Here is a 54,678-nt window from a genome sequence, read left to right as displayed (position 1 = left end):
TCACGATCTACGGCTGCGGTCCCGACGAAGCCGCCCTGGTCCAAGAGGCGGTGCGCCGGTTGGGGATAACAGCGGCGGTCACCGCGGCGGCGCTGTCCGAAGCCACCGTCGAACTCGCCGCCGGGAATCGGCGCGTCAGCGTCAGCCACAAAACCCGCATCACCAACGGCACCTTGCGCGCACTCAGCGAGATCGGCGTCCGGTATCTCTCCACGCGAAGCATCGGCTGCAACCATCTCGACGTCGAATACGCCGAGCAACTCGGGATCACCGTCGAAAACGTCGCGTACTCGCCCGACAGCGTCGCCGACTACACGCTCATGTTGATGCTGATGGCGATCCGCCACGCGAAATCCCTCATCCGCCGAACGGACGCGCACGATTACCGGCTGAACAACGCTCCCGGAAAAGAACTGCGCGACCTCACCGTAGGCATCATCGGAACCGGACGCATCGGTGCCGCGGTCATCGACCGGCTGTGGGGTTTCGGCGGCCAGAAACTCGCTTACGACCTCCGCCCCCGAACGTCGGCCGACTACGTCCCCCTCGACGATTTGCTGCAGCAGAGCGACATCGTCACCCTCCACACCCCGCTCACCCCGGAAACCCGCCATCTCCTGGACCGGCACCGGATCGAGCAGATGAAACCCGGTGCGATCGTCGTCAACACCGGCCGCGGCGGCCTGATCGACACCGAAGCCCTCGTGTCCGCCTTGGAAAACGGCAGACTGGGCGGCGCGGCATTGGACGTCCTCGAAGGCGAAGAAGGCATGTTCTACGCCGACTGCCGCGGCAAACCTATCGAAAACACCAATCTCGCGCGCCTGCAGAAACTGCCGAACGTCCTGATCAGCCCGCACACCGCGTACCACACCGAGCACGCCTTGCGCGACGCGGTGGAAAACAGCCTCCTCAACTGCCTGAATTTCGAAAGCTGGACAAACCATGGCTAAACTCAAGATCGGCGTCATCTTCGGCGGAATCTCCGAGGAACACCCCGTCTCGGTCAAATCCGCGCGAGAAGTGGCGAAGAACCTCGAACCGGAAACCTACGAGCCGTATTGGGTCGGGATCACCAAGGACGGCTCGTGGAAGCTCTGCGACGGCCCCGGCGAAGGGTGGGAGGACCACGGCCGCCCGGCGATGCTGTCACCGGACCGCGGCGTCCACGGACTGCTGGTCGAGGAGCAGGGCAAGTACGAGCCGGTCCGGCTGGACGTGGTGCTGCCGGTGCTGCACGGCAAACTCGGCGAGGACGGCGCGATGCAGGGCCTCCTCGAGCTGTCCGGAATCCCGTACGCGGGCTGCGATGTGCGAAGTTCGGCGCTGTGCATGGACAAATCCCTCGCCTACCTCGTCACCGACAGCGCGGGCATCGCCACGCCGAACTTCTGGGCGGGCTCGGCGAACGAGACCGTCGACGCGGGCAAATTCACCTACCCCGTCTTCGTGAAGCCGGCCCGGTCCGGTTCGTCGTTCGGCGTCACCAAGGTCTCGCGCGAGGAGGACTTGCCGAGCGCGCTCGCGGACGCGGCGCAGTTCGATTCCAAGGTCCTGATCGAGGAAGCGGTCGAAGGCAGCGAAGTCGGTTGCGCGGTCCTGGGCAACGGCGCGGACCTGATCGTCGGCGAACCGGACCAGATCCGGCTGTCGCACGGGTTCTTCAAGATCCACCAAGAGGACAACCCGGAAAGCGGCTCCGAGAATTCGACCATCCTCGTCCCCGCGGCCATCCCGGCGGAGGCGCGCGCCCGCGTCCAGGCGACCGCGCGCACCATCTACCGCGCGCTGGGCTGCCGCGGCCTCGCCCGCGTCGACCTGTTCCTGTTGGAAGACGGCACCGTCATGCTCAACGAGGTCAACACCTTCCCCGGACTGACCTCCTACAGCCGGTACCCGCGGATGATGGCGGCCGCCGGGCTGTCGTTCGCCGAAATGCTCGACCGGATGGTGTCCCTCGCGCTGGCCGGGGCGCGCCGATGAGGCCCGGTTTCGCCTTCCTGGACGAGGTCGCGCCCGGAATCCGCTGGGACGCCAAGTACGCCACCTGGGACAACTTCACCGGCAAACCGGTCGACGGTTACCTGGCGAACCGGATCGTCGGCACCCATGCCCTGTGCGCCGCCTTGCGAAACGCGCAGGACAAAGCCGCGACCCGAGGCTTCGGCCTGCTGATCTGGGACGCCTACCGCCCGCAACGCGCAGTAGACTGCTTCCTGCGCTGGGCGAAACAGCCGGAAGACGGTCGCAAGAAACGTCAGCACTACCCGAACCTCAACCGCGCGGAGATGTTCGAAAACGGTTACGTAGCGATCAAATCCGGTCACACCCGAGGAAGCACCGTGGATTTGACTCTGTACCGCCTGGAGACCGGTGAACTCGTCCCCATGGGCGGCGGCTTCGACCTGATGGATGCCGTCTCGCACCACGGCGCACCGGGAATCACCCCCGCCGAAACGGCGAACCGGCAACACCTTCGGTCCATTATGGAGGATTGCGGTTTCGCCGCGTACGAATCCGAATGGTGGCACTACACGCTGAACGACGAGCCTTACCCAGACACGTACTTCGATTTCCTCATCGCCTAAATGGACCCCAAGCCACCCCGCGTGGTCGTCGCCGGAGGCCACTCCGCCGGACACATCGAACCCGCGATGAATTTCGCCGACGCGTTGCGACGGCTGTCCCCCGAGGCGGAGATCACCGCACTCGGCACCGTCCGCGGCCTGGACACGACGCTGATCCCCGCTCGCGGCTACCCGCTGGAACTCATCCCGCCGGTTCCGTTGCCGCGCAAGGCAACCTGGGCGCTCCTGCACACCCCGTCCCGCTTGCGTGCTTCGATCCGGGCCGCTGGGACAATCCTCGACCAGGTCGGCGCAGACGTCGTAGTGGGCTTCGGCGGTTACGTCGCCGCCCCGGCCTACCTCGCCGCCCGCCAGCGAGGCTTGCCGATCGTCGTCCACGAGGCGAACGTCCGGCCGGGAGCAGCCAACCGGCTAGCCGCCCGGATGACGCCGCACGTGTACACCGCCTCCCCGGCCGTCCGGCTGAAACACGGCACCGCAATCGGAATCCCGCTGCGTCCAGCCATCACCGAACTCGACCGCGCCGCAACCCGCGACGCAGCCCGACGCCGGTTCGGCCTGCCCCAAGACGGCCCAGTCCTGCTGGTCACCGGCGGCTCGCAAGGCGCCAAGACCATCAACGCCGCCACCTCCGGCGCAGCTGCCGCACTGTGCGCGGCCGGGGTGCGGATCCTGCACATCACCGGCCCGCAGCACACCGTCGACGCGGCCGACCCGTCGCACATAGTCCTGCCGTTTGTCGACGAAATGCAGTATGCCTACGCCGCCGCCGACTTCGCGATCTGCCGCTCCGGCGCGCTGACCTGCGCCGAACTGGCCGCGGTCGGCCTCCCCGCGGCGTTCGTCCCCCTGCCCGACCGCGGCGGCGAGCAACGCCTGAACGCCGAGCCGATCGTCACCGCCGGCGGCGCGCTGCTCGTCAACGACGCGGACCTCACCCCGGCCTGGATCGAAGCCGCCCTCCTCCCAGTCCTCACCGACCCAGCCCACCTCGCCGCGATGTCCGCCCGCGCCGCCACGACCGGAGCACCCAATGCCGACACCGCCCTAGCCCGACAGGTGCTGACGATCGCCGAACAACATCGCCTCCCCAGGTAACCGCACCACCACCCGAAGCCCACCCGCAGCACCCGGCGCGAGCGAAAGCGACCCGTCGTGCGCCCGGGCAATGCTCTTCACAATCGCCAGCCCCAACCCCACCCCGGCGTGATCCCCCCGGACCCGCTCAGTACCCCGCTGGAACGGCTCAGTGAACGTCCAAATCCGCTCCGGGCTGACCGCTTCCCCGGTGTTCTCCACCGTGAGCGTGCTCGACGTCGCGGAGGCAGTGGTGCGCAGCTGCACAGTCCCGCCCTCCGGCAGGTTGTGCACGATGGCGTTGTGCAGCAAATTAGTCGTCAGCTGCAGCAGAAGCGCCCGAGACCCGTTCACGGCAGTGAACTCGCCCGAAGTCTCGATGGTCACGCCGTGTTTCTCGGCCAGCGGCAAGAGCGTCTCGGCGGCCTCTTCCGCCACCAGCGACAAGTCGACGGATTCCCGGGTGAACGACCGCTGGTCCACCCGGCTGAGCAGCAGCAAGGCTTCGGTGAGTTCGATCGCCCGCGCGTTCACGACCCGAAGACGTTCGTGAAGCTCGCCGAGATCGCGGTCCGGATCGTCTCGCGCGACTTCGAGGAGGCTCTGCGTGATCGCCAACGGAGTACGCAGTTCGTGGGACGCGTTGGCGGCGAACCTCCGCTGTTCGGCGACGTGCGCGTCGAGGCGGGCGAGCATGGCGTCGAAGCTGTCGGCGAGTTCGCGGAACTCGTCGTCGCGGCCTTCCAGTTCGATCCGATGCGCGAGCGAACCGGTCGAGGCCTGCCGGGTCGCCGCGGTGATCCGGTTCAGCGGGGCGAGCATGCGCCCGGCCAGAATCCAGCCGCCCAGCAGGCCGAACATCAGCAGGAGCAGCATCACGATCGCCGCGTCCGGCGCGAAGTCCTTGATCAGTTCGCGGCCGGACGGAGCCATCACCACCGGCATCACTTCCAGCGCCCGGTCCTGGTAGTTCAGCAGGAACAGGCCCACCGCGCCGAGCAGCAGCGTCCCGGCCAGCATGAGGAATCCGGCGTAGCTGAGGGTCAGTTTGAGCCGGACGCTCATCCCGGGCTCGCGGATCATCCGCGTGCCGACCCGTCGTCGATCCGGTAGCCGACCCCGGGGACGGTCGCGACCAGCCACGGTTCGCCGAGCCGTTTGCGCAGCGCCGAAACCGTGATGCGGACGGCGTTGGTGAACGGGTCCGCGTTCTCGTCCCAGGCCCGCTCGAGAAGTTCCTCGGCGCTGACCACCCCGCCCTCGGCCGCGACGAGCACCTCCAGGACGGCGAACTGCTTCCGGGTCAGCGCGACGTATCGGCCGTTCCGGTAGACCTCGCGGCGGAACGGGTCCAGCTTCAGTCCGGCGATTTCCCGCACCGGCGGCCGGTTGTGCGCGCGCCTGCGGTCGAGCGCGCGCAGCCGGAGCACGAGTTCCCGCATCGCGAACGGTTTGGTCAGGTAGTCGTCGGCGCCGAGTTCGAAACCGGAGACCTTGTCGTCGAGCCGGTCGGCGGCGGTGAGCATCAGGATCGGCATGCCGCTGCCGGACGCGACGACGCGTTTCGCGATCTCGTCGCCCGACGGTCCGGGAATGTCCCGGTCGAGCACCGCCATGTCGTACGCGTTGACGCTCAGCATTTCCAGCGCGGTGTCCCCGTCCCCGGCGAGATCGGCCGCGATCGCTTCCAGGCGCAAACCGTCCCGGATGGCCTCGGCCAGGTAAGGCTCGTCCTCGACGATCAGCACACGCATGCCCTCGATGCTACGAGCAGACGCGTATCGCTGGCATATCCGAAACCGCGTACGCGCCGGCAACACCGTTTCGCCTTGGCTGGACGCCATGACCCGCAGCGAATCCGCACGACGTCCGGCTCTCGCCGTTTTCCGGCGAACCGTCCGCCAGGTGCTTCGCCGTCGTGGCGCACTCAGCGAGGCCGACGGCGCCGTCCCGCCCGGCACCACAGTATTCGCCGAGATTCCGGCCGTGGCCAATCTCGATCCGGAATTCCTGGACGCGCTGCGCCGGGCGGCCAAAGACGCCGCTGACGACGGCGTCGAGTTCCGCGTCAACAGCGGCTGGCGTTCCCCGGCGTATCAGAATCAGCTTCGGCGCAAGGCAATCGCCAAATACGGCTCGGAGCAGGAGGCCGCCCGTTGGGTAGCCACCGCCGACCAGTCCGCGCACGTCTTGGGGAACGCGATCGATCTCGGCCCCTTCGAAGCCACGGCGTGGCTGTCGGAACACGGTGCCGCATATGGACTGTGCCAGATCTACCGGAACGAACCGTGGCACTACGAACTGCGCCCCGAAGCCGTTCTCCAAGGCTGTCCGCCGATGTACGCCGATCCCTCGCAGGATCCGAGGCTGCAACGCTAAGCCAGGCTGGGAAAACCCGGCGACTTCGGTGCTCGTTTTTGGTGACGACCCTGCGCGTCGGCGACGTGTTCCTGAAGGTCGACACCGACCAAGCGCGCGCCGACGCCGAAGTCGCGGCGATGGCGCTCGCCCCGGTCCCGACGCCGGAGATCCGCTGGCGGAAACCGCCCGTGCTCGCGCTCGCCGCCCTGCCCGGACGGGAACTCGGCCGCCCCGGCGCACCGTCGACCGCGTCCCCGGCCGCTTGGGCAGCCGCGGGGGCCGCCGCCCGGACACTGCACGAGGCGCCGCTGCGGCCGTGGCCGCGGGTCTTCACCCACGGAGATCTGCAGGTCGCGCACATTTTCGTTGAGGGCGACGAGGTGACCGGCATCCTCGACTGGTCCGAGGCCCACCAGGAACACCTCCCCGACGTATTGGCCGGTTACGGCGCAGACGTCGACCTCGACGTCCTCCGCGCGTGGTGGTCGCTGCGCAGCCTGCGGATGGCTGGCCGGACACGGGTTCGACCCGGCTCCCGAAGTCGCGGTCTTGAAGGCCCAGCTATTCTAGTACTAGAATAGCTGGCATGCCCGCCCTCACCGACGCCGAACTGACCGTCCTCGGCCTGCTCGTCGAGCAGCCCCGGCACGGCTACGAACTGGAGCGGGTGATCGAGGAGCGCGGCATCCGCGCCTGGACCGCGCTCGGGTTTTCCTCGATCTATTACGTCCTCGACAAACTGGCCAAGCGCGGCCTGATCGAAGCGACCGGCGGCCCGCGCTCCGGCAAATCGCGCGCCACCTTCCAAGCCACGCCGGCCGGCGTCGAACTCTGCGCGGACGCCACCCGCGAAGCACTCAGCGCTCTCACGCCGATCCACGCGCGTGTCCTCATCGCCATGGCCAACAGCCCGGGCCTGCCGGACACCGAAGTGCGTTCCGGCCTGACCACGCGGATCGCCGCGTTGCGCGGACAACTCGCCGAAGTCCGGGCGACGCGCGCCAGCCAAGAATCCCTGCCCGACGCCGCGGCGGCGATTTTCGACTACAGCGAAGCAATGCTCACGGCCGACCTCACCTGGACCGAGAGCGTCCTCACCAAGGAGACCGCGATGGAGAAGTACGACGTCAAGAAGGCCCACCGCGCGCTGTATTCGCCGCCTGCGGACTTCACCGTCGTGGAGGTTCCCGCGCTTCAGTATCTGGCCGCCGACGGCCACGGCGACCCGAACACCGCGCCGGAGTATACGAACGCCGTCGAAGCGCTGTACGGAATCGCTTATGCGGTGAAGTTCGCCAGCAAGAAAAACCTCGGCCGAGACTTCGTCGTCGGACCGCTTGAGGGACTTTGGCGCGCCGACGACTCCAGCGTCTTCCTCACCCGAGACAAGGCGAAGTGGGACTGGACGATGCTGATCAGTCAGCCGGACTGGGTCACCGAGGACATGGTCCGGGAAGCCGCCGAAAGTGTCGCGAAGAAAAAAGACAACCCCGCGCTCGCCGGAGTCCGGCTACGCACGCTGACTGAAGGCATGAGCGTCCAGATCCTGCACGTCGGCTCGTACGACGACGAAACGCCTACGTTGCACCGGCTCCACGACGAATACCTGCCCGAACACGGCCTGACCTTCAACGGCGACCACCACGAGATCTACCTGAGCGACCCGCGCCGCACCGCACCCGAGAAGCTCAAAACGGTGCTGCGGCAACCGGTCAAGCCTCTTGGAACACGATCTGCTCCGGCGGAGTCGTGAGCTTCAACGTCTGCCGCCGGACGGACAGGAGCGTGCTGAGTTCCGTCGCGTGCCCGTCGGGAATGGTGAAAAGCTGGTCGTTGCGAGTGTCGACATAGTCCGCGAATCCGGCGAGCGAGACGCCGCCGGTTTCGTCCAGGCTCAAGTAATCGGCCAGCCGGCGGAACAGTTTCGGCAACAGCACCACGTCGTCGCGCAATTGGGCGCGGCTGGTCAGCCGAAACCCGCTGTTGGTGACGTCGTGCTCCCACACGCCCTTGCCCGCGGTGCGCGCCGCGACCGCCGCGTCGGCCATCGTCTGCCGGAGATCCGGGTACAGCTTGGAGTAGAACGTCGGATACGCGAGCCGGTTTCGAGAAGACGGAAATTCGCCGACGCCTTCAGCGTTTTCGGTTCAAGATGCACGGACCCGCCGTCCGTGGAACGCCCCGCCCGCTGTCCGGGAAACGCGAACGCGACCGCGCGGCCGTACTTGTCGGCGAACCGGGTCAGGATGTGCCCGCTCGTCTCGCCCGGCGTGCTGGCGGAAACGCGTCCGCCTTCGTCGCGCTCGACCTTCGTGAATCCGAGGTGCCGCAACAGTTCCGCGCCGGCGGCGTCAGCCAGTTCCTTCGGCTGATACCACAATTCGGCGCCCGCCACGCGCGGCCGGTAATGTGTCTCGAGCGCGTCGATCCCGTCGAGGCGCAACTGCACCCCACCGCGGGAGTTGGTCCGCACTTTGAGGCGGGCGGCGGAAAACGCGTCAGCTCGGTCCGGGTAGAACCGCACCGAATCCCCGTCCGGCGACGCCCCGGCAACCCGGAACTGACCTTTGATCAATGTCAACGGCACGAGAACGACGGTAACTGCCGGACCGGCCGGCAGTTACCGTGTTTCCCGAGCCGTCACCGACCGGTCATTCGGGTGGTTACCGCGTGTCACGCAACGGATTCCTCCGTGCGTGCGGCGTTACTGGCAGGCTTCGCAGTCCGGGTCGTCGATGCGGCAGGCAGCGCCGTCGACGAGCGGGAAATCGAAGTCGTCCAGAACAGGAACGACCGCGGCGGACTCTTCTGGCGTGGTGGGAGCAGACATATCCGTTGTAGCCGCTCAAGATCGCCGAACATTCCGTGACGCCCGCCACAGTCTCCAGTCGCCCAGTCTCAGGCCACCCAGTCCGGAAGAATCTTGTCCCCGTCCGCCGTCGCACACGCGGGCACCACGCCGGTCCGGTACACCCGCGTGCTCCCCGGCGCACACACGATCGCCACCAGGCCGCTCCGCGCGCCCGCCCGCACCTGCCGCTCCGCGTCGGCTGGCAGCACCACCGTCTCCCCTTCCCGCACGACCTCGACCACCCCGCCCACCGAGATCTCCGCCCCACCCCCGAGCACCGTCCACACCTGCTCGGTGTCGAACGCATGCACCGGCCCGACCGCGCCGGGCATCATGTCCACTCTCCACACCGCCTGCTGGCTGCCGCCCTGCGTCGGCGAGGCCAACGTCGTCATCACCGCGTTGGGCGTCTCCGTCCGACGGCTCTCCCGAATCACTGTCATGCGCTGCTCCCCGTTAAGATAGACAATCAGGTTGTCCATATAGTCAACGAGGTTGTCTACTTATGTCAAGCGATCCGCCCGGATACGAGCTGCCGCTGCGCCTGCTGTTCGGCTTCCGCAGCCTGATCGACGACCTGCACGCCGACCTGGCGAAGCAAGGCCACCCCGACGTGCGCCCGATGCACGGGTTCGTCTTCCAGGCGATCGGCCCGTCCGGCACGACCGCCGTCGAGCTGGGCCGCACTCTCGGCGTCACCAAACAGGCCGCGGGGAAGACGATCGACACCCTGGAACGACTCGGCTACGTCCACCGAGAACGCGACCCCGGCGACGGCCGCCGCCTGCTGGTCCGCCTGACCGACCGGGGCCTCGACTGCCTGGCCAAGTCCGCCCGGATCTTCGAACGACTACGGGCGGAGTGGTCTGAAACCCTGGGCGCCGAGCGGCTGCGGGCCTTGGAGGAGGACCTGCGGAAAGTCGCTTCCCCGGAGTCCGCGCGGCTGGATTTGCCCGGCTGGTTCTCGGGCCACTGACCTGACGCGATCACGCGTCGTGCGTGTCGAGAACCAGCCGCTCCAGTCCCGAAACGAAGATGACGTTCTCCTCGAGATACCCCACCGTCCCCGGCTCCGCGCATCATCGTCGGCAAGTCCAGTTGAAGAACCTGGCCCGTGACCACGGCAAACCCGTTGCGCCCCAGCAGATCCACCATGGAATCGAACGCGTCGCTGACCACTCCGTCCGGAATGACCAGCGCGAACGTCCACACTTCCGTCATCAGCGAAGACTGATCGGCGGAACAGTCGCCCCCCGCAACGTCAGCGCGTCAATCGACACCGGCCGGTACCGCAACTTCTCCAACCGCTCCACCATCGTCTCGAGCGACACTTCCCCGGCCGTACCGAAGAAAAACGCCCACTCGTGCTCCGGCGAGCCAAAGTAGACCGGAGCCGGGAACACTTCCTCGAACCGACGCCAGCACTTCACCAACGTCGAGTTCCGCCACAGCGTCGGGCACCCGCCCTGATACGCCACCACTCCACCCGGCGTCAGCAACGACCGGCACTGCGCCAGGAATTCCTTGCCGTACAACCGATTGTGCTGCGCATCGGCGTCATCCTGCTCATCCGGCAGATCCACCAGCACCACGTCGTACTTCTCCGCGCAAGCCTGGACGTACTCCCACCCATCCGCGTAATGCACCCGGACCGGTCCCTCGCCACGCTCCGCCCGGGCCAGTTCAGCCGGCGTGTACCCATACGGAAGATGCTCCGCGCAAAGCCGAACCGCCTCGGCGTCGATGTCCACGTGGTCGACCAAAGCCCCCGCCTCGGCCGCGATCTGGCACACCACGCCTTCGCTGGACCCGACCACCAGCACGCGGTCCACAGTGGACGCCAGCAGCAGCGCCGGAATCAGCAACGCCTCGTGATACACCAGCTGGCTGAACTCGGTGCTCTGCCGTTCGTCGTCGCAGAACAGCGAAATCCCCTGCGCCGTTTCGCCGATCACCAGATGCTGATACGCAGTACGCGTGTCCACGAGCACGTCCGAAACATGCCACCGCCGCGTCAGCCCCGCGCCGACCGGTTCCTCGATGTTCAACTGTCTTCCTGTCCTCGGTGGATAGTGGTGACCCGCGAAACGCTCGCGCCGAGCAAGTCCCGCAGCAAGTGAACCGCCAGCTCCGGATCCGCCTTGCGCCCGCACGTGAACACGTCCACGAATGCCGACCCGCGCTCCGGATACGTGTGAATCGAAGCGTGCGACTCCGACAGCAACGCCATCGCCGTCACACCGTGCGGCTCGAACTGCTTGTACGTCAGCTCGCACACCGTCGCACCGGCCTTGTCCAGCGCGCGTTCCAAGCTCTCGCACAAGAACGCCGGATCGTCGAGCAACTCCGCGGCCACCCCGGAAAACTCAGCCAGCACATGCCGTCCGGCGAATTCCCCTACGCCAGCGGATTCCCCGCCGATGAAGTACGCCCGCAACGGCGGAAAACCGTTGAACGACACCGAAGAGTAACTTTGCGTGTACGCCCCTGCGTGCGGAATATCGACGTAATCCCCCGCCCGCAACGCCAACGGCAACCGATACGGCGTGCGCTGATAAAGCACGTCGTCCCCGTCGCAGGTCGGCCCCGCAACCACAACGGGCCCGTCCGGACCCCCGTCATGCGCGGTAACCAACCGGTACGCGATCGCCTCGTTCTCCGTCTCGGCAAGCCCGCCGTACCGGCCGATGTCGAGATACACCCAACGCTTCTCGTCCGCCGCGGACTTGCGCGAAACCAGCACGACCTCGCTGCGAATCACCCCCGCCGAGGCCACCACAGCCCGCCCCGGCTCGAACGACAGCTCAGGGGCCACCGCGAAATGCCGCCCCACCGCGTCGCGAATGACCGCCGCGTATTCCTCCAACGACGGCGGCTCAGTCAGATAGCCAACCGGAAATCCGCCGCCGATGTTCAAGCCACGCAAGGAAACCCCGCGCTGCGCCACCGCACGAGTCACCTCGCCCGCAGCAGCGATCCCGGCCTCCCAAGCCCGCGGATCGACATGCTGCGACCCCACGTGAAACGCGATCCCTTCCGGATCCAGCCCCAGCTCGGCAGCCCGAACCAGCAACTCGGCCGCCATCGCGGGATCACACCCGAACTTCCGCCCGAACGGCGTCAACGCCCCAGGACTGTCCACCAGAATCCGGCATGAAACCGTCGCCCCCGGCGCGAACTCGGCGAGCTTCTCCAGATCCTCCCGGCTGTCAAAGGTAAACCGCCGCACCCCGACGCGATGCGCGAATTCGATGTCCCGCGCTTTCTTCACCGGGTTGCCATAAGACAGCGACTCCGGCCGCACCCCTTGCGCGAGACACAATTCGATCTCCTCGCGCCCCGCGACGTCAAACCCCGCCCCGGCTTGCCGAACCACCCGCACGACCTCGGGCGCCGGATTGGCCTTGACCGCGTAGTACATCCGCGCTTCCGGCAGCACCGCGCGGAGCCGCGCGCAGCTTCCGCGCACGACGTCAAGATCCACGACGAGACACGGCGTCGGCGGCTGCCGTTCCTCCAGGAACGCCTGGCAGCGCTCCAACCCTTCAGTCACAACGCCCGAGTATAGGTGCCAGTTTCACCGCAGCAGCTCAGCCAGCCTCCGCCGCGCGAAACCTACGAACGGTACACAGTCCATCACTTGACAGTCCGCGTCGCCGATCTTGCCCCGCCGCACGCCGCCGGTCTCCCCGAATTCCGCTCCGACCTGAGGAAAGAAGCGCCCGTTGTCGTCCCCGACGTCGTCGGTCCGCACCCACACCCGCTCACCGTCCACCAGGTACGGAAACCGCCGGACCTTCCGCCGATGATGCGGGACGAGGGATTCGGCATAGTGCAGGAACGAGTTCCGGTCATGCCCGACCCCGAGCAGCACGATCCGCGCCCCCGCCCGAGACAACCACTCGAACGGCGACCCCCGCCCCACCGCATAACCCAGCGGCTGCCGAGAAGTCACCTCCGCCGCCCGCGCCCCCACCGCCGCGACCGACGCCTGCGGCGTAAACGCAGGCACCACCACCGTCCCCGCGACCCCCAGCACCCCACGCACGACCGCCTCCGCCCCACCCTCCACGCTCCCCAACGCGGACAACGACGAATGCACCATCACCACCCCGCCTGGCGGAACCCCCAACTCCCGAACCCCCGCCTCCACCCCATCCGCATCAACCACACTCACCACCGCCACCTACCCTCGAAACTGACGAAGACGACCACTTCACCCCATCCCCTCGCCCCCGCCGCAGTTAGCACTGGCTCGGAGCTGTCAAGGGGTGGCCGCGCCAGCGGCCATCGCGCAGCGACGCCGAAGGCGCCCTTGATAGCGCCGAGCCAGTGTTAAACAATCAAAAGCGAGGGAGTCAACCGGACCACAACGTCACCAAGCGACCGGCAACTTCACGACCCCATAAATATTCTGCACCTCAGGCCGCACCACAACTTCCCCCGCCACCCGCAGCCGAGGAAACCGCCGCGCCAAAGCAGGCAACGCCACAGTCATCTCCACCCGAGCCAACTGCTGCCCCAAACACTGATGAATCCCGTGCCCGAACCCGACATGCCCGGCCGCATTCCGCCGCACGTCCAGCTCGTCCGGCCGCTCGAACTTCCGCGGATCCCGATTGGCCGCCTGCACCGACAGCACCACAGTCTCCCCAGCCCGGATCACCTGCCCGCCGATTTCGACATCCTCCAGTGCGGCCCGCGCCCCGGTATGCGCGATCGACAAATACCGCATCAACTCCTCGACCACCCCCTCGGCAGCGTCCGGCTCGTCCCGCACCACCGCCCACTGCGACGGATTCCGCAGCAGCGCATACGTCCCCAACGCCAGCATGTTCGCCGTCGTGTCCAACCCCGCCGCCAGCAGGAACGTCCCCAGCCCAGCCAATTCCTCGTCGGTCAGAGCACTGCCGGTCAGGTCGCTGAACAAATCGTCCGTGGGCGCGGCCCGCTTAGCCGGTACCAGCGAAGCCACATACTCCTGCAACTGTCCATAAGCCGTCATCCTCTCCTCTTCGGAAAGACCCACGTCGCTGATCGCGGCCGCGCAGCCGAGAAAAGACGCCCGATCCGAATACGGCACCCCGAGCAATTCGCAAATCAGCACCGCGGGCACCGGATGCGCGTAAGCCTCGAGCAGATCGACCCCCGGCCCGGCCTTTTCCATCGCGTCCAGGTACTCGCCGGAGACCTCCGCGACCCGGTCGCCGAGCAACCGCATCCGCCGCACCGTGAACTTCCCGGTCAGCAGTTTCCGGAACCGCGTGTGCTCCGGCGCGTCGATCCCCGTCATGTCCCCCACCGGGGCCGGAGGCAGTTCCGGACAGATTTCCATCCCGGGAAACGGGTAGTGCCACAATTCGTACCGGCTGCTGAACCGCTGGTCCGCAAGAATCGCCCGGACCTCCGCGTGCCCGGTGGCCAACCAGCCGACGTGCCCGTCCGGGAACGCCATCCGCGTCAGCGGAGCCCGGTCCCGCACCGCGGTCAGCGACGGCGGAGGATCGAACGGGCACCCCTCCGCCCGCCCCATCGGAACCCCTTGCACGATCTCCTCGCCCGTCATCCCCCATGCCCCTTTCAGTGTGCGTATTCGCGATTGAAAAGCTTCTTGGACCAGAGATATCCGCCGACGCCCAGCACCGCGCACCAGCCGAGCGCGAACCACAGGTGGTTGCCGAGCGGCCGGTCGAGCAGCAGCGCGCGCAGGGTCTCGATGATCGGCGTGAAGGGCTGGTATTCGGCGAACCACCGCAGGGCGCCCGGCATCGAATCGGTCGGCACGAACCCGCTGCCGAGGAAAGGCAGCAGCAGCAACGGCATCGGCGTGTTGCTGGCCGATTCGACGCTCTTGCTCACCTGTCCGAGCGCGACGCACAGCCACACCAGAGCGAGCGCCACCACCACGAGGAAGCCGACCGCGGCGAACCACGAACCGACCCCGGCGGCGGGCCGGAACCCGACCAGCAGCGCGACCCCGGTGACCACCACGAGCCCGAACAACGCCTGCAGCACACTGCCGAGCACGTGCCCGGTCAGCACCGAAACCCGGGCGATGTGCATGGTCCGGAACCGGGCGATGACCCCCTCGCTCAGGTCCATCGCGACCGAAATCGCCGTTCCCTGCACGGTCGCGGTGATGGTCATCAGCAGAATCGTCGGCGCGACGAAGTTGGCGTACTCGGCTCTGCCGCCTCCTCCGGCCCCGCCTAATCCGGCGCCTAGCGTGCCGCCGAAAACGTAGACGAACAGCAACAGGAAGACGACCGGCATGCCGACCAGCATGATCGTCAGCGACGGATACCGGAGCATATGCTTGAGGTTCCGGCGCAGCATGGTCAGCGAGTCGCGCACCGGGTGGAAGCGCAGGTCCGGTCCGGCGAGAACGGGGGCAGTCATCGGGAAGTCACCTTTTCTTCGGTCGGGTTGCCAGTCAGGGCAAGGAAAACGTCGTCGAGATCGGGGGTGTGCACGGAAAGTTCGTCGACCTTCACCGACAACGCGTCGAGCCGGTCGATCAGCGCCTTGAGCGACTGCAGGCTGCCGTCGCTGGGCACGCGCAGCACGAGCGCGTCGTTCTGCCGCGACGCCTCGCTCAGCGCCCGCTGGGCGTGTCCGAGGTCGCCCTCTTCCGCGAAGCGCAGCTGGACGTGGCCACCGGGGATCTGGCGCTTCAGTTCTTCCGCGGTGCCCTCGGCGACGATCCGCCCGTGGTCGAGGACGGCGATCCGGTCGGCCAGTTCGTCGGCCTCTTCGAGGTATTGCGTGGTAAGGAAAATCGTGACCCCGCTGGCCACCAGCTTGCGCACGATCTCCCACATCGCCCGGCGGCTGCGCGGGTCGAGGCCGGTGGTCGGCTCGTCGAGGAAGATCACCTGCGGGCTGCCGACCAAGGTCAGCGCCAGGTCGAGCCGGCGCCGCATGCCGCCGGAGTACGTCGACACCGGCTTCTTGGCCGCGTCGACGAGATCGAACTGTTCGAGCAGCTCGGCCGTGCGCTGCCGCCGCGCGGTCCGGTCGAGGTGGTGCAGATCCGCCATCAGCAGCAGGTTTTCCTCGCCGGTCAGCAGATTGTCGACGGCGGAGAACTGCCCGGTGACCCCGATCGAGGCCCGCACGCCGTCCGCTTCCGCGGCCACGTCGTACCCGGCGACCTGCGCCGCGCCGCCGTCGGCATTGATCAAAGTGGACAGAATCTTTACCGTGGTGGTCTTGCCCGCGCCGTTCGCGCCGAGCAGCGAGAAGACCGTGCCGCGGGCGACCGCGAGATCGATGCCGTCGAGCACGACGTGGTCGCCGAAGGATTTGCGCAGTCCGGTCGCGGCGATCGCCGGCCGGGAATGATTGCTGGACATAGGTTTCTCCGAAACTCTGGTCAGGAACGGTGGATGACGATTTCGCCGAACGCGGTGTGCCCGCGGACCTCGACGGTCTCCTTGGACTCCCCGGCGCCGGTCGACGTCTCGAGCTGGTTGCGCACGTGGCCGAAGTTGGTCTTCACGTCGAGCCAGGCCGCGGTGCCCTCGGCGATGCCGATCCGCAGGTCGCCGATCGCGCTCTCGAGCAGGACCGAACCGCGGACGATCTCGCCGAGCCGGATCGCCCCGTTGGACGTCTTCGCGTCGACGCCCGCGCCGGCGTGTCCGACGGTGATGTCGCCGTTGGCCGAGCGCACCCGGACGTCCCCGGACGCGGACTCGATCGTGGTGTCGCCGTTGGAGTTCTTGACCGTCACGGCCCCGTCGACCGGACCGAGCCGGACCTTGCCTGACGAGGTGGAGATTTCCGCCTCGCCGCCGATCCCCTCGACCGTGACGTGACCGACCGAGGTGTCGACGCGCAGCGGACCGGTGCGGTCGAGGCTGACGTTCCCGGCGGCGGTCTTGAACCGCGACTGCCCGAGTTGCCCGGTGCTGTGGAACGCCCCCGCCTGCACCTCGGCGGCGACCCGCGAACCGGCGGGCAGTTCGACCGTCACGTCGACCGAGCGGGTCTTGCGGGAGAAGTCGAACGCCCGCAGTTTCGGGCCGGTGATGTGCAGCGTGCCGTTGCTGTAGTCGACGCGGACCTGCTCCGCGGTCTTGACGTCGGACGAGTCCGTCTCGTCGGTCGGCCGGACGTCGACGACCGTGTCGGCGCGGTCGCCGGCGGCGAATCGCACCTGGCCGACGCCGAGGTCGAGGGTGACGGAAATCGGGTCGGGAGTGTCGAATTTAGGCATGGTTGTCCCCACTTCGGTATTCGGTGTGCCGTCTCCGCAGGTCGGCGACGGAGGAAAAGCGTTAGCGAATTACGGAATTACCGGACCCAGCCGGTGAAACTCTGCTTGGAAAAGGTGCCGCCGGTCGATTCGAACCGCGCTTCGCGTTCGGGCCGCTGCTGCAGTGCCGCGGTGGCCGCCCGGACGAGCCAGGCGTTGACCGAACGGCCCTCCTTGGCGGCGGCCTCCTCGACCGCGGCCTTGAGCTGTTCGGGCAGCCGCACGTTGATCCGCGCGGACGGACCGTCCTCGGAGAACAGCGGTTCGGCCTCCGGAGCCGGTTCGGCCGCGGGCGCGGCGGACGGAGCGGGTTCGGCGGGCGGCACGGTCACGACGAAGTTCGGGTCGCGGCCGCGCAGGCGCAGTTCGACCGACCCGGGCGCGAGGTCCCGGGTGATCTCGTCGACGGCACCGGACAGGGTGTCCAGGAGGGTCATCCGGATCGCCGATTCGAGCGATCCGGTGAGCCGCTCGACCAGCGCGCGTCCCTCTTCGCCCCCGGCCTCGGCCAGCGTCGCGAATTCCCGCCCGAGGTTGCTTACGTACGTGGTCAAGTCCATGGCACCACTATGGCACACGGTTGGCACCACCGCAAGCCACCTTGGCTCAGTTTGGCACCACCATGGCACCCATCACCACAAAACCCCAGGTCAACCCGTGGTGCCACTCTGGAAAATCCGGTGCCACACCCACAGGCCCACATCGCCCCAATGCCACATTGGGTGCGTCAGACGCACCGAACGCCACATTGGGTGCGTCGCATGCACCCAATGCCACATTGGGGTGCTCGGGTCCGGCTACCTGGCCGCCTTCGCGACCGGCAGCTCGATCCCGGCGCGGAAGTGCGGACACTCGTCCAGCGGGCCGTCGTGCTGGCACCGCACGAGGTGCTGCAGGTACGCCTGCGCGTCGAGCAGCCGCGTCACCTGCTCCCGGATCTCCTCGATCCGGGCGGCGACCGTGTCCCGCCAGTCGCTGGACTGGCCGTGCACCCCGAGCAGCACCGCGATGTCGTCGAGACTCAGCCGGCCGGTTTCGCGCCAGGTGCGGATCAGCGCGATCCGGTACAGCTGGTCCTGGTCGTAGACCCGCCAGCCAGACCGGCGACGCGGCTCGATCAGGCCGCAGCTTTCCCAGTAATGCAGCGTCGACACCGGCACGCCGAAGCGCGCCGACACCTCGCCGACCGAGTACAGGTCCATACCTCATTGCACCGCACCTCGACCGTCGCGAGCAAGGTTAGGCTAAGCAAACAACCCGCTGGCATACCAGTCGCCCTGGTCGCGTACGCCAGGCAGCGTGAAGAAATATCCGCCGCCGAACGGCTGCACGTAATCGACCAGCGGCTCGCCGGCCAGCCGCTGCTGCACCGTCTCGAACTGCCGCCGCACGTCCTGCTGATAGCAGACGAACACGTGCCCGGCCTGGAGTTCCCCGTTCGCGTCCACGCCGAGGTCGTAGTTGTAGGAGCGGCGGACCAGGCGCTGGTTGTCGGTGGCGGGCGTGCGCGGATTGGCCTTCCGGATGTGCGCGGTCAGCGGGATCACCGCGCCCTGCGGATCCGCGGCGTAGTTCGGATTGTCGGTTTCGGCGTTGCCGTCGAGCGGGGCGCCCGAATCGCGGCGGCGGCCGAACATCTTCTCCTGTTCGTTGATCGACACCCGGTCCCAGAACTCGACCAGCATCCGGATCAACCGCACCACCTGGTAGCTGCCGCCGTGCGCCCACGCGGGCTCGGCCGGATCGTCGACCCACACCAGCCCGCTCGCCTCGCCGCCGACCGGATTCGCCGTGCCGTCCTTGAACCCCAGCAGGTTCCGGCCCGCACCGGACGGCCGCGGAGGCGGGTTGTAGCCGTGCATTTTCCACCGCATCTGCATGGCGCCGCGGGTGTGCCGGGTGAGGTCGCGCAGTGCGTGGTGCACCGTGTCCGGGTTGTTGGCACACAACTGGATCAGCAGGTCGCCGTGCATCCAGGCGGCTTCCGGCGCGTCGTCGGGGAAAATCTTCATCGGGGTCAGCTTTGTCGGTTTCCGCGCAGCGAGTCCGACGCGGTCGAAGAGGCTCGCGCCGAACGAAACCGTGACGGTGAGGCCGTCGGCGAGCACGGACGGGCCGAGCACCTCGCTGTCCGACGGCGGCCTTCCGACGCCCAGGTTCGGCGGCGTGCCACCGGTGGCGAGGAAGCGGGCCCGGTCAGTGAGCGTGTGCAGGAGCGCAATCAGGTCGGCCTTCGAGTTGCTGAGCAGATCGAAGGCCACGAAGGCCGCGGAAGCCTGTTTTTCGGCCGGCGCCGGGGTGAGCACGCCGGACTGGTTGGCCCCGTGGAACGGGTACTCCGTCGCCGGCGCTGGTGCCGCGCCAGCGGAGCGCTCGTCGGCCTGGGCACCGCCGATCAGCACGCCTCCGGTGAGCGCGGTGCCTGCCGCACCGGCGGCCGCGCCTTTCAGGAAGTTGCGGCGGTTCACGTTCGTCACTTCGGGATTCACCAGCCGATCAGTGGCTCGGGGGAACTTCGAGCAGAGTGGGCACCGCGGACAGCGTCTCGACGACCGCACCGGCCGCGCCGTTGACGGCCTGCCGCTGGGCGAGGGTCGTGGGCGCGTGGTTGACCAGCGCTTCGTGCAGCGTGTCGAGTTGCTTCGCGGCGGTCTGGACCAGGCCGGGGGCGCGCTCGTTGAGCAGCGGAGTCAGCTCAACCAGGACGGTCCGGGTGACGTCGATGTCGGCATCCGTCGCGGCGTACGCGGTTCCGCTGCCTTGATCGTCCATTCCGGACAGATGGTCGCGGATCGCGTCCTCGAGGATTTCGTGCGCGCGGATCGGCAGCTTCGTGGGATCGCCCGCGACGTCGTCGGTGTTGAGTTTTCCGCGCAGGGCCGCGAGATCCTGGGTGAGCTGGTCGGCGACCGGCAGCAGCGACGCCGGAGCCTGGCCGTGCCACAAGCCGTACTCCAAGCGATGCAACCCGGTGAAGCCAGGATCGGCTGTGTTCGCGGGCAATCCGTTCGGCAGGCCGTCGACTGCGGTGCCCGCGTCGCCGAAGCTGTTGTAGGACGCGCCGACGCGCTCCCACGCGAGTTGCGCGGTCAGCCAGTCTTTCTTCGCCGCCTCAGTGTTGTTCGCAGCCAGATCGGCGCGGACCGTGCCCACCCCAGTCGACACGGTGCCGAGTTGCTGGGCGGCGTATGCGAGATATTTCTGATTCGGCCCGGTGAGATCTTCGGTGGTGACCGGTTTGACCGGCGCCGGACCGTCGCTGGTGCCACCGCCGCTGACCTGCACCGGAGCCGACGCGGTCGTGGCCTGACCGGACATCAGGCAGTGGAAGGTGTAGGACCCGTTGGCGAGCGTCGCGGACATCGTGGCGCTCGTGGCCGGACCGATTGTCTCGATCTCCGCGACGATGCCGCCGCTGCTGTCGTCTAGCCGGATCTCGCCCGCCTTGGCCGTTTTGTTGGTCACCGTGATGGTTTGCGTCCCGGCCTGCGCGGACTTCCATTCCGGCGCGCAGTCGTGGTCGGTCACCGAGATCGCGGAACCCGTCGCGGCTTGGGGAAGCGCGGTGAGCACCAAAGCGGCGACCGCGACCGGCACCAGTACCAGCGCGCCCGCGACGACCACGGTGTGCTTGCCCGCCAGCCGTTCCCACTTCCCGGCCGGTTCCGGTTCGCTCGCGGGCTTGCGTTCGACCGGCTGCCGACCGGCCTTGACGAACAGCGGGATCACGACGGCGAGGTAGGCGAGCCAGGCCGTCACCTGCAGCACGGTCATCCGGGGCGTGAGCTCGGTGACGCCGCTGATCAGCGAGACCCACCACGAGTTCGGGTCGAGCGTGCCGGTGAGGTCGAACGCGACCCAGCTCTGGCCGGGCAGCACTCCCCCGTCCTGGAGATCGCCGAGACCGTAGGAGAGGACGCCGGCCGCGATGACGATCAGCACGAAAGCGGTGCGGCTGAAGAAAACGCCGAGGTTGAGTTTTACGGCGCGACGGTAGAGCAGCCAGCACAGCAGGATCGCGAGGCCGAGCCCGAGCGCCGCTCCGGTCAGCGGCGCGACCGTGGTGCCGGACGCTTTCACCGCCGTCCAGAGGAACAGCGTGGTCTCCAGGCCCTCGCGGCCGACCGCCAGGAACGCGGTGAGTGTCAGCGCGCCCGCACCGATCGCGACCGCGCGTTCGACTTCGCCGCGTAATTGCGCGGAAAGCCCCATCGCGGTCCGGCGCATCCAAAACACCATGCCGGTGACGAGAAATACCGCGAGCACGCTCAACGAGCCGCCGACGATCTGTTGGGCGCGCGAAGAAAGGACATCGGTGGAAAAGGTGAGAATCGTGGCGAAACTGCCCGCTACGGTCACCGCGCCCAGCACGCCCAGCCATACCGGGGCCGTGGACACCGGACCTTCCGCGCTTTCGTCCGGCCGGATCTTGCGCAGCGCGGCCAGCAGGATGCTCACCACGAGGCCTGCTTCCAGCCCTTCGCGCAAGCCGATCATCAGGTTCGGAACCGCGTCTGCCCACTGCACGCGGCTTACGATAGGCAAACCTAAATTATCGGTCGAGGGCGGGATGGGAAACGGTTCTTTTTCTCCCGGATAGTCCTTATTCGGCGGCGACGATCCGTTCGACCGCTTCCGTGATCAATTGTTCCCGTTCCGCCTCGGAAAACACGTCCGGCAACGTCAGCTGTTCGACGATCAGCCAGTTCAACGCGAGAATCAGCAGCTTGACCGCCGTGGCGTCGCCGGGCAGCCCGGACGCTTGGTGGTACGCGACATTCGCGTCGACATCGGCCCGGACGCGCTCCGTCAGCACCTTGCGCAACTCCGGCCGCCGGGCGGCCTCGAGCCGCAGCTCCAGCAACGCGAGATACCCCGTGCGGAACCCCGCGACCCGGCTGACCAGCTCCCGCATCAACTGGGCATACGACTCCCGGTCCCCGCGACCGGGCGGGATCGAGTCGTCGTCCGGCTGCAGCCGCTCGTACACCCGGGCGCCAGCCTGCGTGAGCAGCTCGTCCCGATTGGCGAAGTAGTTGGACGCGGTGCCCGCGGGCACGCCCGCCTCGCCGTCGACCGCCCGGAACGTCAGCCCGCGCGCCCCCTCGCGCGCCAGGACCTCGATCGCCGCGTCGACGAGCGCAGCCCGCCGCTGTTCGTTCCTCCGCACCATTTGACACCACTCCAGTTGTAGTTGTACGGTCCAAACCACTTCAACCATAGTACTACAGACGGAGTTATCAGATGCGAAAGCTCGTGTACTACATCGCGGTCACCCTCGACGGCCGCATCGCCGGCCCCGCGGGCGAGTTCGACTTCTTCCCCCAGGGCGACGCCCCGCAGACCGCCGCATATATGGGATTCATGAACTCGCTGTACCCGGAGACCGTCCCCACCGCGTTCCGCGCCGCTTTCGGCCTCGCGGACGCCCCGAACCGCCGGTTCGACACCGTCCTGATGGGCCGCGCGACCCACCAGCTCGATCCGAGCGTCCCCAGCCCATATGCGCACCTGCGGCAGTACGTCGTGTCGAGCACGCTGAAACCGGACCTCGACCCGGCGGTCACCGTCGTCCCCGGCGACCCGGTCGGCCTGGTGAGAGACCTGAAGAAGGAGGAAACGGAAAAGGACATCTGGCTATGCGGCGGCGGCACCCTGGCCGGGGCGCTGCTGCCGGAGATCGACGAGATCGTGCTGAAAAGCTATCCCGTGGTGGCGGGCGCAGGCATCCCGATGGTGGCGGGCGAGTTCGACCCGACGGTGTTTTCGGTGGCGGAACGAACGGCTTTTCCCAACGGGGTCACGGCTACCCGCCTGGTGCGCAACTAGCCGGGGTTTGTTTCGCCTTAGCGGGCGGGGTTCCCGCTCGTGCCGACCCGACGCGAATTGCGAGCGCGTGGCACGGAGGTTCGTGAGGGGAACCCTGACGGACTCTGATTCCCCTAGGGTTCCCCTCACGGACTTCGCACGAGCCCATCTCGGCCACGCGCACACCCGTCGCCCGGCCGGTTCACCAGAGAGGAACCCGCAGCGGCGGCGGGAAGCCGGGTCAGTTGAACTGATCCGGGTCCGGCCCGGTGCGCAGGCCGCGGTCGGAGGCGGCGATCGCGGCGAGGTCGTCGTCGGTCAGCGCGAAGTCGAAGACGTCCAGGTTCTGCCGGATCCGGGCGGGCGTCACGGACTTCGGGATCACGATGTTGCCCAGCTGCAGGTGCCAGCGCAGCACGACCTGCGCGGCCGATTTGCCCGTGCGCTCGGCGATTTCGGTGATCGCCGGGTCGGTCAGGACCGCGCCCTGGGCCAGCGGGCTCCACGCTTCCGTCGCGATGCCGTGCTCGGCGTGGAAGGCGCGCAGTTCCTTCTGCTGAAGACCCGGGTGCAGCTCGATCTGGTTGACCGCGGGCACGAGGTCGCTGGTGTCGAGCAGGCGACGCAGGTGCGCGGGCTGGAAGTTGGAGACGCCGGCGGCGCGGATCCGGCCGTCCTTGGCGAGGTGTTCCAGGGCGCGCCAGGTGTCGAGGTAGCGGTCGCGGGCGGGCGTCGGCCAGTGGATCAGGTACAGGTCGACGTAGTCGAGACCGAGTTTCGCGAGGCTGGCGTCGAAGGCGCGCAGGGTGGAGTCGTAACCCTGGTCTTCGTTCCACAGCTTGGTGGTGACGAAGAGTTCCTCGCGGGAGATCCCGGACTCGGCGATGGCGCGGCCGACGCCTGCTTCGTTGCCGTAGATCGCGGCGGTGTCGATGCTGCGGTAGCCCGCTTCGAGCGCGCTGGCCACCGCGGCGGTGGTCTCGTCGTCCGGGACCTGGAAGACGCCGAAGCCGAGCTGCGGAATTTCGACGCCGTTGTTCAGGCGGATCTTCATGGATGTTGCCTTTCTCAGTGCTGGACAAGGGGTTCGGCCACGGCGACGCGCGGCCGCCGCTCGAGCGCGGCCGACAAGACCGCGAGGCCGAGCGCGGAACCGGCGAGCGCGACCCCGACCCAGTTCGGTGCGGTGTAACCGAATCCGGCGGAAATCACGACGCCGCCGAGCCACGCGGACAGCGCGTTGCCGAGGTTGAACGCGCCGATGTTGACGACGGAGGCGAGCGTCGGCGCGCCGTGCGCCTGGTCGAGAACGCGCTTCTGCAGCGGCGGCACAGTGGCGAAGCCGAGCGCGCCGATCAGCAGAATCGTTGCCGCGGCGAGGACTTTGCTGTGCGCGGTGACGGTGAACAGCGCCAGTACGATCGCGAGGCCGCCGAGGCTGACGTAGAGCATCGGCATGAGCTTGCGGTCGGCGAACCGGCCGCCGGTCAGGTTGCCGAGGAACATGCCGACGCCGAACAGCACCAGCAGCCAGGTCACCGCGCCCGCCGAATACCCGGCGATCTCGGTCATCATCGGGGCGATGTAGGTGATCGCGGCGAAGACCCCGCCGAAACCGAGCACCGTCATGGCCATCGCGAGGATCACCTGGACGTTCCGGAACGCGGCCAGCTCCTTGCGCAGATGCGCCCCCTCGGGCCGCGGCAGGTCCGGCACCAGCTTCGCGACGCCGGCGAGCCCGACGACGCCGAGCGCCGCGACGACCCCGAACGTGACCCGCCAGCCGACCGCCTGCCCGACGAACGTCCCGAGCGGCACGCCGACGATGTTGGCGACCGTGAGGCCAGTGAACATGATCGCGATCGCCCCGGCCCGCTTGTCCGGCGCGACGAGCTCCGCCGCGACGACCGAGCCGATCCCGAAGAACGCCCCGTGCGCGAGCGACGCGACAATCCGCCCGGCGAGCATGACCCCGAAAACGGGCGCGACCGCCGAAAGCAGGTTCCCCGCGATGAACAGGCCCATGAGCAGCATGAGCATGGTCTTGCGATTGATCTTCGTCCCGAGAACGGTCATCACCGGGGCGCCCGCGACGACCCCGAGCGCGTAACCCGTCACCAGGAAACCGGCCGAGGGAATGGACACCCCGAAGTCGGCGGCGATCTCGGGGAGAAGACCCATGATCACGAATTCGGTGGTGCCGATCCCGAACGCCCCGATGGCCAGCGCTACCAGTGCTAGTGGCATGAGCCCGCGTCTCCTTGGTCTGCGTGTTGGTGCCTCTTGTCGGCTTCAGCAATAGTTGCATACGCGGCATGTTGTTGGCGCTTGTTGTTGATGGAGGTCACAGTTGCGGCCTGATTCGTCGGATGCCCAGGCGGGAGTGGTCGCGGGACCTCGGAGGAATTCAGCCGCAAGATGAGGTCGGCGGGCGGGGCGAGCACCGCAGCGGCCATCGCACCCCCGAGGGAGCCGACAATCGAGGCGAGCAAAGCCGCACCCTGCGCGAATCCCAGAGCTCCGGCGGGAGGCCGATCAACGGTTCAACCCTGCGTCACGCTCGGCGGCGATGTCGTTCCGGCGATCGGCTCAGTCCGCCAGCCGGTCGAGTGCTTGCTTCAACTGCGGGATCCACGCCTCGTGCTCGGGCTTCATCAGCACCGACCGCAAGATGGTGACCGTCTCGGCGTCGCGTTCGACATTCGGGTGCAGGGCGGCAAAAGCATCCGCGTCGACGCGCAATGTGGACAGATACAGCGGGTTTTCCTTGTCTGCCATGCCGTTCTGAAGAATCAGATTGGCAGCTTCGGTGATCTCGCTCATCCGTGTCCGTCGAGGCCAGTAGGTGACGATGTCCAAAGTGGGCTCCAGATGGAGCGCGAACCGGTCGGACTCCTTGAGCAGTCCGGCGAAATCGTTCGCCGCTCGACGGCAGGCGGACAGCAATCGGCCGAGGCCGCGGTCTCGTTGCAGCGGGAAGGCTTGCAGGGTAAGCCAAAGCGCTCCGGCGGCAGCGCCCGCGCGGGAGCATTCCAGGGAGATCTCCCCGAGGTGCAACTCGTCGGAAGTGAAATAAGTATAGGGAGAATCGTGTTTGTAGAACCGGCCGACTGCCGGGTCGGCGAACAACACCGCGCCGCATCCGTAGGGCTGGAGGCCGTGTTTGTGCGGGTCGACGACGACGGAATCGCACGAGCCGATCGCGCGATAGGCCGCGTATTCGTCCAGCAAGGCATAGAACCCGCCGTATGCGCCGTCGACGTGCAGGCGGACTCCGTACCGTTCCTTCAGCGCGAGGGCCTGCTGAATGTCGTCGACCGCGCCGAGTCCGGTGGTTCCCGGCGTCAGCACCACCGTGCCGACGCCGCCGCTGCGGATTTCAGCTTCGACCGCTGACATATCAACGCGACCGTCGGGAAGTGCTCGCACCGCGCGGGATTCCACGCCGAGCACCTGGCACATGCGGCCGTGCGTGTAGTGCGCGTCCCGCGAGTGGACGACCGCCTTGCCCGGGGCCAGTTCGCGGGCGACCCAGAGGGCTTCGAGGTTCGCGATGGTTCCGCTGGAGGTGAGATGGCCGAGCGACGGTTGCGCGAACCCGAACATCCGCGCCAGGTCCGCGATGACCTCGACCTCCATCGGCGAGGTGGCCTGCGACGCGTCGAGCGCGTGGTTGTTCGGGTTGACCACCATCGCGGCGAGGTAGGCGGCGACCGCGACCGGATGCGGCGGTTTGAGCATCTGGCCTGCGTAGCGGGGGTGGAAAAACGGGAAGGACGCGGCCATCCGGGTGGCGTAGGCGTCGAGCAGCGCGGGCAGGTCGACGTCCGGCTGGCTGGCCGGGGACGGCGGGAACGGACCCCATGTGCGTTCCCAGGCCTCGACGCCGCGGAGAGCCTGGTCGATCAGTTCGCGCCGGTCCATGCGTCACCCCGTCGGTCGCCGGTTCCTGCCTCCCAGGCACCCTACCGACTTGCGCGAAGTGGATTGGGCCTCTCACCTCGGCGCTCTAAGGTGTGACGAGTTTTCTTTCGCGCGGTGAGGAGCTCCCGATGACTGACGGCCCGACGTCCGAACCGGCTCCGCCGAGGGCGGGCGAATCGACCGAGGGAACACCGTCGGACGACGCGCAGGGCACGACGGCCGGTCTGCCGCCTTCCGGGTCCGCGCAGCAGGCTATGCCGCAGGCGTGGCCAACGCACCCAGGGCCACCGGCCGGGCAGCCGCAACCAGGGCCGGGTCAGCCGAACGTCCAGCAATACCCGGGCTACTCCCCCCTGCCCGCTCCGGCGAACGGCGTCTGGCTGGGCGTCGCGGCGCTGGTGCTCGGCATTCTCGGCTGCGTGGTCCCGCTGCTGCCGATCGACCTGAGCGGCGTCCGGGCTTACGTCGCGCTCCCGTTCGGGTTCGCCGGGCTGGCCTGCGGGCTCGTCGGCGTCATCGGACGGCGCACGGCCAAGCCGCTGTCCGGGGTGGGCCTCGGGGCGTCGGCGCTCGCGCTGGTGCTCGGCGTGATCATGCTCGGCAATCAAGTCGCGGGATGACGACCTGGCGTTCTGCCCTGAGCGGAACCGCTGTCGCCGCGGGCCCGGCGGATGCCAGGCTGGGCCTATGGCGGACATCCTTCCTTTCCACCAGCGCCGCGCCCCCGCCCGGGACGACGAGGCGGAACCCCTGTGGCGCGAGGTCCTCGGCCGCAGTCTCCGCTCCGCCCGGGAAAACCAGGGCGAGCGGCTCGTCGACGTTGCCGAGCGGGCCGGGATCTCGCCGCAGTACCTGTCCGAGATCGAGCGCGGCCGGAAGGAACCGTCGAGCGAGATGATCGCCGCGGTGACCGGCGCGCTCGGGGTCAACCTGACCGGCCTGCTGAGCGGAATCGTCGGCGACCTGCGGCGGATCAGCGTCGTCGGACCGAGGCCTGCGCGGCGTCCGGCCGGGCCGGTGCTGATGGCGGCTTGAGCCGAATCGCCAGCGACCGGGGACCGACCCGCGGCCAACGCCCCGCAAAGCCCGAACCGACCCGGGCGGCGGCACGCTCCGCGGGCGAGAACCCGAGCCGCTGACTCTCCAGCGACACCGCACGGCCGAACCGGTACCGGCGGCGGCCCAAGCCACTGCACAAGAACCGCCACCAGCAGGCCATCGACCAACCCATCACCCCGCCCGAACGAGGACCGAGGGGCCCGAACAGCGAAGCCGCGGGCCGGAACCCCGCCCCGGCCCGCGCCCCGCCTCACGGGCGAGCTTCGATCACCTGATCCGCCAGCCCGTACTCCACCGCCCCGGCCGCGTCGAAAACCCGGTCTCGGTCGGTGTCGTGGCGCAGCTCCGCGACGTCGTGGCCGGTGTGCCGGGACGTGATCTCCTCCAGTTGCGTCCGGACCCGGATCACCTCGTCCGCCTGCAGGATCAGGTCCGGGATCGTCCCGCGGCCCTGCGCGGCCGGCTGATGCAGCACCACGCGCGCGTGCGGCAGCACCGAGCGGCGGCCAGCGGCGCCGGCGGCGAGCAGCACCGCGCCTGTCGCCACCGCCTGGCCCACGCAGGTCGTCGCCACCGGGGCCTTGATGAAGCGCATCGTGTCGTACAGCGCCAGCATCGCCGCCGGGTCGCCGCCCTCGGAATTGATGTACAGGTTGATTTCCTGCTCCGGGTTGTCCGACTCCAGGAACAACAACTGTGCGATCAACGCGTTCGCGACGCCCGAGTCGATCGCCGTTCCCAGGTACACGATCCGTTCCGACAGCAAATGCGAGTAGACGTCCATGATCCGCTCGCCGCCGGGACTGCGGGTCACGACGTTCGGGATGGTGTAGGTGCTCATGCGCGTACCCCCAGGCCCATCGCGTGCGTGCGCACCGGCACGACCTGCTCCAGGCGGTCGACGATCTGGTCGATGAAGCCGTAGTCCTTCGCCTCCGCGGCGGTGTACCACCGGTCGTGCAGGGAATCGGCGAAAATGCGGTCGAACGGTTGTCCAGTGTCCTGCGCGGTGAGGCCCAGCACGGTGTCCCGCGTGTACCGCAGGTCGTCGGCCTGCACCTCGACCTCCACGGCCGAGCCGCCGATTCCCGCGGATCCCTGGTGCATCAGGATTCGCGCGTGCGGCAGGGCGAATCGCTTCCCGGGAGTGCCCGCGGACAGCAGGAACTGCCCGGCGCTGCAGGCCAGCCCGAGCGCGAGCGTCGACACGTCGCAGGGCACCAGCCGCATCACGTCGCGGATCGCGAGCATCGACGGGACCGAACCGCCGGGCGAGTGGATCCACAGCGCGATGTCCTTGACCGGGTCCTCGCCGGCCAGCGACAGCATCTGGGTCGCGAGGACCGTCCCGTTGTCGTCGTCGAGCACGCCGTCCAGTACGAGGACCCGCTGGCTCAGGAACCGTTCCCGAAGCCGCTGGTCGAACATCGGCGGAGTCGATTCGTTGGTCATGCCCCGACTGTGCCGCCGCGGGACCCGTCGCCGCCGCTTTCGCTGCCGACGGCAGATCTGCTGTGAGCAGCGCGGGAAGTCAGCCGGTTTTGCGGACCAGGTTCGTGTACCCGGCCAGTGCCAGCGTCGCCAGGCCCCACACCGCGACCTGCACGCCCCAGATCGCCGCCGTGAAAACCTGCCCGGGCACGCTCGCGGTGTCGAGGTCGCAGCGGCTCCGCAGACCGGTCGGCGCGATCGGCAACCCCCGGTCCAGTCCCAGGCCGATCAGCTCCACCGGCGAACACGCCGCTCCCGTCGCGACCCGTTCCGCCGCGTGGTGCCCGGGGCGGGTTTCCGTTGCCCCGGCCCACAATCCGAGCACGCCCGCGGCGACGAGTGCGAGCAGCAACGCCGCCGCCGTACGTCGCGCGCGGTAGCCGTATCCGGCCAGCGCACCCCAAAGCCAGTGGAACAGCCGCGACATCCGCCCGCCGAGCGCTTCCGGCGCGCGGCGGCGCAGGTCGTCCTGCTGTGCGATCAGAATGGCGCGCACGTTGCCGTCGTGGCCCGCGGTCCGTTCGACGGCCGCCAGCTTCTGGTAACCGGTGGCGTCGTAATACTCGGTGTGGCAGCGAAGCAGGTGCAGCCACCGCCGCCAGCCGAAGGCCGGATCGATGGCGGCGTAAGTGAATTCGTCCAGCCACACCAGTTCGGTGTGGGCGCATTCGGGGCTCGAGCTTCCGTCGGGACACACGAGGCCGTCCGGCAGGAACACCGTGGTGGCTTTGGCGTCGGAGAGCCCGAGCAGCCTGCCCTCCGGGGACGTGACGCGCGTGGTCGCGGAGAACTGGAGCTGCCCGCCGATCTGCGCGCCCTGCAAGCGCACCGCGCCGATCTCCCCGTTGCCGCTCAGCTTCGAGTCCCGGATCAGCACGCTGCGCCCGACGGTCAGGTTTTCCGCCTCGACGGCCGGGCCGCGGTCGTTGAAGACCGTGATGCTCTGGCATTCCAGCGGACCGCCGATGCGCGCGGCGTTGAGGCGGATCGCGCCGTCGGCCGAGGAGCCGGTGATCCGGGTTCCCTGGTGCAGGTACAGTCCGTTGCCCAGCTCCGCCGAACTCGCCTCGAGCGCGAACCCGGCCGGATTGGAGATCTCCGCGTCCCGGCACTGCAGATTCCCGCCGATGTGCGCGCCGATCAGCCGGATCGCCCCGTTCGGGCTGTTCCCGGTGATCCGCACGCCGTCGGAAAGGTGCAGGCCTCCCTCGATCCGCACCTGGGACGCGTCCAGACCCGGCAGGCGCCCGCCGATCAGGTACAGGTGCGGCAGCCGCGCCTGGCGCGCGAGCACCGGCTGGTCGAAGACGCAGGTGAACAGCATCAGCCCGGCGGTCGCGGTGGCGCCGTCGAGGTTCAGTTTTCCGGTGACGCGCGCCAGCTTCAGCATGATCCCGCGCGGGTCGAGTTCGCCGTGCCGGCCGAGGAGCAGGTCGCGCAGGACCTCCGCGCGCACGAGGTGGTCCGGGCTTTCGGTTTCGGCCAGCTCCGCGACGTCGATCTGGGCCGCGCCGAGCAGTTCGCCCTCGCGGGCCGACTCGACCAGACGGCGTTCGAAGTCGCTGAGATCGGTCACCCGGGGCGCTGTCACGCCCGAGATCATGCCGGGTCCGGGGCTCAGCCGCGACCGCGTCCGAGCTGGTCGGCGAGGTCCGCGAGGCCGTCGGCCCGCAGGTCGAACCGGTCGGCGGGGGCGGGCGGATCGCCGACCGGACGGCTGACGTACGCGGTCCGGAACCCGGCGTCTTGCGCCCCGCGCAGGTCCCAGGCGTGCGCGGCGACCATCAGCAGTCGCTCCGGCTCGCGGCCGGCGACGTCGACGGCGAGCCGGTAGACGTCCGGAGCCGGCTTGTAGGTGCGGGCGTTTTCGGCGGACAGCACGGTGTGCCAGCGCAGTCCGGCGTTCGCGCACAGGTCGAGCAGGACGGTCCGGCTCGCGTTGGACAGTCCGACCAGCGGGAATCGTTCGGCGAGGCGGGCGAGCCCGTCAATGGTGTCCGGCCACGGCGGCAGCTGCCGAGCCGCGAGCGCCAGCTCCGCGGCATCGCCGGCACCGACAGCGTCGGCGACGGCCTGCGCGGCTTCCCGGTCGATGACGTCACTCGCGACGTACGGCCGTTCCCCGGCGACAATGCGGCCCTGCTCCCGCTCGACGTGCTTCTGCCACACCGAAAGCAGGTCTTCGACCTCCGGGTCAGCGAGCGAGGGCGCGAATTTCCGGATCCCTGCCCGGATTCCGGCCGGTTCGTCGACAAGCGTGCCGAGCACGTCGAACACGAGCACCTCGATGTCCATGATCGCAACCTATCCGGACGCCTCGGACAGGGCAACCAGCGCCGTTCGCAGCCAGCGGCCGTATTCCGCCGCGGCCCAGCCCTTGACGCGCCGCAGATGCACCATCGTGTCCGCGCACAGCAGGGCGTCCGTGGTGCTCGCGAATTGCTCGATGTCCACAGTGGACGAAAGAAGGCCGTCCTGTGCCGCGCGGGACCAGAATTCCTTGCACAGCCGTGCTGTCTCCCGCCGCCCGGACTGCGCTGCCTCAGCGATTTCCGGCTCCGCTCCTTCAGCTTGTACCGCGACCTCCAGCAAAGCTCCGGCACGATCCGCGATTCCGACCGTGACGTCCGCGAGCGCGTTCAGCCGTTCCGCCAAAGTCGCGGCGGTCATCGCGTCCTGGGCTCGCGGCCGGTGCGCGACGTCGATCGGCTCCGCGTCCCCCACGAGCGCTTCGTCGATGACTCGTCGGAACAACGCCGCCTTGGTCCCGAAGCGGACGTACACCGTCCTCGGCGCGACTCCGGCCCGCCGCGCGACCTGCGTCAGCGCGGTGGCCGCGTAGCCGTGTTCCAGAAACAGCTCCCGCGCCGCGGCCACGACGAGCGCCTCGGTCCGCGCGATCCGGGCGGCCCCGAACTCCGCCCGGGCATCGGCCTTGACCTGGTCCTTCATCAGATGCATCCTAGCTGCATTGCAGTCGCACTGCAGCAGTGGAGGTCATCGATGATTCCCACCCTCGACGGAGTGCATCACCTGAAGCTGCCGGTGGCCGACCTCGACCGGTCGGCGGCCTGGTACGCCGACCGGCTCGGCTACGCGGTCGCCCTCGAATTCCGCCAGCACGGCCGCCGGACCGGCGTCACGATGACGCATCCGCGCGGCGGGCCGGACCTCGGACTCGTGCTCGACCCGGACCTCGCCCGCGCCGCGGCCGGATTCGACTACTTCTCCATCGGCGTCCCGGACCGGGCCGGCCTCACCGAACTCGCCGCCGACCTCACCCGCCGCGGTGAGCAGCACGCGGGCGTCCACTTCGCGACCCTCGGCTGGATCCTGCCCGGCCTGCACGATCCGGACGGGCACGAGGTCCGCTTCTACACCACCGAATCGCACACCACACTCGACCCGGAGAAGCCGCTGGTGGTCGACGACGCGATCGCGTCCGCGCGAGCCGCCGAACAGGTCTGGCTGAGCCAGCGTTAGTCCACTGTGGACGCTTTACGCAGCGCGAAGAACGCCGCGACCACCACCGCGAGCCCGATCACGTACGCGAGCACCAGCAATCCGACGCGGCCGCTGAAGTTGCCGCCCACCGGCGGAAGCACAATCGAAAACACGGCGACGAGCGTGATCACCACGGACCGCACGCGCCCAGCGGGCAGCGACGCGGCCAGCGGAACCACTGCCCACAGCAGATACCACGGTTGCACCACAGGCCCGAAAACCACGACCGCGCTCAGCATCAGCCCTAGCGAGCGGACCGCGTCGATCCGCCCGGTCCACTGCCGCTGCAGCACCACGACGATCGCGGCCGCGGTGAGCACGTATCCGATGATCTTGCCGACGCCGATCATCGTCTGCGTGAGGTGCGCGCCGAACAGCGAACCGACGCCGCCGACGAGAAAGCCGAACCAGTTCGTCGGCGCCATCCAGCTGTTGACCTCCCCCGAGGTCGTCAGCGCCGACACCCAGCTGAACCCGATCCCCGACGCGAGCGAAACCGCCGCCGACACTGCCGCGAAAACAACGACCATCGCGGCACCGGCGAGCAGGAATTCGCCGATCCGGCCGCGGCGGCGGGCCATCGCCGTTCCGACCGCGGCCAGCGCGACCAGCGCGGGCACCTTGACTTCCGCGCCGAGCGCGACGAGCAGCACCCCGCCCGCGAGCGGCCACCAGCGGATCCGATCGCCCAGCGCGTTCAGCGCGATCGCCACGCCCGCGACCATCAGGCCGACCATCAGCGAGTCGTTGTGCATCCCCGCGACCACGTGCCACAGAACGAGCGGGTTCAGCACGCCCAGCCACAACGCGACCCGCGGCGACGCTCCCGCCGCGGCGGCCAGCCGCGGCACCGCCCAGACGATCAGCACCAGCCCGGCCACCTCGACCAGCCGGTGCAGCGCGACGCCGACGATCGGGTTCCCGCCGGACACCTGCGCGATGACCCGCTCGACCACACCGAACAACGGCCCGTACGGCGACGGCGTCTCGCGCCAGTAAACGCTGACCCTGCCGACGATGTCGGACGCCGACCCGAGTGCTTGCTGCGGCCCGACGGCGTTGAGGTCAAACCCGTGCGCGGCCACCGCACCCTGCGCGAGATAGCTGAAGACGTCCCCGCTGAACAACGGCGGCACGACGAGCAACGGCCCGCACCACAACGCGAGCGTCCACTTAAGCCAGCGCGCGTCGGGAAGGTCGGAGGCGAGGACGCGTCCGCCGAGCAACGCCCACGCGAGCACTACGAGGCCGACGCCAGCGATCCCGCCCGCGAACGGCAGGACCCCGGACCTCCCGGCGGCCCCGGCGTACACCGCGACGGCCAGCAGCACCACGCCGCCGAAGCCGGTCCAGCGCAGGCTCGCCGCGGACGCGAAGCTGAAAAACCGCACGGGCCGCGAGAGCGTGACCGGCTGACTAGACATGCACCGATCGTAGTAGCCGCCTCCCGCACTGCCTCCGGCTATCCGTCCGTGAGGGGAACCCTGAGGGAATCAGATTCCCTCAGGGTTCCCCTCACAGACCTTCGCCCGCCATGGTCCACAAAGGACTCAGTTCTGGTCCCGGGTGAGCACACCGCAGGCGAACCGGGAACCCGCGTCGCCGGTCGCCTTGGTTTTCGCGTCCGGCACCGGTGCGTTGGGGTCGCCCCGGACGCTGTAGCGGTCGGCGGGAATGTTCGCGAAATTGTCGGACTTCGAGTGCACGATGATCGAGGTCCCGTCAGGACCGAACAACTGGTCCAGGGTGAAGGTGTCCAGCACGAACTTGAGGTACCCACGACCGTTCGACCGCACCTGGACCGGCGGCAGCTGCCCGATCGGCAGCCCGGTGTGCGGGTCCATCGGCATCAGATGCCCGCCCGCCGCGGTGAACGGGTTTTTCGGGTCGCCGACGGTGCAGTTTCCCTTTTCGTGAATGTGCATGCCGTGGAAACCGGGCGTGAAATTCCGTTTGAGGTACACCTCGACCCAAACGGCGTGCGAACGGCTGTCGGCGGTGAACCATGCGGAGCCGACCTCGTCGCCCTTGGCGTCTTTGAGCGTGGCGGAGGCGGAGTCGCCGTCGCGGTAGGCCGCCCCGGCAGGCTGCCGGTCCGTCTCCGGCGACTGCTGGCCGCTTTGGCTGCTGGCCGCCGGAGCCAAGCCCATGACCAGTGCGCAGGCACCCAACGCGCCTGCCACCAACTTCTTACTGCGCACGGTATCTCCCTGAGGGCACTGGTGATCTCTGACCGCTCCAGAATCGGGCCTCGCCTTCCCGGTGGCCAGGGGCCAGATGGAACTAACCGGGTCCTGCGCGCGGCGGAATGTCATCTTGCGCACTCTCTCCGGTCAGGAAGAATATTCGGCGATCAGCCGTTTCACCGTCTCGTACGCCGGTTTCGGAGAATAGTCGTCCCGCAGCAACCCGAACCGATTCTCCCTCGGACCGCTCGACAATCCGTCCCGCAGCCCGAAAATCTCGTACGTGTCCACCCCGGCCTCGGCCGCCAGCCCGAACACAGTGCGCGCCACGGATTCCATCACCTGGACCTGGCGCTCCTCCGAATTCTCCGGTCCGGTCGGCCAGCCGGTCTCGGTGATGTGAATCGGCACGCTCTCCGGAATCCCGATCGCTGAGGCGGATTCGCGATACGACCGCACGACATGAGTCACCGCGCCTGCCAACGCGTCGGCAGGCACTGGGCGGAAAACATCCGGAAAGAAGTCCAGGCCAAGGAAATCGACCCGCGCCAGCACCTCCGGGTCCACCGCCGCGCGCACCGCAGCCCAGAACGGATCGCCCGGCAACGCGACCGCGGCGTTGAACCCGATCGTCACGTCGACCCCGAGCCGCGTCCGCTCGTCCAGCGCCGCCGCGAGCCCGGCCCCGAGTGCTTCGTAGCAACCCGGACTGCCGCCGTCGAGCGGCGCGGCCACGTTGACCTCCTCGCAGACCTGCAGTTTCCCGCCGCCCAGTTCGGCGACCTCGCGCACCGCGGCGCGGACCGCGTCGGCGAACCCGTCCGGATCGGCCTCCGGACTGCCGTAGCCGAGGACGTAGTCGACCACCCGTCCGTCGCCGAGATACGGCACCGGGTCGGGCGGCGTCGGCTCGTGCGGACCCCGGTAGCTGCGATAGCACCGCACATAGAACCGTTCCGTGCCCTTCGCGAGGTCTCGCAACGCTTCCGCGGTCCGCTCGACGTCCTCCGGCGGCGCGTCGATGAAGGTTTCCAGCCGCACCAGATCCGCGCTGACCACGCCAGGCCACACGCCAAAGACGATCACGAGTCATCTCCTCCAGTAGTCGTATACGAGCACCGTACTCGTATACGACTAGCGTGCGCTACCCTGGTCCGGTGCCGACGAACGCCCTGGACAACCCGCTCGTGCTGCCGATGCTGGGCCTGCTCGTGGAAACCCCGCGCCACCAGTACGCGCTCCTGCGCGAACTCCGCACGCGCTATCCGTTCCTGAACCCGAAAACGTCGACCGTGTACACGCTGGTCGGCACGCTGACCCGCAAGGGCCTCGTCGAACCGGACGGCGACGGCGACCCGCAGCCGGTGCGGCTGACCGAAGCGGGCCTCGCCGATTTCCGCGAACGGATCGAACGGCAGCTGCGCGACGCCGACCCGAACCTCGACTCCCGGTTCCTGATCGCGCTGGCCTACCTCGGCGCGCTGCCGCCTTCCCGCGCGGTGACCCTGCTGCGCGACCGGGCAGAGCGGGTCGGCGAGCAGCACCGTGAGCTGGCGAAGACGCTCGACAACGCCGATTTGCCGGAAATGCAGATGATCGAGGTGCATTTCCTGGTTTCGCGACTCCGGCACGACGCCGGATGGCTCGCCCGCACCGCGGACCGGATCGAGAACGGAGACCTCGTCCCGCCCCGGTGAGCACAGCTTTCATCGTGATTTCATCGCCGTCCCTTACCGTGCGCGAGTGCCCGGCGGAAGCCGGCCGGGCAGAGGCGAAGGTGGGGGTATGACCGGCGAATCCGGATCAGTGGTCGACGCCGCGTCGGCCGGGGTGGAAAACCTGGCGGACTCGGCGCTCGCGGGACTCGACAAGGCGGGGCCGGTCGGCGACCTGGCCAAACCAGTGGTGTCCGCGCTGCGCAACGTGTGGGAGGGCTACTTCGGGGCCCCGATCCCGCCCGGCGGCACCAACTGGAACGCCTACACGCACCAGCAGCTGTACCAGATGCTGTGGGAGAAGGCCGACGTCGGCGACGTCAGCACGGTCGCGGCGGAATGGCAGCGGCACGGCTCGGAAATGCGCGCGCACGCCGATTCGCTCAAGGAGCAGCAGGGGACGCTGCACGAGAACTGGCGAGGACACGCCGCCGAACGCGCGTCCGGACGGCTGGGTTCGCTCGGCGAGCGCGCGTCCGGGATCGGCGACCGCGCCGGGACCGTCGGCGGCGCGGCCCAGAACGCGGGCGATTCGCTCGCCGTCGCGCGCAACACCATGCCGAAGCCGCCGGGCGACCCGACTGGGGGCGCAGTCGCCGCGGCGGCGGCCGGAGCGGGTGCGGGCGCGGTCATCGGCGGGATCCTCGGGGCCGGCGCGGGCGGGATCGGCGCCGGCCCGGGTGCGTTGATGGGCGCCGCGATCGGCGCGGTCGCGGGCGGCGGGGCGAGCCTGTTCGCCGCGAATGTCCAGGCGGCCGAACAGAAAGCCGAAGCGGTGCACGTGATGCAGCGCTACGAAGCCAGCTTGCACAAGAGTTCGCGCGCGATCAATCCGCCGCCCGCCGGGGCGACCACCGCGGATTCCTACGGCGCGGACGAGTCGACCAGTGCGTCGAGCTACGTCGGCCCGCTCGGCGGAGCAGGCGCCGGGGTCGGCGCGGGCAGCGGCATGCCGTGGGGCGCGCTGACCACCGCGGCCCCGGTCGAATCCGGGCTGACCGCCGGACTTCGCTCCGCGCTCGGCATGGAGGGCGCGCTGCTCGCCCGCAACGCCGCGATGGCGGAGATGGCCGCCGCCCGCGCGGCCAGCGGCAACGGCATGATGCCCGGCCGCGGCGCGGGCGCGTCGCAGGAGGAGGAAGAGGAGCACAAGAACAAGATGCCGGTGCTCGACCAGCCGCTCCTGCACCCCGAAGACAAGACCATCAGCCCGGTGATCGGGCTGTGACGGACAGGAGCATTCGATGACCGGCCACGAGGTCGTCCCGCACGCACTGGACCGGCAGGTCGCCGCGCTGGGCAAGCTCGGCGAGCAGACCGGGGAACTCGTCGGCTCGGCGGGACGGCTCGCCGACCGGCTCCCGCAGCTCGGCACCGCGCCGCCCGCGCTGCACCTGGCGCAGCGGCTGCGCGAGGCCGCCGGGCACGCCGGGCTCACCGGCGAACTGGGCGCGGCGGACACCGAGCTGACTGGGTTCCACGAGGCGCTGCGCGCCGGGATCCGGCGGTACCAGGAGCACGAATCCGGGGTGCGGGAAGCGTTCCAGCGGCTCGAACGGCAAGCCGAATGACCGCCACGCTGCCGCGGACCGGTGACGAGACCGTCCACATCGGACTCGTCGAGGCCGACCTGCTGGCCGCGCACGCCGGGGCGAGCTGGCCGTTTCCGTTGCGGGTGCCGTCTTACGGCCGGATCGAGGGCGAACGCGAGATCCTCTTCGCCACCGCCGGGCACGCGCTGCGGGCGCGCGGCCTCGCGGATGAATCCGGGCCGGACGGCCTGGCCGCGGAAGCCGTGACCGCGCTGCGCGAACGCCGCGGCGTCGTCGATTTGGTGGTGGCGGACGCCGAGGGGGCGACCGCCGTCACCGCGCTCGTCTACCGGTCCTCGGCGCTGATCTGCCGTCAGCGGTTCGAAGCCGACACGCTGTCGGTGCGCCGGGTGGACGAAACCGCGCTGGTGGATGCCGTGCTCGCGGAGATTCCGCAGGCGGAGGCGGCCCGGACGATGCCGGTCACGCTGCCCGAGCACGCGGTCAAACAGGCGATGGCGCTGACCGACGACGAGGACGACGTCTCCCGGGCGCACCGGCTGCGCGACCTCGTCCGCGCCAGCGGCGGCGACCCGGCCGCGCTGGACAGCCTCGTCGGCCTGGTCGTCCCGCTGACCGGCCGCGGCCAGCTCGGCGCGACCCGCGACGGGCGCACCCGGGAGGGCCGCGAACTGTCCTGGATGGACGGTCCGCGCGGCCGCGTCCGGATCAACCCCGCGCGCGACGGCTGGCTCAGCGTGAACTCGCTGCGCCCGGCCGACCTGCGCTTCGCCCTCGGCGAGCTGGCCACCGCCGCGCGGCGGCCGCGATGACCGCACCGAAAACGACCGGAGGACCTTCCGTGCCGATCCAAGACTCGGCGGCCTGGCTCGCCGACTACCAGAAAAACCTGTCCCGGCTGCGGGCCAACGCCGAGGCCGCCAGCGCGAGCCTGTCCCGCGTCGGCGGCCGGGCCGCGTCCCCGCGCGGCGAGGTCGAAGTGCAGGTGGGCCCGAGCGGGGCGCTGACCGACCTCCGGCTGAGCCCCGCCGCCCGCGCTCTGGAAGCCGACGCGCTCGCCCGGCTCATCCTGGCGACCGTGCACGACGCGCACCGCCAGGCCGGCGCGCGGGTCGTGGACATCATGACCGACTACGTCGGCGACGGTCCGGCACTGCAGCTCGTCCGCGACCACCTGCCGGTCGAGGCCGCTCCCGCCGCGCCGCGCCAGGAGGACGACTACTTCGCGAACCCGGGGATCATCTCGTGACCGCCGGCTTCGAGGTCGACCCCGCGCAACTGCGCCGGCACGCGGCCACCGTCGGCGACCTGGCCGACCGGCTCGGCAATGTCGCCCGCAGCGCCCCGTCCGGACTCGGCGACCAGGCGCTCGGCGTCTTCGTGCAGTTCCTCACCGCGGGCCTGCAGTCGGCGGTCGGCAAGACCAACGACGCCGTCTCGCATGCTTCGTCCACTGTGGACAAAGTGAGCACGAACCTCGCGCGGGCCGCGGAAAGCTACGAGCGCCGAGACCAGGGCAACGCGGCTTCGCTGCCCGGGAAGGACCTGCCGTGACCGATTCCGGCCAGCTGCTGGCGGACCTGAAAACCACCACTCAGGCGGTGGAAAACCACGACTGGGTGTCCGCCGGACTCGGCGGCGCGACCACCGCGCTCGACCTGCTCGGCGCGTCGCAGGACCCGCTCGCCGCGCTGACGTCCGCCGGGTTCGGGATGATCACCGGACTGGTGCGGTTCCTGGAAGAACCGCTGAAACAGTTGCAGGGCAACCCGGATTCGGTGTCGTCGCACTCGCAGGGCATGGAAAGCGGCGGCCAGCAGGTATCGTCCGTCGCGGAGGACTATCGGCAGTCGGCGGGCCCGGAAACGTCGGGGTGGAGCGGTTCTTCGGCTTCCAGCTACCGCGACAACAGCTCGCAGCACGCGGACTGCGTCGAGGCGGTCGGCCAGGCAGGCATCGCGATGGCCAAGGCAGCTACCGGGGCGGGGAAGGTGGTCGCGAAGGCACAGCAGGAGGTCGGCGGGCTCATTTCGGAGGCTGTCGGGCAGATTATCCAGCTGATGACTCAGGCGTTCGCCGCGGCGCAGGCGACTTTCGGCGCCAGCGTCGCGGCGGCGATCCCGCAGGCGGTGGCCATCGCTACTCAGTACGGCGGGCAGATCGCGCAGAAGCTCGGGGTTTTGCTTTCGGATTCGGAGAATCTGCTGCAGCTGATCACCTCGGTGACCCAGGGGTTGGAGGCGGCTACGCAGCTGATGACCAAGCTGAGTGCGGCTTCGAAGGCCAGCTCCGGGGAGTCGAGTTCGGGGGCTGGTGCGGATTCTTCGTATTCGCCGTACGGGAGTTCGGCGGAGTCGCGGTATCCGGCGGATTCGGAGTATGCGGATGACACGGATTCGCGTTACCCGGGCCAGCACCGCCCGCGAACTCCGGTCAGCTCGGCCCAGCAGAGCTGACGAGTTCAACCTCAAAGCCGTCTTCGTTGTGCAAGTACGCGGCATAGTGCTCCGCGCCGCCCGCATGGGGATGTTTCTCCGGAAACATCAGCTGCCACCCGTGCCGGGCGGCGTCGGCGGCCAACCGCTCGACCGTCGCGGCGTCCCGGACATGGAAGGCCAGGTGGTTCAGCCCCGGCCGACAGCGGTCGTGCCGATCCGCGGTCAGCGCCGGGGATTGCTCGACCACGAGATACGTCGGCCCGAGCCGCCAGCTGCGCCCGGCGTCCCGCTCCTGGAACTGCTGATATCCCAGCTCTTCCAGCAGCCATCCCAGCGACGCGACCGCGCGGCCCAGGTCCGGCACCCACAGCTCGACGTGGTGCAGGGTCCCCTGCTCACTCAAGCGGAACCCCCCTCCAAACTCAGCACCACCCGCAGCTCCCGGTCCAACTCCGCCCCCGGCTCCACATCCAGATCCGCCCGCAGCCGCTCCCGCATGCGCCGGTGTACCGCCAACGCGTCCGCCCGGCGGCCGCCGCCATGGAGTGCTCGCATCAGCAACACCGCCAGCGGTTCCCGGTGCGGATGGACCGCCAGCAGTGCCGACAACTCGTGCACCACGTCGTCCGTCCGGCCCAGTTTCAGCTGCAGCACGGCCTTTTCCTGCACCAACGTCAGCCGCCGTTCGGTCAGGCGTACTCGTTCACCCTCGACGAACGGGCCGGGCAAGCCGGCCAGCGGTTCGCCGTGGAACAGGGCCAGCGCGCCGTCGTAAGCGTCGACCGCGGCGGCTGGGTCACCGGTGCGGGTAGCAGTCGTGGCTTCCGCGATCCGGTCGGTCAGCTCGGTGACGTCCAGTCTCGCTCGTTCTCCGGCGAAGCGGTATCCGCCGCGGTCGCTGCCGATGACCGAGTCTTCCGTTCGTTCGCCCGCGCCACGAAGGCATTTCCGTAGCCGGTGCACGTAGACCGGCACCACGCGGCCGCCGGTTCCGGGCGGTTCCAGCCCCCACACGCCGTCGAGCAACTCCCCAGGGCTGACCGTCTCGCCGGGGCGCAGGACCAGCGCCGCCAGAAGCGCCTGCTGCCGCACCGGGCCCAGGTCCAGCAGGTTCGGCCCCCGCCAAGCCTGCAACGGGCCGAGCACGCTGAACCGCAACGAGTCCGGGCCGACCGGGGACGGGGCCGCGCCGGGGGCGACCAGGCCGTGGTCGAAGGCGTAGACGATCGCCGCCGCCCGGTCGCGCAGGCGGAGTTTCGCGCATACCCGCTCGTAGTGCGCCTCGACCGTGGTCGTGGAAATCCCCAGCGTTCCGGCGATTTCCGCGTCCGTCAAACCCCGGGCCACCGCCGTCAGCACGTCCGACTCGCGCGGCGTCAGCACTCCGGCCGGCATCACCGAGCGAGCGGAAGCCGCCTCGCGGTAGGTCGTCAGCACGCGTCCGGTGACCGCCGGGTCGAGCCACGCCTCGCCCATCGCGACCGCTCGCACCGCGCGGATCAGGTCCTCCGCGGGAGAATCCTTCAGCACATACCCGACCGCGCCCGCGCGCAGCACTCCGGCGAGCAGCTCGTCGTCGTCGAACGTGGTCAGCGCGAGCACCGGCGGGCGCGGGCCGGACGCGCGCAGCCGTCGCGTCGCTTCGATGCCGTCGACGCGTTTCATCCGCAGGTCCATCACCACGACGTCGACCTCGCCCGCCGCTTCGAGCGCGGCCGGGACCTCGTCGCCGTCCGAACACTCCCCCACCACCACGAACCCGTCGCGGCGACGCAGGATCAACCGCAGCCCGGACCGCACCAGCTCCTGGTCGTCGACGAGCAATACCCGCGTTTCCCCGGAGGCAGCGGTCACGACGCGGCCCCACGCGCCAACGGCGCCGTCACGTCGACTACCCATTCGCCGCCCTCCGGCCCGGCGGTCAGCCGCGCACCGAGCTGATCCGCCCGCGCCGTCATGCCCGCCAACCCCGAACCGCCCGGGTTGCGCGCCGCACCGTTGCGTCCATTGCGGACAGTCAACCGCGCGTTCGAACCATCGATCTCCAGTCGTACCAAAGCATTCTCCCCCGGGGCATGTTTGACCACGTTCGCCAGCGACTCCTGGACGATCCGGTAGAGCCCCAGCCCCACCGTGGCGTCGACCGCGGTCACGTCGCCCTCCAGCTCGTAGTCCGCGACCAGCCCGGCCGCGCACGTCTCCGTCACCAGGTCCGCGATGTCGCCCGCACCGGGCAACGCCCGCGTCCCCGCGGACTCCTGTGCGAGCAATCCAACCGTGCGGCGGATATCGGCCATCGCCGCCCGCCCGATCCGCTCCGCCTCCGTGAGCGCCGCGACGGCTTCGTCGATGTCGCGATCCGTGCGCAACCCGTGCCGCGCGCCCGTGACGTGCAGCAACGTGATGCTCAGCGAATGCGCGACGACGTCGTGCACCTCGCGCGCGATCCGCTGCCGCTCGCCGAGCCGCGCCTGTTCGCGCACGGCTTCCTGCTTGCCGCGCTCGGCGTCCAGCGCGCGCACGTACCAGCGCAGCATGAACCCGGCGGCCATCCCGACCAGCACCGCGAGCAGGTACACCGGGAAACCGACCAGCCCGACGGTCGCCGCGGCCGCCCCGAGCACCGCGATCGACCCGCCGGTCGACGCGAACGCGACCCGCGGCGACGCGATGGACCCCAGCTCGCCGGCGAGCACGATCAACGGCATCGGCGCGAAGTCCGGCACCACCGGATACGCCAGCAGCAGCCCGACCCCGGCGAGCACCCCGAGCGCCTTCAGCCACGACGGCGCGAGCCGCCCGGTGGTCATCCACAGCAGCGTCGACGACGTGGCCAGCAGAAACCCGGCGATCGCCACCGGCAGCGCGGGCCCGGCCCGCTGCCCGACCGCGACGACCAGGCCGCTCACCGAAAAGGCGGTCGTCCCCAGCGGAACCCACCAGGGCAGCGTCAGGCCGGACCGGGCCAAGCCGTCGGCGAGCCTGCCCCGCAGCCGGTCCTTCGCGGTATCCCACACGAGGTCCAGCCTAGAAAACCGCGTCGGCGGGCGCCTGGGGTATCAGCGATACGATGCCGCGTGCGCTTCGCTCGGCTCTTTCTCCTGCTGGCCCTGCTGCCCCTCGCCGCGTGCTCGACCGGGAAGGACGCGGTCAGCCGGTCGGACACCTTCGAATTCGTCTCGCCGGGCGGGCAGACGACCATCCACTACCCGCTGCCGCAGCGCAAAAAGGTCGCGAACCTCAAGGGCCAGAGCCTGCGCGAGCCCGGCAAGGACCTCGCGCTGGCCGACTACTCCGGCGAAGTCGTCCTGCTCAACCTCTGGGGAGCCTGGTGCGGGCCGTGCCGCGCCGAAGCGCGCACCCTGCAGGCCATCGCCGACTCCGGCCGGGCCCGCGGGATCCGGGTGCTCGGCATCAACGTCCGCGACAACCCGAAGTACGCCGCCGACTTCGTCAAGGACCTCGGGCTCGGCTACGAATCGATCTTCGACCCGTCCGGCCGGGTCGCCCTGCAACTGCGCGGCCTGCCGCTGAGCGCGGTGCCGATCTCGCTGATCGTGGACAAGCAGCAGCGGGTCGCGGCCGTCTACCTCGGCGCGGTGCTGCGGACCGACGTCCAGCCCGCCCTCGACCGCGTGCTCGCCGAGTAGACCGGCCGAGGTCCAGACCGTTCGGGCGGCGAGCGCCTACCATGAGCGGATGACCGCGAGTGGGTACAACCGCCGGGAACGTCCCGCCAAGCCCGCGCTGAGCCGCGAAGGCATCGTCGCGGCCGCTCTCGACGTCGTGCGCCGCGAAGGGGCCGAACGCGTCACCATGCGGCGGCTCGCGAAGGAACTGGACACCGGCCCGGCCTCGCTCTACGTCTACGTCCGCGACACCGACGAACTCCACGCCGCGGTGCTCGACGAACTCCTCGGCGAAGTCCCCACCACCGCGGGCGCCGCCGAAGGAGACTGGCGGAGTCGCTTGTGGACAGTCGTGTCCACCTACCGCGACGTCCTCTACGCCCACCCCGGGCTCGCCCGCGTCGCGCTCGTGACCCCGTTGAACGGGCCGAACTACCTCGCCATCGTCGACACCGTGCTCGGCCTGCTCGCCGAAGCCGAGGTGCCGTCCGGACCGGCCGCGTGGACGGTCGACCTCCTGCTGCTCGTCGCCACCGCCAGCGCGGTCGAGCACAGCACCCGCAAGGACCGCCCGGACGCGGAACGACAGCACGACGTGCTCGCCGAAACTGTCCGCGGCCTTTCGCCCGAAACGCATCCGAACATCGCCGCGGCGAGCGAAAACCTGTTCTCCGGCAACGCGGACACACGTTCCCGATGGGCGATCGACGCGCTGCTCAACGGCGCGCGCACGACCCCGCTGCCCGACTGAGGTTTTCTCCGCGGCGCGTGGCGCGGTTGGCGGGCACCCGCCGCGGAGGGAGTCTGTCCCAGCCAGGCACCGCATCGCCGGGCGGGTTCGCCGCAGAGTGTCCCCCGCGCAACGCGCGCTTCTCTCCGGGAAAAGTCGGCGAAGGCGAAAAACTTCGCTGAATGGTTCAAACCATTGGCCGCGCAACGGTTTCTCCAGTGTCCATCATGGACCACTACGCCGGAATAGCGGCGATAACGGGCGCAATGTCCGCTTGATCGATCAGCTTCAATTCGGCAGTTGATGCGGTCCCTCCTTTCGTAGGTTCCCGGGAAATTTTCGCCGATCTATCTTTGCCGTGGTCGGATCCACCTCCCCCACCCTTTCCGATTTCTTATTCTGCATGTCCAAAGGAGTACGCAGGATGCAGATCAGAAAAACGTCCGCACTCGTTTCCCTGCTCGCCGCCGCCGGAATGGCCGCGGCGCTGGGCGCGACCCCGGCTTCCGCTGCCGCCGCCCAGCACCACCCGCACCACCTCAAGCACGGGCTCGGCCTGAACGTCGCCGGGCTGAAGGCCGCCCAGTCGAGGATGCACGCCCACGCGAACTCCGCGCTCCCCGTGCACCCCCTCGCCACCGCGGAGCTGCCGTCCAGCGGCGACCTCACCCAGTACGCCAACGCCCCCGGCGACCAGGGCCAGGTCGGTTCGTGCGTCACCTGGGCCACCGGCTACACCGGTTACGGCGTGCTGATGAACGAGCAGGGCATCGGCGGCGGCCCGATGGCCCCGATGTTCATTTACTCCCAGATCGCCAAGGGCAACGACCAGGGCACCTGGGCGAGCGTCGCGCTGCCGATGGAACAGCAGCAGGGCATCGACACCAAATCCGACTACTGGCAGGGCGATTTCGACTACACGACCCAGCCGGACGACAACGAAAAAGCGAATGCCGCGCACTACAAGCTGTCCGGCTACACGCAATTGTCCACGAGCGGCGACGCGGCGCGGTCCGACATCGAGAACGCCATTTCCCAGGGCGAGCCGGTCGCGATCGGGTTCAACGCGCACCAGAGCTTCATGAACCTGGACGCCGCGTCCGCGAGCGACTACTCGTACCTGCCCGGCGATTCGAGCAGCGACCCGGTCGTCGGCGGGCACGAGGTGACCATCGTGGCCTACAACGACCAGGGCGTGAAGATCGAGAACAGCTGGGGCTCCGGCTGGGGCGACGGCGGTTTCGTCACCGTGCCGTGGGCGTTCTTCAACACCGGCGACGTCGACGAGGTCAACGCGATGGGCAAGCTCGTCCAGGGCTGACGCCGGAACGCTGACCCCCGAGCACTGACCCCGGAAACGGCGAAGGGCTCCTCGCGGGATTTCCCGCGAGGAGCCCTTTTGCCCGATCAGCCGATCAGCGGATCAGGAACCTCAGACCAGGTCGTACCGGTCGTTGTTCATGACCTTGTGCCACGCGGCGACGAAGTCGCGGACGAACTTCTCCTTGGCGTCGTCGCTGCCGTACACCTCGGCGACGGCGCGCAGTTCGGAGTTCGAACCGAACACCAGGTCGTTGCGGGTGCCGGTCCACTTGACCTCGCCGGTGGCCAGGTCGCGGCCCTCGAAGGACTCCGCGTTCGGGCCCTCGCCGTCGGCCGGCTTCCACTCGGTGCCCATGTCGAGCAGGTTGACGAAGAAGTCGTTCGTCAGCGTGCCCGGCCGGTCGGTGAACACGCCCTGGGACGAGTTCTGGTAGTTCGCGCCCAGCACGCGCAGGCCGCCGACCAGCACGGTCATCTCCGGCGCGCTCAGGTTGAGCAGGTTCGCCTTGTCCACCAGCAGGTACTCCGACGGCAGCGCGTTGGCCTTGCCGCGGTAGTTGCGGAACCCGTCGGCCTTCGGCTCGAGCGGCGCGAACGACTCGACGTCGGTCTGCTCCTGCGAAGCGTCGGTGCGGCCCGGCGTGAACGGAACGGTGAGGTCGACGCCGCCGTCCTTCGCCGCCTTCTCCACGCCCGCCGCGCCGGCCAGCACGATCAGGTCGGCGAGCGAGATCTTCTTGCCGCCGGTCTGCGCGCTGTTGAACGCTTCCTGGACGCCCTCGAGCGTGCGCAGCACCTGAGCCAGCTCGTCCGGCTCGTTGACCTCCCAGCCGCGCTGCGGCTCGAGGCGGATGCGGGCGCCGTTCGCGCCGCCGCGCTTGTCGCTGTGCCGGTAGGTCGAGGCCGACGCCCACGCGGTGGACACCAGCTGCGCGACCGACAGGCCGGACTCGAGGATCTTCGCCTTGAGGGCCGCGACGTCCGCGTCGTCGACCAGCTCGTGGTCGACGGCCGGGACCGGGTCCTGCCAGATCAGCTCTTCCTGCGGCACCAGCGGGCCGAGGTAGCGCTGGATCGGGCCCATGTCGCGGTGGGTGAGCTTGAACCAGGCGCGGGCGAAGGCGTCCGCGAACTGGTCCGGGTTCTCGTAGAACCGGCGCGAGATCGGCTCGTAGATCGGGTCGAAGCGCAGCGCCAGGTCGGTGGTCAGCATGCTCGGCGCCCGGTTGAGGTCACCGGTCTCCGGGTCCGGCACGGTGTTCGCGGCCGCGTTGTTCTTCGGCTTCCACTGGTGCGCGCCCGCCGGGCTCTTGGTCAGCTCCCACTCGTACGTGAAGAGGTTGTGGAAGAACCAGTTGCTCCACTTCGTGGGAGTGGGGGTCCAGGTGACCTCCAGCCCGCTCGTGATCGCGTCGCGGCCCTTGCCGCTGCCGAAGCTGTTCTTCCAGCCGAGGCCCATCTGCTCGATCGAGGCGCCTTCCGGCTCCGGGCCCACGTGCACGTCCGCGTCGGCCGCGCCGTGCGTCTTGCCGAAGGTGTGCCCGCCCGCGATCAGCGCGACGGTCTCCTCGTCGTTCATCGCCATCCGGCCGAACGTCTCGCGGATGTCGCGCGCCGCGGCGATCGGGTCCGGGTTGCCGTTCGGGCCTTCCGGGTTCACGTAGATGAGCCCCATCTGGACCGCGGCCAGCGGGTTCTCCAGCTCGCGGTCGCCCTTGTACCGCTCGTCGCCGAGCCAGGTGCGCTCCGGGCCCCAGTACACGTCCTCGTCCGGCTCCCACACGTCGGCGCGGCCGCCGGCGAAGCCGAAGGTCTTGAAGCCCATCGTCTCGAGCGCGCGGTTGCCGGCGAAGATCATCAGGTCGGCCCACGAGATCTTCTTGCCGTACTTCTTCTTGACCGGCCACAGCAGACGGCGCGCCTTGTCGAGGTTCCCGTTGTCCGGCCAGCTGTTCAGCGGCGCGAACCGCTGCTGCCCGGCACCGGCCCCGCCGCGGCCGTCGTCGATCCGGTAGGTGCCGGCGCTGTGCCAGGCCATCCGGATGAACAGCGGGCCGTAGTTGCCGAAGTCGGCGGGCCACCACTCCTGGGAGTCGGTGAGCACCGCGTCGACGTCGCGGGCCAGCTCGTCGAGGTCGAGGCTCTGGAATTCCTTGGCGTAGTCGAAGCCGTCGTCCATCGGGTCCGCGACGGCGGGATGCTTCCGGAGGATCTTCAGGTTGAGCTGGTTCGGCCACCAGTCACGGCTGCTGCCGCCCTCGGTCGGGTGCGCGAAGCGGCCCGTGTGGACCGGGCACCCGCCAGCGGTCTCCTCATTCATCTCGCCGACTTCGGCGTTCGGGGTGTCAGACACGGGAATCCTTCCGGAACTCAGAATCAGTTTGCTGCCGTCGAACAGGCGGGGCATCGGCCCCAGTAGACGACCTCGGCCTCGTCGATGACGAAACCGTGTGCTTCGGAAGCGGTCAGGCAAGGTGCTTCCCCGACCGCGCAGTCGACGTCCTCGATGGCACCGCACGAGCGGCACACGACGTGGTGGTGGTTGTCCCCTACCCGGGCCTCGTACCGCGCGACCGAACCGGGCGGCTGGATGCGCCGCAGCAGGCCCGCCTCGGTCAGAGCGCGCAGCACGTCGTACACGGCCTGGTGGGACACCTCGCCGAGATCCGCGCGCACCATGCCGATGACGGATTCGGTGTCCGCGTGCGCGTTGGCGTGCACCGCGGAGAGCACGGCCAGCCGAGGGCGCGTGATCCGCAACTGCACTCCGCGCAGCAGCTGCTCGAAGTCCGTGGTCGTCGGCATGCCCCGGAGTCTGCCCCATTTTCTGGAATGAATCAAGAATCTGTCACCCACTCCGGTTGTCCTCCTCCTGGCGGTCGCTTGACAGTCCGGAAGGTCTACGGTGAGTAGACCAACGAGACGTCCGACACATCCCGAGGTGACGCCAGAAATGACCGAGGCCGTCGAATCGCCCAGTTCGCATCCGGTAGGGGTCGACATCACGCGAGCGAGCATTGCCCGGGTGTACGACGCCGCATTGAACGGCACGAACAACTACGAGATCGACCGCAGGGTGCTCGAGCAGGTCCGGACCGTGGCCCCGCAGGTCAACGACCTGGCCTGGGCCAACCGCAACTTCCTCATCCGGGCCTGCCGCTTCCTCGCCACCCAGGGCCGGATCACCCAGTACCTCGACTGCGGCTCCGGCCTGCCCACCGCGGAGAACACGCACCAGGTCGTCCAGCGGATCATCCCGGAAGCCCGCGTGCTGTACGTGGACAACGACCCGGTGGTGCTCGCGCACGGGCGCGCGCTGCTCGAAGAGAACGAAAACACCCGCTTCGTCGAGGCGGACATCTTCAAGCCCCAGCAGATCCTGGAGAACGAGACCGCGCGCGAGTTCCTCGACTGGACCAAGCCGATCGCGTTGCTGCACAACGGAACCCTGCACCACTACCTCGGCGACGACTACGCGGAGATGATGCAGACCTATGTGGACGCGCTGCCGTCCGGGTCGTTCGTGGTGATCGCGCACTTCCTCGACCCGCAGACGCCCGAGCACAGCGAGATCGCGCGGAAGATGGAGGACAAGTTCACGCACAGCCCGATGGGCAGCGGCGTCTTCCGGACGCACGCCGAGATCGCGCGGATGTTCGGCGGCACCGAACTGGTCGAGCCCGGCCTGGTGCTGTGCGACGACTGGTGGCCGGACGGCCCGCGGTACCAGCCGCTGAACCCGGTCCAGGAGTGCATCGCGGGCGGGGTCGGCCGGAAGGCCTGACGCTCGCTCGCCCGGCCTCCCCGCGAGACTTTCGCGGGGAGGTTTTTCTTTGCCCCGGCGCGGTCAGTCGAGGAGGCGGTAGTCCAGATCGGACAGCGGCGAATCCGGGTTGAGTTCGACGCCGACCGTGCGCAGGGTGTCGTCGAGGATCGACCAGACCCAGCGGGCGAGCAGCTGGCGCAGGTCGTCGCGGTCGATGCCGCGCGGCGCGTCGAGCCAGCGCGCGGTGCTGGACTCGACCAGCCCGACGAGCCCGTACGCGATGGTCTCGCCGACTCGCTGGTCCGCGCCGAAGAGGCCGAGGTAGTACTCGAACAACACGGTCAGCTGACGGGCGATCGCGGTTTTCACGTCCGCGACGACGTCGCGCGGCCCGGTCACCGACTGCCGCATCAGGTATTGGTAAAGCGCGCGGTGTTCGGAAAGCCATTCGATGTGCGCGCCGATCGTCGCGTGCACCATTTCGCGCGGAGTGCCGGACACTCCCCACAGCGGGGAGAATTGCGCGCCGATCATTTCCGCCGCGCGCAACGCGATAGCGCGCTGCAGATCCGCGGTGTCGGCGAAATGCTTGTAAATGCGCGTGCGGGCGACGCCGGCCTCGTCGGCGATCTGCTCGGTGGACACGTCCGGACCGAACCGGGCGATCGCGCGCATTCCGGCTTCCACGAACTCCCGGCGCCGGCGTTCGCGCTGCCCTGCCCACCGGGTGGCCCGCCCGTCGGGCGGAGTACCTGAGGACGTCATCCGCGCGAGTGTATCGCCGGGTCACATATCGGATACGCCGTTGTACCTGTTACTTTGGGTATAGAGGGATGACTGTCCGTGGTCGGGCTTGCCTCGACGTGGCAGCCACGTTCATGCGGCCGTTGCGCCGGTGTGAGCCAGATCATGGACCGGGAATGCGTCATCGGCGCGAGGGGAGCGAGTCGCGCTGATGAAGCGAGCGTCGCCCACAAGGGTGGCGTGCAGGGAGGAACACATGGACGGCGAACAGCACCGGCCGGAACTGTCCACCGGCCACCGGGTCACCTACGTGGTCGGCCAGCGCACCGGCAGGCGCCAGCTCTGCCGGCGCGGGGTGGTCACCGGAGCCCCGGTCACCGACGACGCGACCGCGGTCACCTGGGTCCCGGTCCAGGTCGACGGCCAGGCAAGAGACGCGGATCCGCAGTGGATCGCGGCCGACGCGATCGTCGACGTGGTGAGCGCGTCGTGAGCGCCGACCAGGCCGTGGCCACCCCGATTTTCGACGGCGTGGTCGCCGAGGCCGGGCTGGACTGGTCCGAAGAGGACGTGCCCAAGGGCGCGGCGGACGAGCAGCCCGGCTCGGGCAAGTAGCCCGGCGACCCTTCGCGGCGTTCGCGCGGACGGGTGGGCGACGGCGTCCTCTGGCTCGGCTGCGTCACCTGTTCGTGTGTTCGATAACTGCACACGTCCGGGTGAACTCCGCGGGGCCGAATCGGCGCTGAATGCTGCCCTTTTCACCCCTCGCCGGGTAACTCGGCCTCGCGGTGCCGTTCCCGGCAGATCTTCACCGATGCCCCCAGAAGAAGGTGAGAGATCAACGTCGCGCGTCGTCCGCACTGTCGTCGGGAGCTAACTCGAGTTTCGCGAAAATGCCGCGGATATATTTGCGCACCGCGCCGTCCGTTACGACGAGCCGTTCCCGCCCGAAATCCGCGGGTCCTGGACAACAATTGCGCGGCGGCTTCGACTATCCCGCTCGGCGGACGAATTCCAGGCCGTTCAGTAGTAAATCTGCCCCGGAACGCCGCCGCCGACCGCGATGGCGTCTCCGTTGATCGCCACGCTGCGCGGAGACGCCAGGAACGCCACGACGTCCGCCACCTCAGCCGCCGTCACCAAGCGCCCGATGCTCACGCCCGCGGTGAGGCCTTTTTCCAGCTCCGCCACGGAAATCCCGCGCGCCGCGGCGATCTCGGCGAATTTCTCCGGCGTCCGCTCGGTGACGGTGTAGCCGGGATGCACGACCGTCACGGTGATTCCTTGCGGTCCCAGTTCGTCGGCGAGATTCTTGGTCATCGCCGCGACCGCGACGTTGCGGATCGACCCGAACGTCGAACCGGCCAGCCGCGCGTTCAGCCCGCTGACGTTCACGATCCGGCCCCAGCCGCGCTCCCGCATCCCCGGGGCCAGCGCACGAGCGCACCGCAGGTAGCCGAGCACCTTGGTCTCGATCTCGAGCCGCAGGTCCTCGTCCCGCAGGTCGTCGAGCGGCGTCCGGACCCCGGTCGACGCCGGAGCCGCGCAGTTGACCAGGACGTCCGCCGCCCCGAACTCCGCCTTGACCCGCTCCGCCATCGCCGCGACCGCGGTGTCGTCGGTGGTGTCCGCGGGAACCGCGACGACCTTCGTGCCGTGCCTGCCGACGCTCTCCACCGCGGCGGCGAGCGCCTCGCCGTCCCGGGCGACGAGCGCCAGGTCAGCCCCCTCCGCCGCGAGCACCTCGGCAACCGCCAGCCCGATCCCGCGGTTGGCCCCCGTGACGACCGCGCACTTGCCCCTCAACCCGAGATCCACGGTTTCTCTCCCTCAACGACGCCGGCGAGGCTTCCCGCGCCCGCCAGACTTGGGCACGCTCCGCCGCCGGTCCGGTTCGCGCTGCTGCTTCTTCTTGGCCGGCGCCGCCTTGCCGGTCTTCGCCTGCGTTTCCTGCTGCCCGCGCGTGCTGTTCACCGTGCGCCCGCGAACGATGCCGATGAACTGCTCCACGAGATCGCTGGTCTCGCCCTCCGGCCACGACAACGCGACGCGCGACTGCGGCGCGTCCTCGACTGTCCGATACGTGAGGTCACGCCGATGGTGCAAACGAGCAAGCGACTGCGGCACCATCAGCACCCCGACGCCCGCGGCCACCAGCTCGATCGCGTCGCCGGTCGTCTCCGGCCGCTCCAGCGCAGGCTTGCCCGGCAGCTGGTCCCACCCGAGCGAGTCGTCGAGCGGATGCAGCACAAGCTCGTCCGCGAGGTCCGCAATGGACACCTCGTCGGCCGCCGCGACCAGGTGGTCCTTGGGCACGACGACCACCGTGGCCTCGGTGTAGAGCGGGATCGCGTGCAGTCCGTCGCGGTCGTCGGACAGCCGCAGCAACGCCGCGTCCACCCCGCCCTCGCGCACGACGCCCGCGGCCTCGGCGGCAGTGACCGCGACCAGCTCGAGCGGCACTTCGGGATTGCGTTCGCCCCAGATCCGGACCCACTTCGCGGGGGTCGCACCCGGAACGTAGGCGAGCCGGAACGCCGAGGCCTGGTCGGCTCCTGTCACGTGGCAAGGCTACCGGCGCGGGGTGGCCGGTTAGGCTGGTGGGCATGACGGCGCAGAAGACCCCCCAGACCATGAAGCCGGCGACGGCAGCGAAGAAGCTGGGCGTCTACCTCGAAGCGACCCCCGCAGAATTCCGCGCGGGCGCCGTCTCGCGCGACGAACTGAACGCCCTCCAGACCGACCCGCCGGAATGGCTCCGCGACCTCCGCCGCAACGGCCCGCACCCGCGTCCGGTAGTAGCCGCGAAACTGGGAGTCTCCATCGGCGGCCTGGCCCGAGGCGGCGTCACCGAAGCCCTGACGACGGACCAAATCGAGGCCCTGAAAGCCGAAAACCCCGCCTGGCTGCAACGCGAACGCGACACCCAAGCCGAGGTCCGTCGCGAAGCCGCGCGCCTGAACGCGGAAAAGACCGACTAGCTCGCCAGTCCACTTCGGACCAGTCGTTTTTTCGCCCGTCCGTCAGGGAACCCCGACACACATTGGGTTCTCACACCTGACCGCCGGACCCGGCAGCGGAACGCCCTTCACAGATGTTCCCGGACGAAGCACGCCGCGCGCGAGCCGCCTGCGGCACCCCTGCCAGGCGATGCGGTGCGCACTGACTGAGGTGGGCGCTCCGCGAATTCCGTGAGGGGAACCCTCACGGACTCTGAGTCCCTCAGGGTTCCCCTCACGACACTCCCGCCTCCCGACCGGGATGCGCCCCAATGCCACGTTGGGTGCATCGCATGCACCCAACGCCACATTGGTTGCATCGCATGCACCCAACGCCACATTGGTTGCGTCGCATGCACCCAATGCCACATTGGGGCGCATCCGATGCCACTTTGATGCGCGAGCCCACCCACCCGAGCCGCTCCCCATCCCCGCGCCAAGTGCACTCGTCATTCGCCGCAGCCGGTGCACCCAACGCCACCCTGGGGCGCTAACTACACACGGCGAGCCCCCACGCCCCCACCCACCCGAACCGCCGCCGATGCACCCAACCATCGAGGCACCAACCAAACCACCGCCGACGCACCCAACTCCGGGGACACCCAGCCCTCCCCCAACCCCGATACGAAGCCTCCCTGCGGGCGGTGGGTGCTTGTCAAGGCATCTTTCCCG

Annotated in this window: 61 protein-coding genes and 1 pseudogene (1 of these 62 running past the window's edge); 26 read left to right on the top strand and 36 right to left on the bottom strand. The window is 69.0% G+C overall.

Features of this window, described 5'->3' with window-relative positions:
- The 4 genes in view from SSMG_RS05630 to SSMG_RS05615 are tightly spaced (each overlapping or abutting the next) and all read left to right on the top strand, a layout consistent with a single transcriptional unit that may run on beyond the window.
- Positions 1-953, top strand: the 3' portion of a protein-coding gene (locus tag SSMG_RS05630) for a D-isomer specific 2-hydroxyacid dehydrogenase family protein (protein WP_009073635.1). It extends 67 nt beyond the left edge of the window; 953 of the gene's 1,020 nt are visible here — the last part of the coding sequence; its start codon lies beyond the left edge, outside the window; its stop codon occupies positions 951-953.
- Positions 946-1,983 carry a D-alanine--(R)-lactate ligase gene (vanA, locus tag SSMG_RS05625; protein WP_009073634.1) on the top strand — a complete coding sequence of 346 codons (1,038 nt, stop codon included), beginning with the start codon at positions 946-948 and terminating at the stop codon, positions 1,981-1,983. Before SSMG_RS05630 ends, vanA begins: the two co-directional genes overlap by 8 nt.
- Positions 1,980-2,588 carry a D-Ala-D-Ala dipeptidase VanX gene (gene vanX / locus SSMG_RS05620; protein WP_009073632.1) on the top strand — a complete coding sequence of 203 codons (609 nt, stop codon included), beginning with the start codon at positions 1,980-1,982 and terminating at the stop codon, positions 2,586-2,588. Before vanA ends, vanX begins: the two co-directional genes overlap by 4 nt.
- Positions 2,589-3,686: a glycosyltransferase gene (locus SSMG_RS05615; RefSeq protein WP_009073630.1), complete on the top strand. Its 1,098-nt coding sequence runs from the start codon at positions 2,589-2,591 to the stop codon at positions 3,684-3,686.
- Here SSMG_RS05615 and SSMG_RS05610 read toward each other — a convergent pair.
- Both SSMG_RS05610 and SSMG_RS05605 read right to left on the bottom strand, forming a co-directional pair.
- A complete protein-coding gene (locus tag SSMG_RS05610) occupies positions 3,636-4,748 on the bottom strand; it encodes a HAMP domain-containing sensor histidine kinase (protein ID WP_009073627.1) in 1,113 nt (370 codons plus the stop codon). The two genes, SSMG_RS05615 and SSMG_RS05610, sit on opposite strands and share 51 nt — an antisense overlap.
- On the bottom strand, positions 4,745-5,419 hold the full coding sequence (locus SSMG_RS05605) for a response regulator transcription factor (protein WP_009073623.1): 675 nt from the start codon (positions 5,417-5,419) through the stop codon (positions 4,745-4,747). The genes SSMG_RS05610 and SSMG_RS05605 overlap by 4 nt, the downstream gene beginning before the upstream one ends.
- A gap of 88 nt (positions 5,420-5,507) precedes the next feature.
- Here SSMG_RS05605 and SSMG_RS05600 point away from each other — a divergent pair, with 88 nt between their 5' ends.
- The 3 genes and pseudogenes from SSMG_RS05600 (at position 5,508) to SSMG_RS43195 (ending at position 7,779) form a co-directional block, all read left to right on the top strand.
- Positions 5,508-6,044, top strand: a complete 537-nt coding sequence (locus SSMG_RS05600; protein ID WP_100266714.1) for a M15 family metallopeptidase — start codon at positions 5,508-5,510, stop codon at positions 6,042-6,044.
- A gap of 38 nt (positions 6,045-6,082) precedes the next feature.
- Positions 6,083-6,596: pseudogene (locus SSMG_RS05595) on the top strand (phosphotransferase).
- Between the two features lie 16 nt (positions 6,597-6,612).
- Positions 6,613-7,779 carry a GyrI-like domain-containing protein gene (locus tag SSMG_RS43195; RefSeq protein ID WP_009073617.1) on the top strand — a complete coding sequence of 389 codons (1,167 nt, stop codon included), beginning with the start codon at positions 6,613-6,615 and terminating at the stop codon, positions 7,777-7,779.
- Here the strand turns inward: SSMG_RS43195 and SSMG_RS45980 are convergent.
- The 3 genes from SSMG_RS45980 to SSMG_RS05580 all read right to left on the bottom strand — a co-directional run bounded on the left by SSMG_RS45980 (position 7,739) and on the right by SSMG_RS05580 (position 9,320).
- Complete coding sequence (locus SSMG_RS45980) at positions 7,739-8,074, bottom strand: hypothetical protein (protein WP_199785810.1); 336 nt, start codon at positions 8,072-8,074, stop codon at positions 7,739-7,741. The two genes, SSMG_RS43195 and SSMG_RS45980, sit on opposite strands and share 41 nt — an antisense overlap.
- A gap of 656 nt (positions 8,075-8,730) precedes the next feature.
- Complete coding sequence (locus SSMG_RS46660; protein ID WP_255409804.1) at positions 8,731-8,856, bottom strand: hypothetical protein; 126 nt, start codon at positions 8,854-8,856, stop codon at positions 8,731-8,733.
- Between the two features lie 68 nt (positions 8,857-8,924).
- Positions 8,925-9,320, bottom strand: a complete 396-nt coding sequence (locus SSMG_RS05580; RefSeq protein ID WP_037716644.1) for a cupin domain-containing protein — start codon at positions 9,318-9,320, stop codon at positions 8,925-8,927.
- 62 nt (positions 9,321-9,382) lie between these two features.
- Here SSMG_RS05580 and SSMG_RS05575 point away from each other — a divergent pair, with 62 nt between their 5' ends.
- Positions 9,383-9,853, top strand: coding sequence for a MarR family winged helix-turn-helix transcriptional regulator (locus SSMG_RS05575; protein ID WP_009073612.1), 471 nt, complete (start codon positions 9,383-9,385; stop codon positions 9,851-9,853).
- A gap of 244 nt (positions 9,854-10,097) precedes the next feature.
- On the opposite strand, the gene SSMG_RS05570 is transcribed toward SSMG_RS05575, so the two are convergent.
- The 12 genes from SSMG_RS05570 to SSMG_RS05510 all read right to left on the bottom strand — a co-directional run bounded on the left by SSMG_RS05570 (position 10,098) and on the right by SSMG_RS05510 (position 22,310).
- Positions 10,098-10,925 (bottom strand): spermidine synthase, encoded by an 828-nt coding sequence (locus SSMG_RS05570; RefSeq protein WP_009073610.1) that lies wholly within the window; start codon positions 10,923-10,925, stop codon positions 10,098-10,100.
- A complete protein-coding gene (speD, locus tag SSMG_RS05560) occupies positions 10,922-12,346 on the bottom strand; it encodes an adenosylmethionine decarboxylase (RefSeq protein ID WP_286157026.1) in 1,425 nt (474 codons plus the stop codon). Before speD ends, SSMG_RS05570 begins: the two co-directional genes overlap by 4 nt.
- Before the next feature lie 108 nt (positions 12,347-12,454).
- Complete coding sequence (locus tag SSMG_RS05555; RefSeq protein WP_078561069.1) at positions 12,455-12,982, bottom strand: AAC(3) family N-acetyltransferase; 528 nt, start codon at positions 12,980-12,982, stop codon at positions 12,455-12,457.
- Positions 12,983-13,252: 270 nt separating this feature from the next.
- Entirely contained in the window at positions 13,253-14,443 is a 1,191-nt protein-coding gene (locus tag SSMG_RS05550) for a cytochrome P450 (RefSeq protein WP_009073604.1), read from the bottom strand.
- A 14-nt stretch (positions 14,444-14,457) separates the two neighbouring features.
- Positions 14,458-15,276: an ABC transporter permease gene (locus SSMG_RS05545; RefSeq protein WP_009073601.1), complete on the bottom strand. Its 819-nt coding sequence runs from the start codon at positions 15,274-15,276 to the stop codon at positions 14,458-14,460.
- Positions 15,273-16,232: a daunorubicin resistance protein DrrA family ABC transporter ATP-binding protein gene (locus tag SSMG_RS05540; RefSeq protein ID WP_009073599.1), complete on the bottom strand. Its 960-nt coding sequence runs from the start codon at positions 16,230-16,232 to the stop codon at positions 15,273-15,275. The genes SSMG_RS05545 and SSMG_RS05540 overlap by 4 nt, the downstream gene beginning before the upstream one ends.
- 20 nt (positions 16,233-16,252) lie before the next feature.
- Positions 16,253-17,098 (bottom strand): DUF4097 family beta strand repeat-containing protein, encoded by an 846-nt coding sequence (locus tag SSMG_RS05535; protein WP_009073597.1) that lies wholly within the window; start codon positions 17,096-17,098, stop codon positions 16,253-16,255.
- Between the two features lie 77 nt (positions 17,099-17,175).
- A complete protein-coding gene (locus SSMG_RS05530; RefSeq protein ID WP_037712668.1) occupies positions 17,176-17,697 on the bottom strand; it encodes a YlcI/YnfO family protein in 522 nt (173 codons plus the stop codon).
- Between the two features lie 237 nt (positions 17,698-17,934).
- The gene (locus tag SSMG_RS05525; protein ID WP_009073593.1) at positions 17,935-18,339 is read right to left on the bottom strand and encodes a MerR family transcriptional regulator; all 405 of its coding nucleotides are present in this window, start codon (positions 18,337-18,339) and stop codon (positions 17,935-17,937) included.
- 42 nt (positions 18,340-18,381) lie between these two features.
- Positions 18,382-19,614, bottom strand: a complete 1,233-nt coding sequence (gene efeB / locus SSMG_RS05520; protein WP_037716634.1) for an iron uptake transporter deferrochelatase/peroxidase subunit — start codon at positions 19,612-19,614, stop codon at positions 18,382-18,384.
- A 19-nt stretch (positions 19,615-19,633) separates the two neighbouring features.
- The gene (gene efeU / locus SSMG_RS05515) at positions 19,634-21,664 is read right to left on the bottom strand and encodes an iron uptake transporter permease EfeU (RefSeq protein ID WP_037712666.1); all 2,031 of its coding nucleotides are present in this window, start codon (positions 21,662-21,664) and stop codon (positions 19,634-19,636) included.
- Positions 21,665-21,740: 76 nt separating this feature from the next.
- Positions 21,741-22,310, bottom strand: coding sequence for a TetR/AcrR family transcriptional regulator (locus SSMG_RS05510; protein WP_037712664.1), 570 nt, complete (start codon positions 22,308-22,310; stop codon positions 21,741-21,743).
- Positions 22,311-22,381: 71 nt separating this feature from the next.
- On the opposite strand from SSMG_RS05510, the gene SSMG_RS05505 reads away from it, so the two are divergent.
- Positions 22,382-22,966 carry a dihydrofolate reductase family protein gene (locus SSMG_RS05505; RefSeq protein ID WP_009073587.1) on the top strand — a complete coding sequence of 195 codons (585 nt, stop codon included), beginning with the start codon at positions 22,382-22,384 and terminating at the stop codon, positions 22,964-22,966.
- Positions 22,967-23,186: 220 nt separating this feature from the next.
- On the opposite strand, the gene SSMG_RS05500 is transcribed toward SSMG_RS05505, so the two are convergent.
- The 3 genes from SSMG_RS05500 to SSMG_RS05490 form a co-directional block, all read right to left on the bottom strand.
- The gene (locus tag SSMG_RS05500; protein ID WP_037712661.1) at positions 23,187-23,999 is read right to left on the bottom strand and encodes an aldo/keto reductase; all 813 of its coding nucleotides are present in this window, start codon (positions 23,997-23,999) and stop codon (positions 23,187-23,189) included.
- A gap of 14 nt (positions 24,000-24,013) precedes the next feature.
- Positions 24,014-25,192: an MFS transporter gene (locus SSMG_RS05495; protein WP_009073585.1), complete on the bottom strand. Its 1,179-nt coding sequence runs from the start codon at positions 25,190-25,192 to the stop codon at positions 24,014-24,016.
- 342 nt (positions 25,193-25,534) lie between these two features.
- Positions 25,535-26,869, bottom strand: coding sequence for an aminotransferase class I/II-fold pyridoxal phosphate-dependent enzyme (locus tag SSMG_RS05490; RefSeq protein WP_009073583.1), 1,335 nt, complete (start codon positions 26,867-26,869; stop codon positions 25,535-25,537).
- A 128-nt stretch (positions 26,870-26,997) separates the two neighbouring features.
- Here SSMG_RS05490 and SSMG_RS05485 point away from each other — a divergent pair, with 128 nt between their 5' ends.
- Together SSMG_RS05485 and SSMG_RS05480 are read left to right on the top strand one after the other, a co-directional pair.
- Positions 26,998-27,489 (top strand): hypothetical protein, encoded by a 492-nt coding sequence (locus tag SSMG_RS05485; protein ID WP_037712659.1) that lies wholly within the window; start codon positions 26,998-27,000, stop codon positions 27,487-27,489.
- A gap of 67 nt (positions 27,490-27,556) precedes the next feature.
- Entirely contained in the window at positions 27,557-27,904 is a 348-nt protein-coding gene (locus tag SSMG_RS05480) for a helix-turn-helix domain-containing protein (protein WP_009073579.1), read from the top strand.
- 274 nt (positions 27,905-28,178) lie between these two features.
- Here the strand turns inward: SSMG_RS05480 and SSMG_RS05475 are convergent, their stop codons facing one another.
- The 5 genes from SSMG_RS05475 to SSMG_RS42245 form a co-directional block, all read right to left on the bottom strand.
- A complete protein-coding gene (locus SSMG_RS05475) occupies positions 28,179-28,769 on the bottom strand; it encodes a ClpP family protease (protein WP_009073577.1) in 591 nt (196 codons plus the stop codon).
- Positions 28,766-29,380: a ClpP family protease gene (locus SSMG_RS05470; protein WP_009073576.1), complete on the bottom strand. Its 615-nt coding sequence runs from the start codon at positions 29,378-29,380 to the stop codon at positions 28,766-28,768. Before SSMG_RS05470 ends, SSMG_RS05475 begins: the two co-directional genes overlap by 4 nt.
- Positions 29,381-29,459: 79 nt before the next feature.
- Positions 29,460-31,010, bottom strand: a complete 1,551-nt coding sequence (locus SSMG_RS05465) for a hypothetical protein (protein WP_158687991.1) — start codon at positions 31,008-31,010, stop codon at positions 29,460-29,462.
- Positions 31,011-31,036: 26 nt separating this feature from the next.
- A complete protein-coding gene (locus SSMG_RS05460) occupies positions 31,037-31,714 on the bottom strand; it encodes a haloacid dehalogenase type II (RefSeq protein WP_009073571.1) in 678 nt (225 codons plus the stop codon).
- A 9-nt stretch (positions 31,715-31,723) separates the two neighbouring features.
- Positions 31,724-32,371: a TetR/AcrR family transcriptional regulator gene (locus tag SSMG_RS42245; protein ID WP_100266711.1), complete on the bottom strand. Its 648-nt coding sequence runs from the start codon at positions 32,369-32,371 to the stop codon at positions 31,724-31,726.
- Between the two features lie 51 nt (positions 32,372-32,422).
- On the opposite strand from SSMG_RS42245, the gene SSMG_RS05450 reads away from it, so the two are divergent.
- Positions 32,423-32,902, top strand: a complete 480-nt coding sequence (locus SSMG_RS05450) for a VOC family protein (RefSeq protein ID WP_009073567.1) — start codon at positions 32,423-32,425, stop codon at positions 32,900-32,902.
- Here the strand turns inward: SSMG_RS05450 and mptB are convergent.
- The 3 genes from mptB to SSMG_RS05435 form a co-directional block, all read right to left on the bottom strand.
- Positions 32,899-34,347 carry a polyprenol phosphomannose-dependent alpha 1,6 mannosyltransferase MptB gene (mptB, locus tag SSMG_RS05445; RefSeq protein WP_009073566.1) on the bottom strand — a complete coding sequence of 483 codons (1,449 nt, stop codon included), beginning with the start codon at positions 34,345-34,347 and terminating at the stop codon, positions 32,899-32,901. The two genes, SSMG_RS05450 and mptB, sit on opposite strands and share 4 nt — an antisense overlap.
- Before the next feature lie 126 nt (positions 34,348-34,473).
- A complete protein-coding gene (locus SSMG_RS05440; RefSeq protein ID WP_037712655.1) occupies positions 34,474-35,124 on the bottom strand; it encodes a superoxide dismutase family protein in 651 nt (216 codons plus the stop codon).
- Positions 35,125-35,256: 132 nt separating this feature from the next.
- Positions 35,257-36,195, bottom strand: coding sequence for a hypothetical protein (locus SSMG_RS05435; RefSeq protein WP_009073561.1), 939 nt, complete (start codon positions 36,193-36,195; stop codon positions 35,257-35,259).
- A 71-nt stretch (positions 36,196-36,266) separates the two neighbouring features.
- Here SSMG_RS05435 and SSMG_RS05430 point away from each other — a divergent pair, with 71 nt between their 5' ends.
- The 7 genes from SSMG_RS05430 (at position 36,267) to SSMG_RS05400 (ending at position 40,833) form a co-directional block, all read left to right on the top strand.
- On the top strand, positions 36,267-36,806 hold the full coding sequence (locus SSMG_RS05430) for a PadR family transcriptional regulator (protein ID WP_037716627.1): 540 nt from the start codon (positions 36,267-36,269) through the stop codon (positions 36,804-36,806).
- A gap of 88 nt (positions 36,807-36,894) precedes the next feature.
- On the top strand, positions 36,895-38,052 hold the full coding sequence (locus SSMG_RS05425) for a WXG100 family type VII secretion target (RefSeq protein WP_037712653.1): 1,158 nt from the start codon (positions 36,895-36,897) through the stop codon (positions 38,050-38,052).
- Between the two features lie 16 nt (positions 38,053-38,068).
- On the top strand, positions 38,069-38,395 hold the full coding sequence (locus SSMG_RS05420; RefSeq protein WP_009073555.1) for a hypothetical protein: 327 nt from the start codon (positions 38,069-38,071) through the stop codon (positions 38,393-38,395).
- Entirely contained in the window at positions 38,392-39,189 is a 798-nt protein-coding gene (locus tag SSMG_RS05415) for an ESX secretion-associated protein EspG (RefSeq protein ID WP_009073553.1), read from the top strand. The genes SSMG_RS05420 and SSMG_RS05415 overlap by 4 nt, the downstream gene beginning before the upstream one ends.
- Positions 39,190-39,218: 29 nt before the next feature.
- Positions 39,219-39,626 carry a YbaB/EbfC family nucleoid-associated protein gene (locus SSMG_RS05410; protein WP_037712651.1) on the top strand — a complete coding sequence of 136 codons (408 nt, stop codon included), beginning with the start codon at positions 39,219-39,221 and terminating at the stop codon, positions 39,624-39,626.
- Positions 39,623-39,931: a type VII secretion target gene (locus SSMG_RS05405; protein ID WP_009073550.1), complete on the top strand. Its 309-nt coding sequence runs from the start codon at positions 39,623-39,625 to the stop codon at positions 39,929-39,931. The genes SSMG_RS05410 and SSMG_RS05405 overlap by 4 nt, the downstream gene beginning before the upstream one ends.
- Positions 39,928-40,833, top strand: coding sequence for a hypothetical protein (locus SSMG_RS05400; protein WP_009073547.1), 906 nt, complete (start codon positions 39,928-39,930; stop codon positions 40,831-40,833). The genes SSMG_RS05405 and SSMG_RS05400 overlap by 4 nt, the downstream gene beginning before the upstream one ends.
- Here SSMG_RS05400 and SSMG_RS05395 read toward each other — a convergent pair.
- The 3 genes from SSMG_RS05395 to SSMG_RS46645 are packed head-to-tail and all read right to left on the bottom strand — an operon-like array spanning position 40,811 to position 43,832.
- Positions 40,811-41,218, bottom strand: a complete 408-nt coding sequence (locus SSMG_RS05395) for a VOC family protein (protein WP_009073546.1) — start codon at positions 41,216-41,218, stop codon at positions 40,811-40,813. The genes SSMG_RS05400 and SSMG_RS05395 overlap by 23 nt on opposite strands.
- Positions 41,215-42,669, bottom strand: a complete 1,455-nt coding sequence (locus SSMG_RS47545) for a BTAD domain-containing putative transcriptional regulator (RefSeq protein ID WP_037712648.1) — start codon at positions 42,667-42,669, stop codon at positions 41,215-41,217. The genes SSMG_RS05395 and SSMG_RS47545 overlap by 4 nt, the downstream gene beginning before the upstream one ends.
- Positions 42,666-43,832 (bottom strand): sensor histidine kinase, encoded by a 1,167-nt coding sequence (locus SSMG_RS46645; protein ID WP_009073541.1) that lies wholly within the window; start codon positions 43,830-43,832, stop codon positions 42,666-42,668. Before SSMG_RS46645 ends, SSMG_RS47545 begins: the two co-directional genes overlap by 4 nt.
- Positions 43,833-43,892: 60 nt before the next feature.
- On the opposite strand from SSMG_RS46645, the gene SSMG_RS46640 reads away from it, so the two are divergent.
- From SSMG_RS46640 to SSMG_RS05370, 3 genes are all read left to right on the top strand, one after another.
- On the top strand, positions 43,893-44,465 hold the full coding sequence (locus SSMG_RS46640) for a TlpA disulfide reductase family protein (protein ID WP_009073540.1): 573 nt from the start codon (positions 43,893-43,895) through the stop codon (positions 44,463-44,465).
- A 49-nt stretch (positions 44,466-44,514) separates the two neighbouring features.
- Positions 44,515-45,195, top strand: a complete 681-nt coding sequence (locus SSMG_RS05375) for a TetR/AcrR family transcriptional regulator (RefSeq protein WP_009073537.1) — start codon at positions 44,515-44,517, stop codon at positions 45,193-45,195.
- 403 nt (positions 45,196-45,598) lie between these two features.
- Positions 45,599-46,495 carry a C1 family peptidase gene (locus tag SSMG_RS05370; protein ID WP_037712645.1) on the top strand — a complete coding sequence of 299 codons (897 nt, stop codon included), beginning with the start codon at positions 45,599-45,601 and terminating at the stop codon, positions 46,493-46,495.
- Between the two features lie 111 nt (positions 46,496-46,606).
- Here SSMG_RS05370 and katG read toward each other — a convergent pair whose 3' ends face one another.
- Positions 46,607-48,817, bottom strand: coding sequence for a catalase/peroxidase HPI (katG, locus tag SSMG_RS05365; protein WP_199786160.1), 2,211 nt, complete (start codon positions 48,815-48,817; stop codon positions 46,607-46,609).
- A 56-nt stretch (positions 48,818-48,873) separates the two neighbouring features.
- A complete protein-coding gene (locus tag SSMG_RS05360) occupies positions 48,874-49,302 on the bottom strand; it encodes a Fur family transcriptional regulator (RefSeq protein ID WP_009073531.1) in 429 nt (142 codons plus the stop codon).
- 148 nt (positions 49,303-49,450) lie between these two features.
- Here SSMG_RS05360 and SSMG_RS05355 point away from each other — a divergent pair, with 148 nt between their 5' ends.
- Entirely contained in the window at positions 49,451-50,281 is an 831-nt protein-coding gene (locus SSMG_RS05355; protein WP_037712642.1) for an SAM-dependent methyltransferase, read from the top strand.
- Between the two features lie 63 nt (positions 50,282-50,344).
- Here SSMG_RS05355 and SSMG_RS05350 read toward each other — a convergent pair whose 3' ends face one another.
- A complete protein-coding gene (locus SSMG_RS05350; protein ID WP_009073527.1) occupies positions 50,345-51,028 on the bottom strand; it encodes a TetR/AcrR family transcriptional regulator in 684 nt (227 codons plus the stop codon).
- A 235-nt stretch (positions 51,029-51,263) separates the two neighbouring features.
- On the opposite strand from SSMG_RS05350, the gene SSMG_RS05345 reads away from it, so the two are divergent.
- The gene (locus tag SSMG_RS05345; RefSeq protein ID WP_037712640.1) at positions 51,264-51,500 is read left to right on the top strand and encodes a hypothetical protein; all 237 of its coding nucleotides are present in this window, start codon (positions 51,264-51,266) and stop codon (positions 51,498-51,500) included.
- A complete protein-coding gene (locus SSMG_RS46635; RefSeq protein WP_255409803.1) occupies positions 51,497-51,622 on the top strand; it encodes a hypothetical protein in 126 nt (41 codons plus the stop codon). The genes SSMG_RS05345 and SSMG_RS46635 overlap by 4 nt, the downstream gene beginning before the upstream one ends.
- Before the next feature lie 408 nt (positions 51,623-52,030).
- On the opposite strand, the gene SSMG_RS05340 is transcribed toward SSMG_RS46635, so the two are convergent.
- Together SSMG_RS05340 and SSMG_RS05335 are read right to left on the bottom strand one after the other, a co-directional pair.
- A complete protein-coding gene (locus tag SSMG_RS05340; RefSeq protein WP_009073524.1) occupies positions 52,031-52,825 on the bottom strand; it encodes an SDR family NAD(P)-dependent oxidoreductase in 795 nt (264 codons plus the stop codon).
- A 12-nt stretch (positions 52,826-52,837) separates the two neighbouring features.
- The gene (locus SSMG_RS05335; RefSeq protein ID WP_009073521.1) at positions 52,838-53,569 is read right to left on the bottom strand and encodes a LysR family substrate-binding domain-containing protein; all 732 of its coding nucleotides are present in this window, start codon (positions 53,567-53,569) and stop codon (positions 52,838-52,840) included.
- A 44-nt stretch (positions 53,570-53,613) separates the two neighbouring features.
- On the opposite strand from SSMG_RS05335, the gene SSMG_RS05330 reads away from it, so the two are divergent.
- Positions 53,614-53,988 (top strand): DUF5997 family protein, encoded by a 375-nt coding sequence (locus SSMG_RS05330; RefSeq protein ID WP_009073519.1) that lies wholly within the window; start codon positions 53,614-53,616, stop codon positions 53,986-53,988.
- Positions 53,989-54,678: the final 690 nt, after the last annotated feature.

It is taken from the genome of Streptomyces sp. AA4 (assembly GCF_000158875.1).
Classification (GTDB): domain Bacteria; phylum Actinomycetota; class Actinomycetes; order Mycobacteriales; family Pseudonocardiaceae; genus Amycolatopsis.
This window is presented reverse-complemented; position numbering and strand designations above follow the sequence as displayed.

Excerpts from the sequence above, each read along its gene's own strand:
- SSMG_RS05375 (WP_009073537.1), top strand. The coding sequence starts at position 44,515 with ATGACCGCGAGTGGGTACAACCGCCGGGAACGTCCCGCCAAGCCCGCG.
- SSMG_RS05420 (WP_009073555.1), top strand. The coding sequence starts at position 38,069 with ATGACCGGCCACGAGGTCGTCCCGCACGCACTGGACCGGCAGGTCGCC.
- SSMG_RS05525 (WP_009073593.1), bottom strand. The coding sequence starts at position 18,339 with ATGGACCTGTACTCGGTCGGCGAGGTGTCGGCGCGCTTCGGCGTGCCG.
- SSMG_RS05575 (WP_009073612.1), top strand. The coding sequence starts at position 9,383 with ATGTCAAGCGATCCGCCCGGATACGAGCTGCCGCTGCGCCTGCTGTTC.
- SSMG_RS05345 (WP_037712640.1), top strand. The coding sequence starts at position 51,264 with ATGGACGGCGAACAGCACCGGCCGGAACTGTCCACCGGCCACCGGGTC.
- SSMG_RS05615 (WP_009073630.1), top strand. The coding sequence starts at position 2,589 with ATGGACCCCAAGCCACCCCGCGTGGTCGTCGCCGGAGGCCACTCCGCC.
- SSMG_RS05550 (WP_009073604.1), bottom strand. The coding sequence starts at position 14,443 with ATGACGGGCGAGGAGATCGTGCAAGGGGTTCCGATGGGGCGGGCGGAG.
- SSMG_RS45980 (WP_199785810.1), bottom strand. The coding sequence starts at position 8,074 with ATGGCCGACGCGGCGGTCGCGGCGCGCACCGCGGGCAAGGGCGTGTGG.
- SSMG_RS05505 (WP_009073587.1), top strand. The coding sequence starts at position 22,382 with ATGCGAAAGCTCGTGTACTACATCGCGGTCACCCTCGACGGCCGCATC.
- SSMG_RS05510 (WP_037712664.1), bottom strand. The coding sequence starts at position 22,310 with ATGGTGCGGAGGAACGAACAGCGGCGGGCTGCGCTCGTCGACGCGGCG.
- vanA (WP_009073634.1), top strand. The coding sequence starts at position 946 with ATGGCTAAACTCAAGATCGGCGTCATCTTCGGCGGAATCTCCGAGGAA.
- katG (WP_199786160.1), bottom strand. The coding sequence starts at position 48,817 with ATGAATGAGGAGACCGCTGGCGGGTGCCCGGTCCACACGGGCCGCTTC.
- SSMG_RS43195 (WP_009073617.1), top strand. The coding sequence starts at position 6,613 with ATGCCCGCCCTCACCGACGCCGAACTGACCGTCCTCGGCCTGCTCGTC.
- SSMG_RS05530 (WP_037712668.1), bottom strand. The coding sequence starts at position 17,697 with ATGGACTTGACCACGTACGTAAGCAACCTCGGGCGGGAATTCGCGACG.
- SSMG_RS05425 (WP_037712653.1), top strand. The coding sequence starts at position 36,895 with ATGACCGGCGAATCCGGATCAGTGGTCGACGCCGCGTCGGCCGGGGTG.
- SSMG_RS05495 (WP_009073585.1), bottom strand. The coding sequence starts at position 25,192 with ATGCCACTAGCACTGGTAGCGCTGGCCATCGGGGCGTTCGGGATCGGC.
- SSMG_RS05360 (WP_009073531.1), bottom strand. The coding sequence starts at position 49,302 with ATGCCGACGACCACGGACTTCGAGCAGCTGCTGCGCGGAGTGCAGTTG.
- SSMG_RS05545 (WP_009073601.1), bottom strand. The coding sequence starts at position 15,276 with ATGACTGCCCCCGTTCTCGCCGGACCGGACCTGCGCTTCCACCCGGTG.
- vanX (WP_009073632.1), top strand. The coding sequence starts at position 1,980 with ATGAGGCCCGGTTTCGCCTTCCTGGACGAGGTCGCGCCCGGAATCCGC.
- SSMG_RS05415 (WP_009073553.1), top strand. The coding sequence starts at position 38,392 with ATGACCGCCACGCTGCCGCGGACCGGTGACGAGACCGTCCACATCGGA.
- SSMG_RS05490 (WP_009073583.1), bottom strand. The coding sequence starts at position 26,869 with ATGGACCGGCGCGAACTGATCGACCAGGCTCTCCGCGGCGTCGAGGCC.
- SSMG_RS05485 (WP_037712659.1), top strand. The coding sequence starts at position 26,998 with ATGACTGACGGCCCGACGTCCGAACCGGCTCCGCCGAGGGCGGGCGAA.
- SSMG_RS05460 (WP_009073571.1), bottom strand. The coding sequence starts at position 31,714 with ATGGACATCGAGGTGCTCGTGTTCGACGTGCTCGGCACGCTTGTCGAC.
- SSMG_RS05500 (WP_037712661.1), bottom strand. The coding sequence starts at position 23,999 with ATGAAGATCCGCCTGAACAACGGCGTCGAAATTCCGCAGCTCGGCTTC.
- SSMG_RS42245 (WP_100266711.1), bottom strand. The coding sequence starts at position 32,371 with ATGAAGGACCAGGTCAAGGCCGATGCCCGGGCGGAGTTCGGGGCCGCC.
- SSMG_RS05470 (WP_009073576.1), bottom strand. The coding sequence starts at position 29,380 with ATGACCAACGAATCGACTCCGCCGATGTTCGACCAGCGGCTTCGGGAA.
- SSMG_RS05605 (WP_009073623.1), bottom strand. The coding sequence starts at position 5,419 with ATGCGTGTGCTGATCGTCGAGGACGAGCCTTACCTGGCCGAGGCCATC.
- SSMG_RS05370 (WP_037712645.1), top strand. The coding sequence starts at position 45,599 with ATGCAGATCAGAAAAACGTCCGCACTCGTTTCCCTGCTCGCCGCCGCC.
- SSMG_RS05480 (WP_009073579.1), top strand. The coding sequence starts at position 27,557 with ATGGCGGACATCCTTCCTTTCCACCAGCGCCGCGCCCCCGCCCGGGAC.
- SSMG_RS05535 (WP_009073597.1), bottom strand. The coding sequence starts at position 17,098 with ATGCCTAAATTCGACACTCCCGACCCGATTTCCGTCACCCTCGACCTC.
- SSMG_RS05580 (WP_037716644.1), bottom strand. The coding sequence starts at position 9,320 with ATGACAGTGATTCGGGAGAGCCGTCGGACGGAGACGCCCAACGCGGTG.
- SSMG_RS05350 (WP_009073527.1), bottom strand. The coding sequence starts at position 51,028 with ATGACGTCCTCAGGTACTCCGCCCGACGGGCGGGCCACCCGGTGGGCA.
- SSMG_RS05540 (WP_009073599.1), bottom strand. The coding sequence starts at position 16,232 with ATGTCCAGCAATCATTCCCGGCCGGCGATCGCCGCGACCGGACTGCGC.
- SSMG_RS05610 (WP_009073627.1), bottom strand. The coding sequence starts at position 4,748 with ATGATCCGCGAGCCCGGGATGAGCGTCCGGCTCAAACTGACCCTCAGC.
- SSMG_RS46660 (WP_255409804.1), bottom strand. The coding sequence starts at position 8,856 with ATGTCTGCTCCCACCACGCCAGAAGAGTCCGCCGCGGTCGTTCCTGTT.
- SSMG_RS05555 (WP_078561069.1), bottom strand. The coding sequence starts at position 12,982 with ATGGTGCATTCGTCGTTGTCCGCGTTGGGGAGCGTGGAGGGTGGGGCG.
- SSMG_RS05355 (WP_037712642.1), top strand. The coding sequence starts at position 49,451 with ATGACCGAGGCCGTCGAATCGCCCAGTTCGCATCCGGTAGGGGTCGAC.
- SSMG_RS05600 (WP_100266714.1), top strand. The coding sequence starts at position 5,508 with ATGACCCGCAGCGAATCCGCACGACGTCCGGCTCTCGCCGTTTTCCGG.
- SSMG_RS05330 (WP_009073519.1), top strand. The coding sequence starts at position 53,614 with ATGACGGCGCAGAAGACCCCCCAGACCATGAAGCCGGCGACGGCAGCG.
- SSMG_RS05475 (WP_009073577.1), bottom strand. The coding sequence starts at position 28,769 with ATGAGCACCTACACCATCCCGAACGTCGTGACCCGCAGTCCCGGCGGC.
- mptB (WP_009073566.1), bottom strand. The coding sequence starts at position 34,347 with ATGTCTAGTCAGCCGGTCACGCTCTCGCGGCCCGTGCGGTTTTTCAGC.
- SSMG_RS05450 (WP_009073567.1), top strand. The coding sequence starts at position 32,423 with ATGATTCCCACCCTCGACGGAGTGCATCACCTGAAGCTGCCGGTGGCC.